The 54,263-nt window shown below is 40.6% G+C and carries 51 protein-coding genes and 2 pseudogenes (1 of these 53 only partly in view); 13 read left to right on the top strand and 40 right to left on the bottom strand.

Going from position 1 to position 54,263, the window contains the following annotated elements:
* The first annotated feature begins 531 nt into the window (after positions 1 to 531).
* A complete protein-coding gene (gene asnB, locus QZ488_RS01085) occupies positions 532 to 2,448 on the top strand; it encodes an asparagine synthase (glutamine-hydrolyzing) (RefSeq protein WP_293745779.1) in 1,917 nt (638 codons plus the stop codon).
* Positions 2,449 to 2,465: 17 nt separating this feature from the next.
* Here the strand turns inward: asnB and QZ488_RS01080 are convergent, their stop codons facing one another.
* From QZ488_RS01080 to QZ488_RS01070, 3 genes are all read right to left on the bottom strand, one after another.
* Positions 2,466 to 3,293, bottom strand: a complete 828-nt coding sequence (locus QZ488_RS01080) for a cache domain-containing protein (RefSeq protein WP_293745778.1) — start codon at positions 3,291 to 3,293, stop codon at positions 2,466 to 2,468.
* A 100-nt stretch (positions 3,294 to 3,393) separates the two neighbouring features.
* Complete coding sequence (locus QZ488_RS01075) at positions 3,394 to 4,071, bottom strand: hypothetical protein (protein WP_293745777.1); 678 nt, start codon at positions 4,069 to 4,071, stop codon at positions 3,394 to 3,396.
* A gap of 365 nt (positions 4,072 to 4,436) precedes the next feature.
* The gene (locus QZ488_RS01070; protein ID WP_293745776.1) at positions 4,437 to 4,868 is read right to left on the bottom strand and encodes a thioesterase family protein; all 432 of its coding nucleotides are present in this window, start codon (positions 4,866 to 4,868) and stop codon (positions 4,437 to 4,439) included.
* 216 nt (positions 4,869 to 5,084) lie between these two features.
* On the opposite strand from QZ488_RS01070, the gene QZ488_RS01065 reads away from it, so the two are divergent.
* Complete coding sequence (locus tag QZ488_RS01065) at positions 5,085 to 5,684, top strand: Yip1 family protein (RefSeq protein WP_293745775.1); 600 nt, start codon at positions 5,085 to 5,087, stop codon at positions 5,682 to 5,684.
* Between the two features lie 90 nt (positions 5,685 to 5,774).
* Here QZ488_RS01065 and purF read toward each other — a convergent pair whose 3' ends face one another.
* From purF to QZ488_RS00975, 18 genes are all read right to left on the bottom strand, one after another.
* Positions 5,775 to 7,292, bottom strand: coding sequence for an amidophosphoribosyltransferase (purF, locus tag QZ488_RS01060; RefSeq protein WP_293745774.1), 1,518 nt, complete (start codon positions 7,290 to 7,292; stop codon positions 5,775 to 5,777).
* 13 nt (positions 7,293 to 7,305) lie between these two features.
* Positions 7,306 to 7,794: a CvpA family protein gene (locus tag QZ488_RS01055; protein ID WP_293745773.1), complete on the bottom strand. Its 489-nt coding sequence runs from the start codon at positions 7,792 to 7,794 to the stop codon at positions 7,306 to 7,308.
* 149 nt (positions 7,795 to 7,943) lie between these two features.
* Complete coding sequence (locus tag QZ488_RS01050; protein WP_293745772.1) at positions 7,944 to 8,609, bottom strand: SPOR domain-containing protein; 666 nt, start codon at positions 8,607 to 8,609, stop codon at positions 7,944 to 7,946.
* A gap of 4 nt (positions 8,610 to 8,613) precedes the next feature.
* Positions 8,614 to 9,903, bottom strand: coding sequence for a bifunctional tetrahydrofolate synthase/dihydrofolate synthase (gene folC / locus QZ488_RS01045; protein ID WP_293745771.1), 1,290 nt, complete (start codon positions 9,901 to 9,903; stop codon positions 8,614 to 8,616).
* Positions 9,904 to 9,906: 3 nt separating this feature from the next.
* Complete coding sequence (gene accD / locus QZ488_RS01040) at positions 9,907 to 10,755, bottom strand: acetyl-CoA carboxylase, carboxyltransferase subunit beta (RefSeq protein ID WP_293745770.1); 849 nt, start codon at positions 10,753 to 10,755, stop codon at positions 9,907 to 9,909.
* A gap of 150 nt (positions 10,756 to 10,905) precedes the next feature.
* Positions 10,906 to 11,694, bottom strand: coding sequence for a tRNA pseudouridine(38-40) synthase TruA (gene truA / locus QZ488_RS01035; protein ID WP_293745769.1), 789 nt, complete (start codon positions 11,692 to 11,694; stop codon positions 10,906 to 10,908).
* Between the two features lie 115 nt (positions 11,695 to 11,809).
* Positions 11,810 to 13,156, bottom strand: coding sequence for a sigma 54-interacting transcriptional regulator (locus QZ488_RS01030; protein WP_293745768.1), 1,347 nt, complete (start codon positions 13,154 to 13,156; stop codon positions 11,810 to 11,812).
* On the bottom strand, positions 13,153 to 13,722 hold the full coding sequence (locus tag QZ488_RS01025) for a hypothetical protein (RefSeq protein WP_293745767.1): 570 nt from the start codon (positions 13,720 to 13,722) through the stop codon (positions 13,153 to 13,155). Before QZ488_RS01025 ends, QZ488_RS01030 begins: the two co-directional genes overlap by 4 nt.
* Positions 13,719 to 15,125 (bottom strand): HAMP domain-containing sensor histidine kinase, encoded by a 1,407-nt coding sequence (locus tag QZ488_RS01020; protein ID WP_293745766.1) that lies wholly within the window; start codon positions 15,123 to 15,125, stop codon positions 13,719 to 13,721. Before QZ488_RS01020 ends, QZ488_RS01025 begins: the two co-directional genes overlap by 4 nt.
* A gap of 114 nt (positions 15,126 to 15,239) precedes the next feature.
* Positions 15,240 to 15,515 carry a hypothetical protein gene (locus QZ488_RS01015; protein ID WP_293745765.1) on the bottom strand — a complete coding sequence of 92 codons (276 nt, stop codon included), beginning with the start codon at positions 15,513 to 15,515 and terminating at the stop codon, positions 15,240 to 15,242.
* A gap of 470 nt (positions 15,516 to 15,985) precedes the next feature.
* Positions 15,986 to 16,429 (bottom strand): TerB family tellurite resistance protein, encoded by a 444-nt coding sequence (locus QZ488_RS01010; RefSeq protein WP_293745764.1) that lies wholly within the window; start codon positions 16,427 to 16,429, stop codon positions 15,986 to 15,988.
* 6 nt (positions 16,430 to 16,435) lie between these two features.
* Positions 16,436 to 17,461 carry an NAD(P)-binding protein gene (locus QZ488_RS01005; RefSeq protein ID WP_293745763.1) on the bottom strand — a complete coding sequence of 342 codons (1,026 nt, stop codon included), beginning with the start codon at positions 17,459 to 17,461 and terminating at the stop codon, positions 16,436 to 16,438.
* Positions 17,461 to 18,513, bottom strand: a complete 1,053-nt coding sequence (locus QZ488_RS01000; RefSeq protein WP_293745762.1) for an ABC transporter ATP-binding protein — start codon at positions 18,511 to 18,513, stop codon at positions 17,461 to 17,463. Before QZ488_RS01000 ends, QZ488_RS01005 begins: the two co-directional genes overlap by 1 nt.
* 7 nt (positions 18,514 to 18,520) lie before the next feature.
* Entirely contained in the window at positions 18,521 to 20,185 is a 1,665-nt protein-coding gene (locus QZ488_RS00995) for an iron ABC transporter permease (protein ID WP_293745761.1), read from the bottom strand.
* 43 nt (positions 20,186 to 20,228) lie between these two features.
* Positions 20,229 to 21,242 (bottom strand): extracellular solute-binding protein, encoded by a 1,014-nt coding sequence (locus tag QZ488_RS00990; RefSeq protein ID WP_293745760.1) that lies wholly within the window; start codon positions 21,240 to 21,242, stop codon positions 20,229 to 20,231.
* A 75-nt stretch (positions 21,243 to 21,317) separates the two neighbouring features.
* The gene (locus QZ488_RS00985; protein WP_293745759.1) at positions 21,318 to 21,767 is read right to left on the bottom strand and encodes a GNAT family N-acetyltransferase; all 450 of its coding nucleotides are present in this window, start codon (positions 21,765 to 21,767) and stop codon (positions 21,318 to 21,320) included.
* Positions 21,768 to 21,783: 16 nt separating this feature from the next.
* Entirely contained in the window at positions 21,784 to 23,430 is a 1,647-nt protein-coding gene (locus tag QZ488_RS00980) for a fused response regulator/phosphatase (RefSeq protein WP_293745758.1), read from the bottom strand.
* Positions 23,431 to 23,448: 18 nt separating this feature from the next.
* On the bottom strand, positions 23,449 to 23,754 hold the full coding sequence (locus QZ488_RS00975) for an STAS domain-containing protein (RefSeq protein WP_293745757.1): 306 nt from the start codon (positions 23,752 to 23,754) through the stop codon (positions 23,449 to 23,451).
* Positions 23,755 to 23,899: 145 nt separating this feature from the next.
* Here QZ488_RS00975 and yciH point away from each other — a divergent pair, with 145 nt between their 5' ends.
* From yciH to pheA, 3 genes are all read left to right on the top strand, one after another.
* Positions 23,900 to 24,220, top strand: a complete 321-nt coding sequence (yciH, locus tag QZ488_RS00970; RefSeq protein WP_293745756.1) for a stress response translation initiation inhibitor YciH — start codon at positions 23,900 to 23,902, stop codon at positions 24,218 to 24,220.
* Positions 24,221 to 24,251: 31 nt separating this feature from the next.
* Positions 24,252 to 25,052 carry a response regulator gene (locus QZ488_RS00965; RefSeq protein ID WP_293745755.1) on the top strand — a complete coding sequence of 267 codons (801 nt, stop codon included), beginning with the start codon at positions 24,252 to 24,254 and terminating at the stop codon, positions 25,050 to 25,052.
* A 196-nt stretch (positions 25,053 to 25,248) separates the two neighbouring features.
* Positions 25,249 to 26,430: a prephenate dehydratase gene (gene pheA, locus QZ488_RS00960; protein WP_293745782.1), complete on the top strand. Its 1,182-nt coding sequence runs from the start codon at positions 25,249 to 25,251 to the stop codon at positions 26,428 to 26,430.
* A 70-nt stretch (positions 26,431 to 26,500) separates the two neighbouring features.
* On the opposite strand, the gene QZ488_RS00955 is transcribed toward pheA, so the two are convergent.
* The 3 genes from QZ488_RS00955 to QZ488_RS00945 all read right to left on the bottom strand — a co-directional run bounded on the left by QZ488_RS00955 (position 26,501) and on the right by QZ488_RS00945 (position 31,162).
* A complete protein-coding gene (locus QZ488_RS00955) occupies positions 26,501 to 28,822 on the bottom strand; it encodes a methyl-accepting chemotaxis protein (protein ID WP_293745754.1) in 2,322 nt (773 codons plus the stop codon).
* 95 nt (positions 28,823 to 28,917) lie between these two features.
* Positions 28,918 to 30,060 (bottom strand): bifunctional chorismate mutase/prephenate dehydrogenase, encoded by a 1,143-nt coding sequence (gene tyrA, locus QZ488_RS00950; RefSeq protein ID WP_293745753.1) that lies wholly within the window; start codon positions 30,058 to 30,060, stop codon positions 28,918 to 28,920.
* 7 nt (positions 30,061 to 30,067) lie between these two features.
* Complete coding sequence (locus QZ488_RS00945) at positions 30,068 to 31,162, bottom strand: 3-deoxy-7-phosphoheptulonate synthase (protein ID WP_293745752.1); 1,095 nt, start codon at positions 31,160 to 31,162, stop codon at positions 30,068 to 30,070.
* Between the two features lie 377 nt (positions 31,163 to 31,539).
* On the opposite strand from QZ488_RS00945, the gene QZ488_RS00940 reads away from it, so the two are divergent.
* Positions 31,540 to 32,418: a CPBP family intramembrane glutamic endopeptidase gene (locus QZ488_RS00940; RefSeq protein WP_293745751.1), complete on the top strand. Its 879-nt coding sequence runs from the start codon at positions 31,540 to 31,542 to the stop codon at positions 32,416 to 32,418.
* Here the strand turns inward: QZ488_RS00940 and QZ488_RS00935 are convergent.
* From QZ488_RS00935 to QZ488_RS00925, 3 genes are read right to left on the bottom strand one after another with little or no spacing between them, the layout of a single operon-like run.
* The gene (locus tag QZ488_RS00935; RefSeq protein ID WP_293745750.1) at positions 32,415 to 32,978 is read right to left on the bottom strand and encodes a sugar O-acetyltransferase; all 564 of its coding nucleotides are present in this window, start codon (positions 32,976 to 32,978) and stop codon (positions 32,415 to 32,417) included. The genes QZ488_RS00940 and QZ488_RS00935 overlap by 4 nt on opposite strands.
* Positions 32,979 to 33,007: 29 nt before the next feature.
* Positions 33,008 to 33,919: a 23S rRNA (adenine(1618)-N(6))-methyltransferase RlmF gene (gene rlmF, locus QZ488_RS00930; RefSeq protein WP_293745749.1), complete on the bottom strand. Its 912-nt coding sequence runs from the start codon at positions 33,917 to 33,919 to the stop codon at positions 33,008 to 33,010.
* Between the two features lie 9 nt (positions 33,920 to 33,928).
* Positions 33,929 to 35,545: an NAD(P)/FAD-dependent oxidoreductase gene (locus QZ488_RS00925; protein WP_293745748.1), complete on the bottom strand. Its 1,617-nt coding sequence runs from the start codon at positions 35,543 to 35,545 to the stop codon at positions 33,929 to 33,931.
* Between the two features lie 213 nt (positions 35,546 to 35,758).
* On the opposite strand from QZ488_RS00925, the gene fdxA reads away from it, so the two are divergent.
* Together fdxA and QZ488_RS00915 are read left to right on the top strand one after the other, a co-directional pair.
* A complete protein-coding gene (fdxA, locus tag QZ488_RS00920) occupies positions 35,759 to 36,082 on the top strand; it encodes a ferredoxin FdxA (protein WP_293745747.1) in 324 nt (107 codons plus the stop codon).
* Positions 36,083 to 36,248: 166 nt separating this feature from the next.
* On the top strand, positions 36,249 to 36,626 hold the full coding sequence (locus tag QZ488_RS00915) for a VOC family protein (protein ID WP_293745746.1): 378 nt from the start codon (positions 36,249 to 36,251) through the stop codon (positions 36,624 to 36,626).
* Between the two features lie 92 nt (positions 36,627 to 36,718).
* On the opposite strand, the gene apbC is transcribed toward QZ488_RS00915, so the two are convergent.
* The 7 genes from apbC to QZ488_RS00880 all read right to left on the bottom strand — a co-directional run bounded on the left by apbC (position 36,719) and on the right by QZ488_RS00880 (position 45,940).
* The gene (gene apbC, locus QZ488_RS00910) at positions 36,719 to 37,774 is read right to left on the bottom strand and encodes an iron-sulfur cluster carrier protein ApbC (protein WP_293745745.1); all 1,056 of its coding nucleotides are present in this window, start codon (positions 37,772 to 37,774) and stop codon (positions 36,719 to 36,721) included.
* A gap of 61 nt (positions 37,775 to 37,835) precedes the next feature.
* On the bottom strand, positions 37,836 to 39,329 hold the full coding sequence (locus QZ488_RS00905) for an NCS1 family nucleobase:cation symporter-1 (protein WP_293745744.1): 1,494 nt from the start codon (positions 39,327 to 39,329) through the stop codon (positions 37,836 to 37,838).
* Between the two features lie 153 nt (positions 39,330 to 39,482).
* Positions 39,483 to 40,349 carry a nitrilase-related carbon-nitrogen hydrolase gene (locus QZ488_RS00900; protein ID WP_293745743.1) on the bottom strand — a complete coding sequence of 289 codons (867 nt, stop codon included), beginning with the start codon at positions 40,347 to 40,349 and terminating at the stop codon, positions 39,483 to 39,485.
* Positions 40,350 to 40,387: 38 nt separating this feature from the next.
* Positions 40,388 to 41,659 (bottom strand): NAD-dependent dihydropyrimidine dehydrogenase subunit PreA, encoded by a 1,272-nt coding sequence (gene preA, locus QZ488_RS00895; RefSeq protein ID WP_293745742.1) that lies wholly within the window; start codon positions 41,657 to 41,659, stop codon positions 40,388 to 40,390.
* The gene (locus tag QZ488_RS00890) at positions 41,659 to 43,011 is read right to left on the bottom strand and encodes an NAD(P)-dependent oxidoreductase (RefSeq protein WP_293745741.1); all 1,353 of its coding nucleotides are present in this window, start codon (positions 43,009 to 43,011) and stop codon (positions 41,659 to 41,661) included. Before QZ488_RS00890 ends, preA begins: the two co-directional genes overlap by 1 nt.
* Positions 43,012 to 43,080: 69 nt before the next feature.
* The gene (locus QZ488_RS00885; RefSeq protein WP_293745740.1) at positions 43,081 to 44,571 is read right to left on the bottom strand and encodes a CoA-acylating methylmalonate-semialdehyde dehydrogenase; all 1,491 of its coding nucleotides are present in this window, start codon (positions 44,569 to 44,571) and stop codon (positions 43,081 to 43,083) included.
* Positions 44,572 to 44,596: 25 nt separating this feature from the next.
* Positions 44,597 to 45,940, bottom strand: coding sequence for an aspartate aminotransferase family protein (locus tag QZ488_RS00880; RefSeq protein ID WP_293745739.1), 1,344 nt, complete (start codon positions 45,938 to 45,940; stop codon positions 44,597 to 44,599).
* 116 nt (positions 45,941 to 46,056) lie between these two features.
* Here QZ488_RS00880 and QZ488_RS00875 point away from each other — a divergent pair, with 116 nt between their 5' ends.
* Positions 46,057 to 47,016, top strand: a complete 960-nt coding sequence (locus tag QZ488_RS00875; RefSeq protein ID WP_293745738.1) for a LysR family transcriptional regulator — start codon at positions 46,057 to 46,059, stop codon at positions 47,014 to 47,016.
* Positions 47,017 to 47,143: 127 nt separating this feature from the next.
* The gene (gene hydA / locus QZ488_RS00870; RefSeq protein WP_293745737.1) at positions 47,144 to 48,589 is read left to right on the top strand and encodes a dihydropyrimidinase; all 1,446 of its coding nucleotides are present in this window, start codon (positions 47,144 to 47,146) and stop codon (positions 48,587 to 48,589) included.
* A gap of 87 nt (positions 48,590 to 48,676) precedes the next feature.
* Here the strand turns inward: hydA and rplS are convergent, their stop codons facing one another.
* The 6 genes and pseudogenes from rplS to QZ488_RS00840 all read right to left on the bottom strand — a co-directional run.
* A complete protein-coding gene (gene rplS, locus QZ488_RS00865) occupies positions 48,677 to 49,036 on the bottom strand; it encodes a 50S ribosomal protein L19 (protein ID WP_007621759.1) in 360 nt (119 codons plus the stop codon).
* Between the two features lie 19 nt (positions 49,037 to 49,055).
* Positions 49,056 to 49,835, bottom strand: a complete 780-nt coding sequence (trmD, locus tag QZ488_RS00860) for a tRNA (guanosine(37)-N1)-methyltransferase TrmD (protein ID WP_293745736.1) — start codon at positions 49,833 to 49,835, stop codon at positions 49,056 to 49,058.
* Positions 49,835 to 50,365, bottom strand: coding sequence for a ribosome maturation factor RimM (rimM, locus tag QZ488_RS00855; protein ID WP_293745735.1), 531 nt, complete (start codon positions 50,363 to 50,365; stop codon positions 49,835 to 49,837). Before rimM ends, trmD begins: the two co-directional genes overlap by 1 nt.
* Positions 50,366 to 50,392: 27 nt before the next feature.
* Positions 50,393 to 50,644: a 30S ribosomal protein S16 gene (gene rpsP / locus QZ488_RS00850; protein ID WP_293745734.1), complete on the bottom strand. Its 252-nt coding sequence runs from the start codon at positions 50,642 to 50,644 to the stop codon at positions 50,393 to 50,395.
* 259 nt (positions 50,645 to 50,903) lie between these two features.
* Positions 50,904 to 51,266, bottom strand: coding sequence for a hypothetical protein (locus tag QZ488_RS00845; RefSeq protein WP_293745733.1), 363 nt, complete (start codon positions 51,264 to 51,266; stop codon positions 50,904 to 50,906).
* 183 nt (positions 51,267 to 51,449) lie between these two features.
* A pseudogene (locus QZ488_RS00840) lies at positions 51,450 to 51,710 on the bottom strand (transposase); the annotation flags it as partial.
* A gap of 389 nt (positions 51,711 to 52,099) precedes the next feature.
* Between QZ488_RS00840 and QZ488_RS00835 the strand changes: the two are divergent.
* From QZ488_RS00835 to QZ488_RS00825, 3 genes and pseudogenes are all read left to right on the top strand, one after another.
* Positions 52,100 to 52,897 carry an SDR family oxidoreductase gene (locus tag QZ488_RS00835; protein ID WP_293745732.1) on the top strand — a complete coding sequence of 266 codons (798 nt, stop codon included), beginning with the start codon at positions 52,100 to 52,102 and terminating at the stop codon, positions 52,895 to 52,897.
* A 1-nt stretch (position 52,898) separates the two neighbouring features.
* Positions 52,899 to 53,077: pseudogene (locus QZ488_RS00830) on the top strand (transposase); the annotation flags it as partial.
* A 267-nt stretch (positions 53,078 to 53,344) separates the two neighbouring features.
* Positions 53,345 to 54,263, top strand: the 5' portion of a protein-coding gene (locus QZ488_RS00825) for a ligand-binding sensor domain-containing diguanylate cyclase (protein ID WP_293745731.1). It continues 1,361 nt past the right edge of the window; 919 of the gene's 2,280 nt are visible here — the first part of the coding sequence; its start codon is at positions 53,345 to 53,347; the stop codon falls past the right edge of the window.

Genomic DNA, 54,263 nt, shown 5'->3' with positions numbered 1-54,263 from the left:
ATAAACCGACTCGATCTGCTCCAGGCAAAACTTCAGAGGTGACATCACAGATCATTTTTAACTTTTTATCTACGGCCAATGTGGGATTAGTTAAAACAGATGTTAGTCTAATAAATGCTTCCATAAATCTCTTTAAGTTTTCTTCTAGAGTTAATAAAGATAAAAAATAAACGCTGTCATTTTTCTGTTCGATTGCCTGCCAATATTAAAAATGAAGTTACCTCTCGTATTCTGGCACAAATTTTCAGTTGTTAATAATAAACTAGCTCTATTTGGTAAATAATCAAAAAATAATTGTCAATTTCAAAGAGTTATTACATTCAAAAATTCCAAGTGGATCTATAATTTTTATAATTTCCATCCAAAAATGACTCCTCCTTGAGCGCTAATTCATTCACTAAAATAAACCAAGTTTATCGACTACTAGTAGGCGGGGCTATTGGTAAAAATATACCAATAGCCCTAGTGTTAACGCTGCTTGTTAATTGAACCAATCAATTCGTTTCAGGAAGAATAATAAGGAAGCATCACATGTGTGGAATATTTGCAGCAATGACGACAAATGGGCTCGCACCAGAGCGTTGCGCAGCGGCTCTTAAGGCGTTATACCATCGCGGACCAGATGGCTCGAATTGCTGGACATCTAACAATGGACGTTGGGTTCTGGGACACACTAGGTTATCAATCATTGGCTTAAATAATGGTGTTCAACCCATGACTAGCCCTGATGGCGCGATTCATTCAGTTGTTAATGGCGAGTTTTACGGTTACAAAGCAATACGTGAACAACTACAAAAAAATGGTTATCAATTTAACACCGATAGCGACAGTGAAATTGCCTTACATCTTTATCATCAGCGCGGTACTCAGGTCGCTACTGAATTGCGCGGTGAGTTTGCGGTAATCATTGCCGATGAACGAGAACAAATAATGATAGCCATCCGCGACCGTTTTGGCGTCAAACCTCTTTACTACGCGACGATAAACGGCAACGTGTATTTCGCCTCAGAAATCAAAGCTTTATTAGCCCTAGGCGTACCTGCAAGATGGGATCTCGAAGGAGCAACTGCAGGGCCCAGCAGATCCCATGAAATAACCGAGTTCGCTGGCATCTATTCAGTGCCACAAGGTAGTTATGCCATCGCTAAAGATGGCAATGTGCGCATCTATACCTATTGGGATTGGGAATTCCCCACCGCAGCAGAAATGAAAATGGATCAACGCAGCGAAGCAGAAGTAATTGAAGAGTTTCGCGAAGCGCTACAGGACTCTGTTAAACAAAGATTGGTTGCCGATGTCGAAGTGGCTTCCTACTTAAGTGGAGGGATTGATTCTTGTGCCGTGCTGGGGCTGGCTCAACAATGTATGGACAGGCCAATTCGCGCGTTTACCTTGACCTTTGACAATCCGTTATACGATGAAGCCGCTATTGCTGAGGCAACTGCCAAACATGTAGGTGCGTCTTATCACCCTATTCCTATTACCGGGCGAGACATTGCCGACTCATACTCAGATGCAATTTGGCACAGTGAAACACAGATGTTTAACGGCCATGGCGTGGCTAAATATATGCTAAGTCGCGAAGTGCAAAAAGCCGGGATAAAGGTTGTATTTACCGGTGAAGGTGCCGACGAGATGCTCGGAGGTTATCCCTTTTTTAGAATTGACGCACTGAATCACAACCCCACTTTAAGTCGTGACGAAAAAGTGGCATTTATGCAAGAAATGTTCGGCAGTAATCAAGCTACAAGCGCACTAACGATGCCAGAACAAATAACCGATGAAGAAATGCAGGCCATTCACCGCCGGCTCGGCTGGGCGCCCGCTAGTCTGAATGTAAGCATGGCAATGAAAAACGGAATTGCGCCATTTTGGTCTGACGAATTAACAGCGCAGTTACAACAACGTAATCCAATTGCGGCAGGTCTAGATCGTTTACCTCTCACTCAGCGTGTTGCAGGGCGCGATCATCTCAATCAGGCTTTGTACATTCATGCAAAAACCATGTTGCCTAATTTCATTCTAAATTATCTGGGTGACCGCATGGAAATGGCGCATTCTATCGAAGGGCGAGTCCCCTTTTTAGATCATCATGTTGCTGAAGTAGCTGCTAGAGTGCCAGTCAATATGAAAGTAAAAGGCATACGAGAAAAACACGTATTACGTGAAGCCGCTAAAGACGTGTTGTTACCCGAGGTTTACAACCGGCAAAAACACCCTTTCACCACCCCGCCTGCGCGTAACAAAAAGGACCCCATGTTAGGGTTTTATCACGATACATTCGCCTCACAAGCAGCAAAAGACCAACCCATCTACAACATGCAAAAAGCCCACGCAGCGCTGGATAATTTATTTGAATGTTCTGATGAACAACGTATGGCGACTGAAGCATCGCTGCAACGTATTGCTAGTGCAATCATCATGCAGGTTAAATTTGGTATGAGTTAATGACTAAGGCTTTGTACTTATTGGTCAGCTTTCGTTACATATGCCACAACATACCAGTTCATGCTTGGAATATAGCTCGCACCTAACAATTGACTCCCTTTTGCATTGACCTCAATAAACTGAGTTGAATGGGGCTGAAGTATGTTATTCACAATGTCTTTAGAAAACATGTCCTTCAGGTTTTTCGTACTCATTATTTCGGCATCTGCGTGTACTTGAATTTTGCCTAAACTGTCCACTAAATAAATCTCGCCATGTTCGGCAAATATTGATTCATTTAGCCTATCCAACACACCGTCAAACGATGTAGCGATCCCCGACAAACCATTACCATCAGGCTGTTGGTAGTTCACATAAACATCCACACGGTGTTTGTTTTTGTCATGGTAAACACTGACCAAATTTGAATCTCCACTTGCTAGGTAGGCAAAATACCAAGTATCAGTTTCAGGTTGTAATACCCTTAGAAAGCCTTCGTGGTTCCAATATTTATGAGTGTTTTTGTCGGCGAACGACGCACTGGTAAGTCCATATTCACTGACTAAAAATCCCAGTTTATCGACCAATATCGACTCTTGGTTATCTGCAAACCCAGACATTACCGAATTTTGGATATGAGTATCATTAGCGACTGTTTTAGCAATCAATTTCATACTGGCAATGCGGGCATCTATGTTTTGACCGAGATTAATAAGTGAAAGAGTAAACCGCTGTTCAAGCAACCTTTCATCAGCGGTTTTTGCCTGTGACCAAACATAACTAACTAATATCAACAGACAAACAATAACCAGTAAACCCGACAGCATAAGTTTGTTTGAATGTTTCGCTAAAAACGCTGTAGACATGAATAACCTATTCTCTAATTTAAGTTTCAGAATGTTCGAGAAATTGTTAAGAACATTCTCGTTAAAGGGATCAATAATCTTTAATTCGACGTAAGCCTAATTAAGCTTTACGTCCCAGAAAAATAGTATGCCGACTGCCCTTTCCAGGACGCGCGCGCACAACCCGATCTTCGGCTTTGAAACCCGCCTTTTTTAAGCGCAGAGTAAACTGCTGATCAGGGCCTGCTGACCATATGGCCACCATGCCTTTGGGCCTCAGTGTTTTATATATATCTTCCAACCCCTGAGGTGAATAAATACTGCTGTTGTCTTTTTGAGTCAAGCCCTCTGGGCCGTTGTCTACATCCAATAAGATGGCATCAAAGGTGGGTTTTCTAATCGTTAATAGTTGTCTTACATCACCAATATGTACTTTAGTACGAGGGTCTTGCAGCGGGTTTTTAGCGCAATTACCTAACGGCCCTTTGTTCCACTCTACTACTTCAGGAATAAGTTCTGCCACTGTGATTTGAGAGTTTTCATTCACCGCTTTGAGCGCCGCTGCCAGCGTATAACCCATCCCCAAACCACCCACTAAAACCTGTGCATTGTTGGTAGATGTAAGATGCGCACAGCCTAGTTCTGCCAGCACTTTTTCTGAGTTATACAAACGGCTATTCATTAATTCACCGCGTATACCCGACAAACGAATAGAAAATTCATCGCCGCGCTGAGAAAACTTTAACTCGCCACCATTGTTGGGAATTTGTGCGCTGCCAAGTTGGGTCCATGGGATCATAATACGGCCTAATTACTCAATGAATTGTCAGAAATTGCTGTTAGGCGCGCAGATTAGCATAATTGCAGGGTTAACATTGCACAGCTATTTTTCACCAGTGGGCATCAGTAACTGAAGGCAGAAGAAATTCGTGGGATCCACATCATAAAAATAGCAGCCAAGACGCCCATTAATGTAATCAAGGTGCCGAAATTGATGGTTGGACGAGAAAGCGATTTTGCATCGGTAAGGCCCTTTACCCGTGCGTTTAAATCGAGTTGTGACATGACGCCCAACCAATACAGGCAGATTCATCAACAACTTCTAAACAATTGCTCACTGCAGCGAAAAAGGACTAGTTCGAATTAAAAAAAAAACAAGAGGTATTATGTGGATACAACGGCCGAAAGCATGGCCTCACGCAGATTACCTTTTATAGCTGTGGGTTTATGCGAATCTCGATCGACAAAAACATGGGTTAAACATCCCACTGCCGACGCAACTTCCTCGTTTTCTTTAAAAATCCCCACTGCATAATCCACAGAACTATTGCCAATCCTATCAACACGAAATGCCCCAACCAACTTTTGGGGGTAAGACACAGAGCTAATATAATTGCAGCTAGACTTTACAATAAAGCCAATTTGTTTACTTTTTTGTGGTACAAAACCAGCTTGCTCAATTAAGAACTGATTAATGATAGTGTCGAAATATGAATAATAATTAACGTTATTCACATGACCAAACATGTCGTTATCCATCCACCTTGTGGTTATGGGAAAATAAAAAACAAAATCACTCTTTGATTGCCCTTCCATCACTCATCACGCCTAATTTTTAACAACTTCATCGATAAATAATATTTAACCATATATTCAGTATGAGAGGTTAACCTTTGATGAAGATCAATTAGCTTTGTTAGTCACTAATAAAAAGGTTGACGCTTGAGGCCTACTCACAGACAATAATTGTTAACGGCATGTTTATTTTTAATTAACAAAACGTATTTTTAACCGAAAAAGAGACCTAATTGTATGATTTTAAATCACCTATGGGGTTTATATACACACCCAAAAGAAGAATGGCATTCAATTGATGAACGTCATGAGAGTTATGTTTATAGCTTGAGTCATATCGCTATCATTTCCTTAATACCTGTATTGATGAGTTATTATTCGGCTGCTCATCTTGGTTGGAGTATAGGTGTTGGTGACATTATTAAGTTAACGCCTAATAGCGCCATGTTAATGAGTATTGGTATGTATTTTGGTTTAATGACAGGTGTAATTGCCTTAGCCATATTAATTCATGAGTTAGCCAAAGCATTCGATTCAACACCTACTTACACTCAATCACTCGAACTTGCAGCTTATACCGCTACACCTTTGTTTATGGTTGGCTTTGCCGCTTTTTATCCAGTACTTTGGTTTGTGATGCTAATTGGTTTAGTTGGCTTAACCTATTCAGTTTATTTGCTCTACGCTGGCACACCAATTTTAATGCATATTCCGGAAGGAAAAGGTTTTATCTATGCAAGTTCAGTTGTTACTTGTGGACTGGTATTACTCGCTATATTGATGGCTGCGTCCGTAATGTTGTGGAGTATGGGCATGGGTCCAGTTTACGTCGGTTAACACTATTGCAGGATATACAAAAAAGCCACGTGTTGAATAAACCGTGGCTTTTTTATTGCGTACATAATTACTTATACTGAAGATTATGACCTAATCTTGACTCATATTATGCATTTCTAAATTGCTTAATTCAGCCTGTATACCTTCGTTTTTTGATTCTTCATTACGCATATTGTCGATGCGCTGCAAATACGCATTGTCGATATCACCAGTAATGTAATTACCGTCAAACACTGAGGTTTCAAAACGTTTAATCTCAGGATTCAGCTCACGTACTGCATCAACTAAATCACTGATATCTTGGAAAATCAAACCATCTGCACGAATTAAATCACTGATTTGTTCAATCTCTCGACCGTATGCAATGAGCTCATTGGCCGATGGCATATCGATGCCATATACATTAGGAAAACGAATTTCAGGGGCAGCAGAGGCAAAATAAACCTTCTTCGCACCAGACTCCCGCGCCATCTCAATAATTTGTTCTGAGGTTGTACCTCTGACAATTGAGTCATCGACTAAAAGCACACTTTTATCTTTAAATTCTGAAGGAATAGCATTCAGTTTACGACGTACTGATTTACGACGCATGGTTTGCCCAGGCATAATAAACGTACGGCCAATATAACGGTTTTTAACAAACCCTTGGCGATAAGGTTTATCTAATTCAATGGCAATCTGTAAAGCAACATCAGTAGAGGTTTCTGGAATTGGAATAACCACATCAATATCTAGGTCAGCCCATTCCTTCGCAATTTTTTGACCGAGTTTACGACCCATATTGACCCTAGAGGCATAAACAGAAATACCATCGATAAATGAATCTGGGCGAGCAAAATAAACGAATTCAAAAATACACGGCGCATTGACCGGATTTTTTGCACATTGCTGGGTATGTAACTCACCTTCTTCGGTGACATAAATAGCTTCGCCAGGCGCAACATCACGAATAAAAGTAAAACCAACGGCATCTAGTGCCACACTTTCAGAGGCCACCATATACTCATTACCAAACTCAGTTTTGCGTTTACCTAAGGCTAACGGGCGAATGCCAAATGGGTCTCTAAATGCCAACATTCCGTTGCCAATTATGGCAGCGACAACTGCGTACGCACCTCTGATTTTTGAATGTACAGTGGCAACCGCTTTAAACACCTCATCAGGTGTTAAATGTAAACCTTCACAACTTTGTAGTTCATGGGCGATGATATTTAACAACAATTCAGAATCTGAAGAGGTGTTGATGTGTCTTCTGGCAATCTTCGACACTTCATCTTTTAGCTCGTGCGCATTGGTTAGGTTACCGTTGTGAGCAAAAGCAATACCATAAGGAGAGTTGACATAAAAAGGTTGAGCTTCTGCCGAGCTTGAACTTCCAGCTGTGGGGTAGCGAGCATGACCAATACCAAACTGTCCGGTCAGTCTTTTCATATGACGTGTATGAAATACGTCTCTCACCAAACCATTGTCTTTCCTGAGGTGAAATACTCCCTCATCAACTGTGACTATTCCAGCAGCATCTTGCCCTCTATGCTGTAGCACGGTTAAGGCATCATACAAAGCTTGATTGACTGGGCTTTTACCCACGATTCCGACAATACCACACATGCGATTTACCTTTTTAAGCTGGCTTTATAAAACTTGAGTTGTTTTGTAAATATTCAAAAAACCACTCAATGATTAAACTGAATTCTGGAATAAGTAATGAGGTTTGCCACCAATCTGAAGAAGACATTGGGGTAAAAGTATCTAAGAAGAATAACAACGCACTGACAATTAATAGGCCACGTAAAGCCCCAAAAACCAGACCCAGTGCGCGATCGGTACCTGTTAGACCAGTAAACTGGACTAGCTGAGAAATCAAATAATTAATTAACCCACCAATTATTAGGGTAGACACAAATAAAATTGCAATAGCGACGCCATTACGGATCATTAAATCGTCGAGTTTAGTTAAGTAAACGGCAAGGTCGGCATAAAATTGGCTAGCAATAAAAAACGCACTAAACCAAATTGCCAAGGAGATAGCTTCTTTTACAAAGCCTCTAATTAAGCTGATAACGGCGGAAAATAAAATCACAGCCAATATGGCGTAGTCAATCCAATTCATAAGATTCGTTTTAAGCGCCCAAGTGACATGATGTTAAGCTAACTTTGCCTTTGCCAACATCACTGAATTAAAATCGCGCGCATTCTACCAAAAGCGCTAGCGAAAATCCTGATAATTTTCAAACAAACCAGAACCTTTAAAACTATAAATTATTGAACAGTGAAAGGCGTCACCCTGCCCTGTAACTTTGTTAATTCTTTAAGATGAGAAAGTGCGTTTTCCAAATTAGCTTTTTGTAAATCAGGGCCAACAAACACTTTGGTTAAGTTACCCGAGTTGGTTTTTACTGGGCGGCTAAAAGCACGGTAACCAGCTTTTTCTAATTGATTTAACAGCTCTTGAACATTTTTCTGATGGCGAAAACTACCTAATTGCACTACCCAACCTGCGCTTGCTAATAACCGGTCGACATCTTGCTCGACCACAGTTTGTCGCTCTAAACTGCTAACCTGTGGCTTTTCTGCTTCTGAACTTTGTGCCACTGCAACAGATTGGTCCTCTTGATACTCATCAGGTACTTGCACATCTTCAGTTCGACTTTCAGCTTTTGTTTCTACAGGTAATTTGGCAGCAACATTGTCATCTACTGCCTGTTCAGAAATTATTTCGACTTTACGTGTCGCTGCTTCTTTTACTTTACCCGTGTCAAATGCAGTGGGTGATTTAACAACTTTCATAGAAGGCTTTTGTGGCAATTCAACAAACAAATTTCGCTTTGCTTCTTGTTTTCCATCTAATAAATCAGGTAAAAAAATCACAACTATAGCAACAACTATGGCGGTGCCTACCAAGCGGTTTTGTAATGCAGATGACACTCTTCTATACCTTTTCGTGAGGGGTTAACGGCCCCATTTCTAAAATCTTTGTGACAGTAAAAAAAGAACCAAAAACGATGACTAAATCATCTTCTTCAGCTTTTTCTAATGCACTTTTATAGGCGACTTCAACTGAATCATAGTCTAACACTTTTTGCCCAAAGCTTAATACAGCAGAAACCAAGGTACTTGACGGCGCACCTCTAGGGACGTCTAAACTCCCGCAAAACCAATGTGATACAACACTCGACATTGGGGCAAGTGTTGCTTCTATGTCTTTGTCTGCCAACATTGCCACAACCGCTATAACATTTTTATATTGGGTATTATTCAGATCAAAGGCCAACAGCTTTGTGGCATGTGGGTTATGTGCGACATCCAACATAACAGTAGGTTTAGTTTGAATAACTTGACGTCTTCCGGGCAAACTTGTTTGGCTAAATACCTGGGTCATTTGTTGATGGTCTAACTGCAACCCTAACATTTCGATGACTTGCAATGCAGTTGAGGCGTTTTGAGCTGGAATACTGGGAACAGGTAAATTGTCATAACGTCCAACAACGCCTTTCCAATGAAAGCCTTTTTCATCTATTTGAAATTCAAAGTCACTACCTTGCCATACAGGTTTAACTTTATAATCCAAAGCCGCTGTCACTAGTGTGCTTGGTGGATTTGGCTCACCAATGACCGCTGGAATATTAGCTCTAAAAATTCCAGCCTTTTCAACCGCAATAAGTTCTTTGGTATCACCAAGCCAATCTTGATGGTCTAAATCAATACTGGTAATCACGGCTATATTGGGATCAACAATATTGACCGAATCCAAACGCCCACCTAAACCCACTTCTAACAACAAGTATTTTGCATCTGAATCTGCCATAAGCTGCAATGCCGCTAAGGTACCAAATTCAAAGTAGGTTAATAACGTATCACCTCGTGCCTGATCCACTTTTAAAAAAGCAAGACAGTGAGCTTTTTCAGACAACATATCACCCGCTACTCTAACTCGCTCGCGATAATCTAAAAGGTGTGGCGAGCTAAATACTGCTACAGAATGTTTTGCAATCAATAGAGCTTGTTCGATTAAGGCGCAAGTGGTGCCTTTACCATTAGTTCCGGCAACTGTGATGACAGTTCGTTGACTTAAATCAAGTTGCATACGAAGAAAAACCTCAGCAATACGCTGCAATCCAAGTTCAATATTACTTGGGTGGATCTGCTCGAGATAAATTAACCATTGGTCAAGTGACCAAGCCTCTTTGTCAGAGGCTTGGTGTGAAGATAGGTAAGACATTAATTAGTGATGTTGATGGTGCAGTTTTGACAATAGACTATACAATTTGTCGCGCATTTCACGGCGATCAACAATAATATCGATGGCGCCTTTTTCAAGTAAAAATTCGCTGCGTTGAAATCCTTCAGGTAAGGTTTCACGTACAGTTTGTTCAATAACTCGAGGGCCTGCAAAACCAATCAATGCTTTAGGCTCAGCGACATTTACATCACCTAACATAGCTAAACTTGCAGATACTCCACCCATAGTAGGGTCAGTCAAAACAGAAATGTAAGGCAAACCTTTTTCGCTCAATTTTGCTAACGCAGCACTGGTTTTAGCCATCTGCATAAGTGACAAAAGCGCCTCTTGCATACGCGCCCCACCACTAGTGGAAAAACAGATAAGTGGCATGTTGTGTTCTAAACAAGCTTCAACCGCTTTAACAAACCTAGCGCCCACAACCGACGCCATTGACCCACCCATAAAGGCAAATTCAAAGGCAGCGACAACAACAGGCATGCCGTTTAGTTTGCCTTGCATAACCACTAACGCATCTTTTTCGTTGGTGGCTTTTTGTGCGCTAATCAATCTATCTTTATATTTTTTAGAATCTTTAAACTTGAGTAAATCTTGAGGCTCTAAATCAGCGCCCAACTCGACTCTGTCGCCTTGGTCCAAAAAGTGATTAACCCGCGCACGCGCGGTAATGCGCATGTGATGATCACATTTAGGGCAAACCCCCAGCTGCTTTTCTAATTCTGTTTTATATAGTACTGCCGCACAGTCTCCGCATTTGGTCCAAATTCCTTCTGGCACATTACCTTTTGTAGATGACTTAGTGCGCGGTAGTATTTTTTCTATCCAACTCATATCAAATCCTGTTCTGCAAATTGTTAAACTTAACAAATTGACAATATTCAACGGCTTAAATTAATGCCCGTTTTGGCCTTGTAGGCCGAAAGAAAGACTATTAAATCACATCAAGCATACATCACGAAAAGAAAACTGGTCTTAGAAGTATCAATCAGGTAAAAATAATGGCCCTAATGGTGTAGTAGGTAAATTAAAACGCTCGGGGTACGTTACATGTACCAAGTATAACCCATTGGGCTTAGCAGTTGCAGCGGCTTTAGTGCGGTCTTTATCTTGGAGTAGAGTCTTCATCCAAGATGGAGGCTTTTCCTTACTACCCACCTTCACTAAAGACCCTGTTATATTGCGCACCATATGATGTAGAAATGCATTCGCCTTTACATCAATCATAATGTAGTCACCAAATCGACTCACATTAATACGACTCAAATTCCGTATCGGCGTGTTAGCCTGACAATTCACTGCTCTAAACGCACTAAAGTCATGTCGTCCAACTATATATTGAGCAGCTTGATGCATTAACTCATGATCCAAATCACCACTGTGAATATGGGTGACACCTTTGGGTAAAATACTGTTACGTAAGCGGTGATTGTAAATAATATATCGATACCGTCTTGCAGTGGCAGAGAAACGAGCATGAAACTCGTCATCCATATGTTTTACCCATTTAATTGCAACCGAATCAGGTAAGAATCGATTCAAACCAATAGTCCATGCACGATCGGGGCGCTGGCTATTGGTATCAAAATGTACCACTTGGCAAGTAGCATGCACCCCAGCGTCGGTACGTCCAGCACAGGTCACTTTGATAGGTTCATTAGCGATCTTAGCTAATGCCTCTTCAACATGCTGTTGCACGCTAGCTACTGTTTGTTGACGCTGCCAACCATGGTAGAGCGCACCGTTATATTCAATGCCTAGAGCTAATCGCATTCGTCTACTTTTGCCATTCAAAAAATTCGCGGTATTGTAAGGAACTTAGATGTAAATAACAGTGGTTTTTAGTTAAACCTTGTTAATGTTTCAATTTGAGTTTGTCGCAAATCACTTAGTTTGGCTTAAAGTCTACCGAATGCAGGTCGTGTTTCTTCATAAGTTTGTGCATATCAGTACGATTTCTGCCCGCTAATTCGGCCGCCCTTGTCACGTTGCCGTCTGTCATTTTAAGCAACTTCAGTAAATACTTTTGCTCGAAGGCATCTCTTGCCTCAGTTAAGGTTGGCCATTTTTGTTCAGAAGCAGAAAGCGCTTGTTCAACTAAATGAGAGGCGATAACAGGTGTTTGTGTTAAAGCAACACATTGCTCAACTACATTAACAAGTTGTCTGACGTTACCGGGCCACAAACACGTAGTTAATAATTGCATTGCATCATCTGAAAATCGACTGACCTTAACCTGATGACGCGCGGCGCTATTTTTTAACAAATGCCGAGCTAGCAAGGGGATATCTTCTGAACGCTCTCGTAATGAGGGTAACGTAATATTCACCACATTTAATCGATAGTATAAATCTTCTCTGAAGTTGCCTACTTCCATTTCCTTACTGAGGTTTTTATGAGTCGCAGAAATAATCCTCACATCGATAGGGATCTGTTTACTACTGCCCACAGGACGGATTACTTGCTCTTGAAGTGCCCTGAGTAACTTGACCTGCAGTGATAGTGGCATATCGCCAATCTCATCCAAAAACAAAGTGCCCCCATCAGCTTCTCTAAACAAGCCCTGATGTTCGTTGACTGCTCCAGTAAAAGACCCTTTAGCATGACCAAAAAGTTCTGACTCGAGCAAGTTTTCGGGCAACGCTCCACAATTAATTGCGACAAATGCCTTATCTGCTCTTTTACTGACTTTATGAATGGCACTGGCTAAAAGTTCTTTACCGGTGCCACTGGCACCACTTATTAATACACTGACATCGCGTTTCGCGACCCGATACGCTTGATCAAGTAGTTGTTCCATTTGCATCGAACGAGTAATGATTTTTTCGCACCATTGTCCCTTTTGTGCACCTTGACTTTGACTCACCGCTTTTTTCATTAAACTGCGCAATTCGTCATGATCTATAGGTTTAGTCAAAAATCCAAAGACCCCTCTTTGCGTCGCTTCTACAGCATCTTGAATAGTTCCATGGGCGGTCATCAAAATAACAGGTACATCTTTTCTAAGCCCCATGATCTCTTCAAAAAGACTTAAACCGTCTAATCCAGGCATACGTAAATCGCTTAATACCACATCGAAATTTTGCGAATTGATCAGCTTTAACGCCTCTCTACCGCCACCTGCACTTTGCACATTGTATCCTTCTCCCTTTAACCTAATGGCCATTAGGCGCAATAAGCTTTCGTCATCATCCACCAACAACACATTGGGATCTGATATATTCAACTGACTCATTCTTTATCCTCTTCGATACTTTCCATGATAGATGCTTCAATATTAAGCAACTGGTCAATTTGATTTTGTTGTTTGTTTAACAATAGTTGTTGTTCTTCAATTTTGAATGATTGATGAGTATTAATTTTGCTTAAGGTGACTAGTGCAGACTCCATCTCCAACAAATCTTGGCTAGTATTATAGATTGCTACCAACATAAAACTACGCATTCGTAGGCTAAACTTCGGTAATAGTGACTGCACCCAGCTTTGTGCTCGCAAACGTGCTTGATATGGCGTACTTTTGCCTTGGCTTAGAAATACTTTTTTTAATACATCTGCATCTTTTTCAGATAAAACATCTATTTGTTTTTTGCGTTCTGGCCATGACATATCTTCAATTTCAGCCCAATACTGCAACCAATATTCAATTTTACAATTATTCTCTTTTGATGACTTTACCCATATACATATTGGTTGATTATTTAGCTCTTCTACAGGTATTTTCGATGAATTTATCGACGGCAACAGTTCACAACTAGTAAAGAAAAATATGACGCAACTGACGACTAATAATTTAAAGTTCATATACTCGCTTCTTTATTTGGGATACAGACACGAACACACACGTCTGCATAATCCACTTCAACAAATTCTGCTTTACCAAACATCATTCTGGCGCAATCGGCCACTATGGATAAACCCAGCCCTGAGCCTGTTACTCTATCATTTCGCACTCCTTCACCACGACTAAAAGGTTGAAACAGGATATTGCGTTGCTCCACAGCTATTTTTTGACCACGATTGGCGAAATCTAACACTTGCATATCACCTTGTTGATAGAGACTAATATTGATGGGCCTACCTTTGCTGCCATGAGCGATTGCATTTGATACCAAATTATCCAAGATTCTTCTAAACAACTTTTGGTCAGCGAAAATAGTGGCTAAGTCTATTTTCATTTCTATTTGGTTATCATGTTGTTTAATCGCCAAACTATTTTCGGTAATAAACGTTTCAAAGAAACTATCAGTGTTTATCTTCGAAAATACAGGTTTAGCTTGCTGCAGCAATAAATTGTAATCAAGTAACTGTTCGATCAGTAAATTTAGCCTGTCTGTACTGCTATTTAATAGTGACAGCACCTCTTCTTGATCTACATTCAAGGGTCCTACAACTTGCTCAGTTAATAATGAGCATCCTTCCTTAATACTTGCCAAAGGGGTTTTTAGCTCATGAGATGCATGACGCAATAAAGCATGGCGCAAATTTTCTAGTTGAATTAGTCGGCCCGCTAATCGATGTAATTTCTGCTCTAATACGATTAGCTCCTTTGGGCCAGAAGTGGAAATAACTGGTAGTGTATCTTCCTGCCTAGAAATAGCGGTAATGACCCGTTCAAGTCTGGAGACTGGCTTTAAAATGGCCTTCGAACCAAGAACAATTAATAAAAAGGAAACACCTAACAAACAGGCGGTTAGCCAAAATTGCGTTTGCTGTACTGAGCTCACATAAACTTGTTGGTCTTGGATCCGCTGGTCAAGACTGCTGTCAACTTGTGCGGCTAAGTCATTTAGGTTTTGCTTAAACTCTGCTAGTTGCGCGTCCAACAATAATGGGTCATCAGTGCCTGAGTATTGATTGATCCAATCAATACGCCCGCTTAATCGAATGCAGTTGTCTTTTTCCAACAACTGTTCACAAATAAGAAATTGGAATTCGGTAAATCGTTGGGTTGATCTTCCAATCAAAGATTTCAGTGCATCCTTTTTTACAATATTATATTGTCGAACTAGTCGCTCTATATCAATCGACAAACCTTCCATTTTGCTCACTTGCCTAACGGTATTAACTGAGTATTCAGCTTCGTTAGAGGCAATTTGAGCAATTTCGCTTAATTTTATTTGGCTGTAGCCGACCAGCAAAGCTAAGGGCACAAGAACAACGACAAAACTAACCAGTGTTAATTGCCGTAATGAGCCTAGTTGCATAGCTGCTCCCATTAGTGTTTTCAATTTATCTTGGCGCCAGCATAACAACTAACCTGAATTCAGGTTAAATAAAGATCGAACAAGTCGATCTTTATTTATTATATTTTCAAACTCTTATCTGGGCTTACTACTATCTTTATCTTTTTTCGGTAGCACTTTTGTTTCTTTCAGTTCAATTGAGCTGATCTTTCCGTTGCCATCAGTATCGATTTTACCAAATGCCGCCAAAATAGCAGGGTTTGAAACAGCTTCCTTAATGGTGATTTGTCCGTCTTTATCCAAATCTAACTGCTCAATTAATTCAACTTCTGCTCTAACAGAAATTGACATAAAGAATTGAACTGATGCCACAACAAACACAAACGGAGTAATATAATTAACCTTTTTCATATCATTATCATCCTTAGCTTAATAAGCTGAACTCGGGTTATGTAAGATCTGAAATCAAGATTAAGGATCATCAAATCTCATTAGAAGAAGGCATCCATGCCATCAGTGACGCAAATTTATATTTGCATCAAGGATACAAGTACTATTAGTTGCAAACGCCATCGCAGCCAATAACAAACCTAGCAATGCACAAACATCCTTCACCACACCCACTGTCCATGCGTAATACCTGAGGAACCAGTCAGGTTGAGTGTGATTACTGATAGGACAATTACATTGTTCGTGCCAAGAATATATTTAACCTATATTTCAATAAGTTAGAAAATAGGAGAAGGGGTAGAAAAGAAATCCACAAGAATAATGTCGCAAATATAAGACACTCATTCAATGGAGTTAAACTAAGTATTTAAAATCATATACTTAGCATGTCTTTTATTAGCAACGCCTCTATGTATTTTTATTCGAATTGATTAATCCGGCTTGATTGAAAGCTTACTTTGAATAAATTGACTATGAGGTATATAAAGTAAATCGGCAATTTTTCGGATGGTATGATCTTCGTGTGGACTTAGTTCATGGTCAGCGTAGGCAACTGACCACAAGGAATCAAGTACCGCTCTTTTCTGCTGGGCACCGTAAGTATCATTGATCACTCTGGTAAATTGTTGATAATCCGCAGCGTCATTCGCTTGTGATTGACTTAACTGGCAAAGACTATCAATTTCAGCTTCACTTAAAGAAAAATGCTCATTAAGTTGCTGGCGATAACTATCTTGCTCTAATTTTTCAAACTTATTGTCAGCTCGCATGACTTCATAAAACAAAACGGCTGTCGCTAATTCAATTGTATGTTGGGAATCATTGTTATCGATAGCTAAATGCTGTTTAAACCACTCTTGAATATTGCTAATCATTGTACTTTACTCACCCGTTGTAATTGCCTGACTTAGCGCTAGAGCCGCTTCATATGCAGATTCAATAGAAGGCCCAAAACTCCAATCACCTCCGACATAAATTCCCTCGGCAGGCAGACTCAATATACCCAATGGTTTTTGCCCCGGACTGGGCCTAGCATATCTCCAATAATGAGCATAATGATTCGATATTGATTCATAAGGTAAATCGAACAATTCACAAAGCCCTTTAATTGCAATAGATATTGCCTTTTCTTTGCCTAGTTTACCTAAATCATCCGAGCACTTATTAGCCAGCTGCACCACCCAAATTTCGCTTTTACTCGCTTCTTCTAATCTGATAACTTGAGGTCGAAGTGGTTTGTTAGAATCTCGCACTAGAGTCTGTATAGACTGATCCTTTAGATAAACTAAATCAACGTCATTCGCGACCAATTGCTCCAATTTTAAGGCGATCGACCAACAACTTGTCCAAGACTGAGAAAAGTCGGACTGTTTTAACGGCAACTCGGACTTCTCAATTAATACCTGACTTTGGGGCCAAGGAGTTGTCAAAACTACTTTATCAAACCACTCTGGCTGCCATATATCGTTTGATTTTAATTGCCAGCCCTTACCAACAAGATAACGAACTTGGCTAATTAAGCTGCTGGTGTTTAAGTTGGCGTTTTGTATCCAATGGCGACACGCAGCATTCATTTTGTGATTAAAAACGTAATACTGCCTATCACCCACATACTTTTCTAATGCTTGGGTAACGCCTGGATTTTGCTTCGACAGAAATACATTTTCAGGCCATTTACTCGCAATATTTTTATCACACAAACTTTGCATAAACTTGATAAAGTCGGCTTTTTGGGCCGGCACAATAGTTGCGCCTAAATCACACTGCCCCCACGAGGTCTGTTTGGTACTGGCGCGTCCACCACAGCCGCGAGATTTTTCAAAAATACTGACATCCATTCCTGTTGAGCTCAGAGAGTTTGCCAACAAACAACCAGTAACGCCTGCACCAATGACCGCTATTTTCATTAATCACTTCCGTTATCTGCAAACACAATCAGATGTTCTAAATCTAAACGAATACCAATTAGTTCACCCAATTGGTGATCATGATGACTAAGAGCCAAACACAATACTCGAGCATGACCAACATGTTGCAATTCTAGTTGGTACAAAATGTGTGATCCTTGAAACGATCTATCTACAATTTTTGCTAGGGTTTCACTTTCATCATCATGAATAATGTCATCTGGACGAACCAAAAATACAACCTTGTCACCTTGCTTAAATCCACTCTCAGGGTTAATCGGAAAAACGCCTAATGCACAATTCATCTTATTATTGTTATCTATCGTTGCAGACAAAAATACGCCATCACCAACAAAGGCTGCAACAAAGCGGCTTGCTGGACGATGATAAAGTGTATAAGCGTCTGTCCATTGCATTAACCGCCCTTTGTTCATGACACCAATCACATCAGCCATAGCAAATGCCTCATGTTGATCATGAGTCACCATAAGAGCAGTGGTATTTTCGTGTTTCAAAATTGCCCGCAAATCTTTAGCAAGCTCATACCTTAACTCTGCATCCAAACTGGAAAAAGGCTCATCTAGCAACAGTAAGTCAGGTTTAGCAGCCATAGCTCTAGCTAGTGCTACCCGTTGTTGTTGACCACCTGAAAGTTCATGGGGATATCTGTTGCCATACCCTGGCAACCCCACTAAGTTCAGTAGCTCCATTACGCGCTGGTGTTTTTGTGTACTGTTTTGCCCATGTAATCCAAAAGCAATATTTTGTGCAACCGTTAAATGGGGAAACAAAGCGTAGTCTTGAAACACCACCGCTACGTGGCGTTTTTCGGGTTCTAGGTGATTATTTTTAGCGCCAACCAACTTATCACGTAAACTAATTTGTCCTTCTGTTAACTTTTCAAAACCTGCAATAGCCCGTAATACTGAGGTTTTACCGCATCCAGATGGGCCCAATAAACAACCTATCTGTCCAACAGATAATTCAAAAGAAACGTCATCTACGGCTTTTACGTTTTGGTAACCAACAGATACTTTATTCAGACTTAACATAAGCGCCTTATTTGACTTGTGTACTATGTTGGCTGGGCTTATCCATCAGCATAGTCAACAAAATAACAGGTAATATACCCACACTGACAATCGCTAAAGCGGGTAACGCAGCGTCCATTAAACGTTCGTCTGAAGCAAGTTCAAATGCTCTAACTGCCAAGGTATTAAAATTAAACGGCCTTAAAATCAAAGTAGCGGGGAGCTCTTTCAAAACATCTACAAACACCAACAATAAGGCACTCAACACGCTGGTTTTCATCAGTGGCACATGAATAGTTCTGAGAATTTGCAAAGGTTTATAACCTAAAGAACGTGCAGCATCGTCCATACTAGGTTTGACTCTTGCCAAACCTGTATCAATGTTATGCATAGCTACGGCTAAAAAACGACTACTGTATACTAAAATAAGCGCAAATAATGAGCCTGAAAAGACTAAACCAACACTTACGTCAAACCAATTTTCAGTTAACACATTGAGCTTTATATCGAACCAACTCAACGAAATCATTGCACCTATAGCGATTACTGTGCCGGGTACTGCATATCCTAGGTTAACAATACCAACTAAAAGTTTAATCGGTTTAATCGGATTTAGGCGTTTTCCGTATGCAAAAAGAAGCGCCAAAATTACCGCAGTAATCGCAGCGATGGCGGCCAAATAAAAACTATTCCACAACAATAACCAAAACTCACTGGTAAGCTTTTTAGAGTAGGTTTTTAACGCCCAGGTAAACAATTGAAGAACGGGCAAAATGAAACCAAAAAAGACAGGTATCACACAAATAAAGGGCACCCAAAATGCTTTTCTACCGACTAGCTTTTGTCTGCTGACTTGTTGTGCTCTTTGTCCTTGAAAATAGTAGCGGATTTTACGCCTCGATAGATATTCAAGGATCAATAACAACACCACAAAACTGGTTAACATTGCCGCCAATTGCGCAGCAGCAAGACCATTACCTAAACCAAACCACGTTCTAAAAATACCCGTAGTAAAAGTACTCAATCCAAAATATTGTACCGTGCCATAATCCGCAAACGCTTCCATCATTGCTAACGCTGCCCCCATTAGAATGGCGGGACGAGCTAAGGGTAATACAACTTTAAATAAGTGTTTACTGGGAGACACACCTAAACTTCGTGATACTTCTTCAAGACTTGCTGGCTGCTCACTAAAAGCAGTTCTGGCTAACATATAAACGTAGGGGTAAAGCACCAAGGACAACATAACAATAGCGCCAGGCAACGAGCGAATTTCAGGAAAATAATAATCCCCATATTGCCAGTTAAATGTCTCCCGTAACAAGGATTGTAATGGACCTGAAAAGTCCAACAAACCAGTATAGGTATAGGCAATTATATAGGCCGGCATCGCCATGGGTAAAAGTATCAACCATTGCAACTGTTTACGTCCGGCAAACTCGTACCTAGCAATACACCAGGCTAAAACAGTACCTATCACTATGACTATAGCGCCGACACCAAAAGCTAGGATTAGGGAATTAACAATATAATCAGATAAAACAGTTGAATATAAATGTTGCCATATTTCAGTTTGCGGAAAAAAAACGCTAACAAAAACTAAGCCTATTGGCGCAGCAAGAATAAAACAGCCAAATGCGATACCTACAAACCAAACATTGAACCAGTTCTTTAACCAGTTGATTTGCTTCATAAAAAAACTTACTTAATTTCAATCAGAGAATATTTTTGTTCAATTACTTCCATCCTGCACGATCCATCAGTTGAACTGCAGCAGCATTCAACTCACCGAGTTTTCCGAGTTGAACTTGTTCCGTTTTGAAGGTACCAAATGACTGTAGTAATTCACTCCATGGAATGCCGGCTAAAACAGGATACTCATGGTTGGTTTTGGCATACCACAATTGAGACTCTTCACTGAGTAAGAAATCGATTAACTTAACTGCCGCTGCTTTGTTAGGCGCATTTTTCGCTAACGCCACGCCAGATATATTGATGTGTGCACCTCGGTCGGCTTGATTTGGCCAAATAACCCTTACTTTTTTAGCTTGTTGTTGGGTTGTTTCATCGTCAGAACTCAACATGCCGGCAAGATAATAAGTATTAGCGATAGCCACATCACATAAACCAGCCGCAACGGCTTTAATTTGGTCTCGGTCCCCACCTTGTGGGGGGCGAGCAAAGTTCTTAACCAACCCCGTGATCCACTGCTCTGTAGCAGATTCACCCTGCTGAGCAATTAAGGAAGCAACCATAGATTGATTATAAATGTTACTCGAACTACGAATACACACTTTACCTTTCCACTGTGGATTAACTAAATCTTCTAAGTTGGCAACATCTTGTACATTGACTCTATCAACTGCCACCATCAAAGGGCGAGCGCGCAATGACAGTCCCAACCAATGGCCTTGCTCATCACGAAAATTCATCGGCAATTTTGTAATAGCTTCAGAAACTGAAATTTCCTGGGTCAAACCTTGCTGCTTGGCTCTGTATAATCGTCCAACATCTGTTGTTAATAACAAATCCGCGGGGCTATATTTACCTTCACTTTTTAACCGGGTAATTAGGTTATCCGCCTTGCCTGTCACCAAATTGACTGAGATACCCGTTTGCTGAGTAAATTTATCCAGTAAAGGTTTAATAAGTGCTTCTTTGCGCGCCGAATACAAATTAACCTGCTCAGCAGCAACGTAAGGAGACAACATAATCGTGATAACAAACAGACAGGAGATGATGTTTTTCAAGGGGTATTCCTAATTTCTAAAGGCAAGACTAGAATTTGGATGTTAATCTAATTGAGAACTATTCTCAATATCAATTTATTCTTCGTACATTAAATAATGACTTTGTTGCATACCTAATGATTCATAGGTTTTTTGCGCGATAATGTTTTCTGTCTCTACGTATAACCTAAAACCACACACATTCGGTTGCTGATCTGCTAACGTTTTGACTTGGGCATATAGCTGAGCATAAATCCCTTGGCGTCGAAAATCTGGAGAAATATAAACGCTCTGCACCCACCAAAAAACACCATTGCGCCAATCGCTCCATTCGGTGGTGACCATTAAACTACCTAGCACTTGGCTATTTTTCTCAGCAACCAAATAGAAACCTTTGTTTTCATCGTTAATTAATGCCAACACTCCCTTAGACAAGATGTCTTCATCTAATTTTTTTTGTTCAGTTTCCCACGCCATGAGTTGATTAAACTTAACCAATGCTGATACATCAGCTTGCTTTGCTACTCGAATAATGATTTCCGACAACGCTCTTTTCCTCTAGTTAAATTTTAAACACAACATCGACAGTATTACCTTTATTCGTATACTCAACCGATTCACAAAGCTCTTTCACTAAGGAAATTCCCCGGCCATAACTTTTTTCAACATTTTCAAGTTTTGACATATAGTCTTGTTTAAATCCTGTACCCGAGTCTTTGATTCTAATTGATAAAGCATTTTCGTCAGGACGGTACTCAGCAGAAATAACAATGCTGGCACTCTCTAAGGCTGAAAGTTTTTCTTCACGCAATGTAAAGTACGCAAAAAAACCATCATCAGATTGCTTTAACGTTGAATCAAGCTCTAACACACCATGCTCTAGTGCATTATTATATAACTCACTTAATACCGTAAAGAGTTCAGAGTGAATGCCATATAGGCCTAATTGGTTAGTCACGACACTGACCAAATCAACAATAGGATCCGCAGATTTAATATGCTTTGCATCTAACTCAACCACAATTTTAAGAGGCACCTTAGAAGCAATGCCTTTATTTACAACTGGTTCCAAGGGCTGACTGGTAAAAATAACAACAGTGATATCATCATTGCGTTGCTTAGATCCGAGATATTTTGTGGCATTACTGAGAAATCCTTCAACATTGATGTCCGGCTGATCGTTTAGCCACTTTTCGATGCCCTCATCACCCAGCATTTCATTTTGTTCATTTTCTAGTTCGACCACACCATCACTAAACGCCACCAACCTGTTACCAAACTGCATTTCATAACGTTCAACTTCAGAAGCAAATTCGTGGTTTTCTAGTATTCCTAGAGACATATGTCTTGATGCAAATCGTTTGACTATTTTCCCACTGGGATCTTGTAATAACAGGCTAGGCATTCCGCCATTCCATACATCTATTTGTTTACCCGTATTGTTGATTTCTACAATGGCTGCAGCAAAAAACATATCATCTGGAAGTAACATCAGCAGAGTTTGGTTAATGGTTTCAGCCATTTCCATTAATGAAAGCCCTTTTTTCGACATCGCTTGAAAAGCTTGAGAAACAGGCAGAGCGCCGATTGCCGATGCTAATCCATGGCCAGTAAAATCACCAATTAAAAAATACATACCACCTGTAGGGCTAGCACTTGCTAAAAACAAGTCACCATTAAAATCACTAGCGGGATTTAGGCAATAGTCGAGGTATCGAGTAAAGGATTTATCAACAGACAAGGCATTAGTAAATATATGTTCAACAATTTTATGCTCACGCTCTACAGCGTTACGATAAAAAGAAAGTTGTTTATTCTGCTCGTAAGCTTTTTTACTCAATAATCTTGTGCGAGCATGGGCACGAATTTTTGCGGCTAAAATCACTTTATCAAAAGGTTTACTAACAAAGTCATCACCGCCTACTTCTAAACATCTAGCGAGTGATTTTTCATCTTCAAGGGCAGTAATAAAAATAACGGGCAAATAGATGTCCCCAGCCATTTTTTTTAGCATTGTTGCTACTTCGTAACCATCCATCTCTGGCATAATTACGTCGAGCAACACAAGATCTGGTTCAATACGTTTGGCCAATTCAATAGCAACAACACCATCCTCGGCTTCAAAAGTATCCGTATACCCTTGTTGTTCAAGCATATGTACTAGCAAAAAGCGATTAAGCGTGTCGTCATCTACAACTAAAATACGCATGATCAATTACACAACAGGCTATGCAATGTCGAATTTTTTGCCGAAGTGGGCAATCTGCAAAATTTTCAAAACTTGCGGACGACAATGAGTAATTTTGAATGATTGAACTGAGTCACGTAAACTTTTCTGCATATTAAGCAACATACCTAAAGCAGAGCTATCCATGTATTCAGTTTTTTGTAAATTGATAACGATACTACTTACCCCATCGTTACCTTCCGTATAAGCTAGGCGAAAATCTTGAACTTTACCAAAATCGAATTTTTCTTCTAAAAAGATAGTTAACTCTTTACCATCTTCTGAAAACTCTCTATCTAAACTCATGTATCTCCCCTATTAGACAAAAAATAGTATTAAAGTGATCCAATGCTATTAAATAATAGTTTTACAGTATTGCCTACAAAGAATCTCATTTTTTTATTAGAATGTTAATCCACGTCCGCACAGCATTAATATGGTTCACAATAAAATGAGTGAAAATAGACTCGTATACAGTACACAAACTGGCCACATTCAGAACAAAGAACAATCTAAATTACCAGCAAAGACCGATGGTGTCGTAAGGATCCGCCGAGAAACCAAAGGACGCAAAGGAAAAGGAATGACAACGGTAACAGGGGTGGATTTACCTGAAAAAGAACTAAAGGACTTATGTAGTCAATTGAAGAAGATGTGTGGCACTGGCGGCGCATTAAAAAATGGGGTAATTGAAATTCAAGGTGACAACCGCGATAAAATAAAAGCAACACTCGAACAACTAGGCCATAATGTGAAACTAGCAGGTGGTTAATAATCAGTAGAAACACAAATTAGGAATAACAATGCAGCATCTCTCTTTGTCAGAAGTTAGTATCATCTTAGTTGAACCCTCTGATACTCAACGAAAAATTATAATTAAACAGTTAGCTGCTGCTGATATTAATCACGTCGAGGCTGTTGGTAGCGTCAAACAAGCCATTGATACTATAAACAAACATGGCGCTGATTTGATTGTTAGTGCAATGTACTTCGAAGACGGCACCGGCTTAGACATTATTAAACAGATAAAAAATAACGAAACCCTTGCCTCGACTCCTTTTATGCTGATATCTAGCGAAAACCGAGTCGAAAAACTTGAAGAATTTAAACAATCAGGTGTAGCCGCTATTTTACCTAAACCTTTTACTCCTGAAAACTTATCAAAAGCACTAAAGGCGTCACTCGACTTAATCAACTCTGATGAATTAGACCTAGAACTATTTGATGTGCATGACGTTAGAGTGTTGTTAGTCGATGATAGTAAACTAGCCCGGAATCACATTCGTAGAGTGTTAAGTGGTTTAGGGTTACAAAAAATTCTTGAAGCCGAAAATGGCGCTCAAGCATTAACCATATTAAAAGATAATACCTTTGATTTAGTGGTAACCGATTATAATATGCCGGAAATGGATGGCAGAGAACTCTCTGAATTCATCCGCTTTAATCCCGAAACCGCGCATATACCGATTATTATGGTCACCAGTGAATCGACCTCAAGTTTACATATGGCCAACATTCACCAAACAGGTGTTAACGCTTTGTGTGACAAGCCATTTGAAGTGAATGAAGTGCGCAAAATGCTGGCATCTTTACTCGGACAATGAACGCCAAAACATGACGTTATTCATTATTCGTGAGAATCAAAAAAATTGTGCTTAAGCAAATCATTGACATATAAGTAGTGGCTTTATAAATTCTTACATATCGATCCTTATAGGTAGCATTTTAATATACAACTTATAGGCATTACCGATATCAAAACCTCCCTTTTGGGGAGTTTTTTTGAAATAACAAGTGGATATCATGTCATCAGAACTAGAAGAACTTAGAGTCAAAATCACTGAACTTGACACTCAACTACTGACTTTTTTAGCCAAAAGACAGCAATATACGAATCAAGTCGCTGAAACAAAAATCAAACATCAAATTTCTGTTCGCGATCAAAAACGCGAAGAACAATTATTGGTTAGGTTGATAAAAGAAGGTATAAAACAGGGGTTAGATGCTCACTATGTCACGCAGTTATTTCATGTCATTATTGAAGATTCTGTATTAAACCAACAAGCATTGTTAGCTGCACGAGCCAATCCAGGCAGTAGCTTGCCATTAAATCGTGTGGCTTTTTTGGGTGACAAAGGTTCTTACAGTTATTTAGCCACAAAAAAGTATTTTTCTAGGCGTCCCGGTGAACTACTCGAATTAGGTTGCCAAAGCTTTTTAGAAATCATCCAAAAAGTAGAAACCAACCAAGCTGACTATGCAGTTTTACCTATCGAAAATACGTCTTCAGGTAGTATCAATGAAGTATACGATGAACTACAACATACTAAGCTCTCTATCGTTGGTGAACTCACCTATCCAATCAAACATGCCTTATTAGTTAGTCAAGAAACCGATGTCAGCAAAATTAAAACCTTATACGCCCACCCCCAGGTTTTTGCTCAGTGTAGTCACTTCCTTGCGGAACTAGGTAATGTTGAAGTTAAGCCCTGTGATAGCACCTCTGCGGCTATGTTAAAAGTGGCCGAACTCAATACAGATAATATTGCTGCAATGGGTAGTGAAACGGGTGGGAGTTTATATGGTTTACATGCAATTAAGTCAAACTTAGCCAACCAAAAAGAAAATCATAGTCGTTTCTTTGTAGTGGCTCGTAAGCCTGTCAACGTGCCATTGCAAGTGCCCGCAAAAACAACATTGGTAATGTCTACTATACAAAAATCTGGAGCCTTAGTAGAAGCGCTCATGGTGTTACGTGACAACAAAATCAATATGACAAAACTCGAGTCTAGACCTATTACTGGTAACCCTTGGGAAGAAATGTTTTATCTTGATGTAGAGGGAAATGTACAAGATGGACCTATGCAGCAAACACTAGAAGAATTGCGGGCCATGACGCGCTACTTTAAAGTTTTAGGCTGTTATCCAAGTGAAGAGATAAACCCTACAAAAGTAGCTGCGGTGAGTGCTTTAGCGGAATAAAAACCGGTGAGGTATGTAAATAGCAAAAATGGGCCAGTGAAAACTAGCCCATTTTTAATGTCAATTCAGGCTACACCTTAAAACGTTCTACTAACCCATTGGTTCGCGCAGATATTTCTGCAAGGTTTTCTGCAGAAGCGCTGGTTTGTTTAGACCCTTGTTCAACATTACCGGCTAACTTACTTATACTTTTAACACTAATGGCGACTGAATTAGTAGCTTGATTTTGTTCTTCTGTTGCAGCAGCTATTGTCTCAGTTAACTGCAATACTTGTTTAAAACTCTCGGATAACTCATCCATTGCAAGTGTAACTAAATCCACCAAGCTTTTTCCTTCATCAGCTGTAGAGCTAGCATGTTCCATAGAGTTAACTGATTTAATTGCAGATTGGTTCATAACATCAATTAACTTAGATATTTCAACAGTGCTTTGTTGAGATCGAGTAGCAAGTGCTCTAACCTCGTCAGCTACCACAGAGAAACCTCTACCAGCCTCTCCTGCCCTAGCGGCTTCAATTGCAGCATTTAGTGCCAATAAATTAGTCTGATCGGCAATACTAGTAATGACATTCAATACCGTAGTTATTTGATTAACTTCATCTTTCAAACTTAGGATTAGTTGGCCCGAATCATCAATTAAATTAACCAACTGTGTAATGTTGTTTTCTACTAACCTAGTCCTTTCAATATTTTCGTTTAACCTAGTCTGGGCTTGGATACTTTGAATACTAGTTTTTTGGGTTGATTTACTGACATCTGCAACAGCAGAAGACAATTGTTCCATGGCAGTAGATACCATATGAGTTTGGTCACGTTGCTCTGAAGTTTTTTGGGCACTATCTAAAGTAATAATACTCAGCTTTTGAGACGCGGATGATAAACTATCAGCATCAATTTTAACCTGCGCAATAATGTCCCGAATTTGACTAATAAAAACATTAAAACCTATAGTTATCCTATCTATTTCAGGTATACCATGTGGTTTAATTTGAATTGTTAAATCACCTTCACCTTCTGATAACTCTTCACATATCCTACCTAACCGATTAAGTGGACGCACGAGCCATGAAGCAAAAATCAATACCAATACAAAAGACACACCAATGATTATAAACGCCTCAATCAAGGTTGATGTGATTAAATTACTTCTTATCTTATCTGCCGGCCTTAAGGCCTCTTCTACATCAATTTCAGCCATCAACGCATAATTGAATGCTCCAATTTTTAACGGCGAATATGCAGAGAACACTTCTACATCTCTGTAATCAAAAATTCTTTCGAATCCAGACTCTCCTCGAAATGCTCTATTAGCGGCATCGGACTCTACAGGTTGAATACCGACCGAGGTATTTTTCAAACCTATTTCTTTAGCTTGACTAGGATATTTGCTCTTTATTGCGTTCAAATAATTAGGCTTATCTTCCACAAAAAAACGACTTTCGTTTAATAATACATTGTTATTGTTGACTAAATACGTCTCGCCAGAGTCGCCGAATCCCTTTGAAGACCATTTTTCACCATGGGTCAGAATGCTATTTATTCGGTCCATTGGCATTTGAAAAATGAGTACCGCAATGGGTTGTCCATTTGAATAAATAGGCGAGGAAGCGAAACCAGCAAGTGCATCATAAGAAGGGCGATACTTTTCGAACTGACTAAAAAAGACTTGATCTTGATCTGTAGCATTACTAGCAGCTGTAAACACTTCACCAATGCCTGATTTTGCATAAGGGCCAGTTGAGATACTGGTAGCAAAATCTAATTCTTTAAACACACTATAGATAATATTACCGTTGTTAATATCGACTATAAAAATATCGTAAAAACCAAACTCCTGCAAAAAATGGCGCAAACTAGGATGATACCGCTTGTGTAACGCCGCGTAAGTCGAACTATTACTGAGATTTGTCAGCCCATCCTTTTGACCTAAAGGTTGAGATGAACCTGCTATGAAATCGTATTGCAAGGCGAGTGCGGTATCAGTTAATCCATTTAACGCATTAGCTGCGTTTGATATCGATACTGAATTAATACTATTATATTGTTGGGAAAAATCTGAGGAATAATAAGAGTCTAATTGATTCTGCTGCGCTGCATTATTTTTGCCGCGCTGGCTAACATATTGATTAAAAGCGGGGATAAGTTGCTGAGAGGCTTCAACTACAGACAAATCAACCGATTTTGTTAGAATTTGTGAGGTAATGAAATCAAAATATTCTTCGAGGGCCTCTCCAGTTTGTACATTCTGAGAAATCAGTCTTTTTTCAACAGATTCAGTAAGAGCCTTATTGGATTCGCTTACTGCAACCCGCACCGCCACTACTCCCATAATTACAATTGCAAATGATAATATAGTTAAAACAGTTATGAGTAGGCGTGCTTTTAATGTCATTAATGATCCTTAAATTGTTTGGCCACATGTCTCTTTACAAAAGCCTGATATACGCTAACAATAATCAAATAGTTCAAAAATCTTTATTCAATAAATCAACAATCCCCACTTAAAGAGCGATCATCATTCGCTTTAAGTAAAAGCTTTTTGCTATCGACTAAGCATTGTTTAGAATAATCACCAAACCAAGAGCCAATTTTAAAAAACTGCTTTATAAACTCGTCTTTGTTGTTGCTTTCTACTAAGGCGAGTGCTTGATTAAATTTTACACTAAACTCAGATAATAAGGCAACACTATCTTTATTATCAAAAATGATATCAGCGTACAACGCTGGGTCTTGAGCAAATAATCGACCAACCATTGCCAGCTCTAAACGGTAAATAGGTGAACTAAGTGAAATTAATTGTTTTAGATTAGGATTTTCGCTGGCTAAATGTGAACCAAATACAAAACTACAAAAATGCCGCATTACCTGAATAAATACCATGGCATCATCATGCTCTTTCGCCGTGGTCTGCTGTAAAATAGCCCCCCAGATACGAATTTGCTGTAATAACCATTCATATTGCTGAGCATGACGCCCATGACATACCACTACTACCTGTTTAACCATACTAGACACATCAGGACCAAACATAGGATGAAGACCCAATACTGGCCCTTTATGTGCAGCCATCATGGCAGCCAATGGTTTTTGTTTTGTGCTGGTTATATCGACTAAAACACAGTCTACAGGTAAGTTTTTCAGTCTAGAGATAATACTTTCGGTTAACTTAATAGGAACGGCGACTAACACTAAGCCGGCATCATTCAGAATACCATCTGCATTAGGCCAATCGTTTTGTTCAAGCAATTCGACTGAATAACCGCTGCGCTTAAACATATCAACAAAAATACTTCCTAATGCACCCGCCCCGCCTATCACTACGATTTTTTTAATCTGTGGATTAGTACATAAATAATCTACATTCTGCGTGTGATAAGACTCTCGCATGATCCTACGCAACAAATCTTCAACTAATACCGGAGATACATTTTGTTGTTCTGCCTCTGCTCGCCTTTTAGCAATCAGTTCAGTTTCTCGCTCAGGGACGTAAATTGGTAGACCGACTTGGCTCTTATATTGTCCGACTTTAGCGGTTATTTCGGCCCGCCTCGCCAATAACTCAACTAACTGGCTATCAATTCCATCGATTTGTTGCCTGAGTTGATTAAGTTCATCGGGTGATACGGGCATAATTTTCCTAGTCTTCTGCGTCATTACGCTTATTTAACCGCATAGGTAACACAGTTATCAACTTATCTCGCATATGATTAATCAAATCTTCTGTGGATTGCCAATTAATGCAGCCATCAGTAATCGATACGCCGTATTCTAAATCTGCAGGCGTTTTCCCCGAACTACTTTGATTACCATGATTCAAATGACTTTCCAACATGATACCAATAACGGATTGATTACCTTCAAGGATTTGATTGACCACATTCTTCGCCACCAAAGGCTGTCTGCGAAAGTCTTTGCTTGAGTTTGCATGACTGCAATCAATTACTAAACCTGCGCTCAAATTGGCTTTGTCCAATTCGGCTTCACAGTCGGCGACGCATACAGAGTCATAGTTTGGCTGTTTACCACCACGTAAAATGATATGCCCATCTGGGTTACCTTGGGTAGAAATGACGCTTACTTGCCCATTGCCATTAATCCCCATAAAACTATGACCCGACGCGGCAGATTGCAGCGCATTGATAGCGATACCCAAACTCCCATCAGTACCGTTTTTGAAACCTACAGGCATAGACAAGCCACTGGCCATTTCTCTGTGGGTTTGAGATTCAGAAGTACGAGCACCTATCGCAGACCAACTAAATAACTCAGCTAAATATTGTGGACTAATTGGATCAAGAGCTTCAGTAGCCACGGGTAACTCTAACTCTGCTAACCAAATCAGTAACTCTCTGGCTTTACGTAACCCTGTTTCAATATCAAAGGTATCGTTAATGTGTGGATCGTTGATCAACCCTTTCCAACCTACAGTAGTACGAGGTTTTTCAAAGTACACACGCATCACAATGTACAAAGTATCCTTGCAGCTTTCATGCAACTCTTTGAGCTTAATTGCATATTCTTTTGCCGCTTCAATATCATGTATTGAGCAAGGACCACATATCAATAAAAACCGATGATCTTTGCGATGTAAAATATCGCTAATGACTTGTCTTGATGATTGAATGATTTTTAAAGAAGCATCACTAACTGGTAATTCAGATTTTAATGCTTGAGGTGTTACTAATACTTTCTCTGAAGAAATATTAATGTTGTTGATGCTGTCACGTAACATGATTTGACTCTTTTAAATAAACGTAAATTTGGCATTCGATTACACTCTATTGTAACCCAATGCTCATGATATCTCTCTACTCACAATAAAGTGTAACGTTTTCAATACAGCTTAAACTTTATTATTTTTACAAACAAGATTGACTTTTTAACAGTAATTAATTTCAACGACAAGTTTTAATTGGTGTTAGCGCACTGAGTGTTCATTTTTCAGTCTAAACACCTCTATTTTAAGGTATTATTACAACGGATATACATCGCTCGACATGCAACAATTTGGTTGCTCATTATTGAAATTCAATTAAAGATGGGCATTTAATGGATTAAGTCATGCTTTAGCAAAAGCATAGGTCTAGCCAAAAGGTAATTTAAATCCTTATGCAACAAACTTTTGAATTGTTTAGCATGACCTTCAATCTTGGAACAGGCGCTATTTTTTTGCTTGTTTTATTAGCACTCATTGCTGGACGATATGCTTCAAATAGAATCATACTTAGCTTAATAACACTGACAGTGTTGGTAGGGCTAAGTATAGATTTACTCAATCTAAGTGCCGTGCCTTGTGTTTTGATCTTGTGTTTAAGTGCTTATTATTTCAAATATAACCAAGACAAAAAACTAACGTTCTTTAACGGATGCGTTATTTTCATCAGTTCTGTGTTGATACTTTTACATCTTGTACCTGGCTTTAATAATCCTATTTTAATCGATAACTTCCCTGTCAGCGAAAATGCTCCTCAATACACAAAATACCTAAATATAGATAAAGCGCTCCTTGGCGTTTTATTGTTGGCTTTTGTCGTGCCTCAGGCAAAATCATTTAGCCTAAAAAAGGGGCTAGTCGTATTGGGGGTAGTATCAGTTTGTTTGGTTTTGAGTTTTGGTTTGGGCTTATATTCTGGGTTAATCAGCTACGATCCTAAAATTTCTAGCATTTTGCTAGGCTGGATGATTACCAATTTATTCTTTACCTGTTTTGTAGAAGAAGCTTTTTTTCGCGGTTTTGTGCAGCAGAGAATTCAGCAGCTCAGTGCCAAAACATATTGGCAATATGTCAGTATTCTACTGTCCGGCGTTTTGTTTGGTCTGGCTCATTTTCCTGGAGGTCAAACCTACACTATTATTGCCTCAATAATGGGCGTTGCTTATGCTTTTAGTTATTACAAAACAAAAAATATATATGTTTCAATATCCGTTCATTTTATTTTCAATTTGCTGCACTTCAGTTTATTTACTTATCCCTTTAACCTTACTTAATTCAAGATGGTTTTTATTACTTTGGCTGGTACACCTGCCACTACCGTATTAGTTGGAACATCTTTATTCACCACCGAACCTGCAGCAATCACTGCATTGTCACCAATATTCACACTTTCTAATATTTTAGCGCCCATGCCAATCCAAACACTATTTCCTATATTGATTGGTTTAGCAGTTTCAATACCTTTGTTACGTTTGACCGCATTCAATGGGTGAGTGGATGTTGAAATCATCACACCGGGCGCGAGCATGACATCATCACCAAAAGTGACAGGTGCAGCATCTAATATGACTAAACCATGATTGGCATAAAAATTCTTACCAGCAGAAATATTGTAACCATAATCACAATAAAAATTGGGCTCTATCCAAGCGCCAGCGCAGTGGCCGAATAATGCTTTAATGATTTTTCGACTGCCCTTTCTATTATCAATATCAAATTGGTTAAACTGCTGACAAAGCCTTTTAGCATTAGCTCTGTCTTTCTGTAATGTCTTATCACTAGGGAAATACTCAAGACCTTGTAGCATTTTTTGTTTTTCAGTTAAATCACTCATTTTTAGCCCTGTCTCCTGCTAAATTTTGTTTAAAAACGCCACGCCACAAAACGGCTGACTTTTTGCCCTTGTGCCATCTCGACAGTTTTGACATCAGTCACACCTTGTTTACGCAAACTTTTATAAATTTGCGTTAGATTGTCTTTTTTAGAAATCAAGCTGCTAAACCATGTGATTTGATGGGCATATTCTTTGCTTTCAAGGATCATTAGCTGAATAAATTTCAACTCGCCACCTTCACACCACAGTTCATTCGACTGCCCTGCAAAATTGAGAGTTGTATTTGGCGAAGGTGGCGATTGCTGTGAACCTCGTTTTGACTTGTTCTTGGCAAGGTTCTTAACTTTACGTTGTGAACCAGCTTTAGCCTGCTCAGCTGATTGATGAAAAGGCGGATTACACATACAAAATGCAAACTGCTCATCGGCCTTTACTACACCAGTGAAAATATGCTGCTGGTTTTGTTGCAGCCTAATATCAATGTTACCGGTTAAAACTGGGTTTAGGTCAATGATAGTACTGGCCGATTTAGTCGAAATAGGATCAATATCCGTACCCACCATTTTCCAACCATAGGAGCGATTGGCAATAATTGGATAAATAACATTGGCCCCAGTACCAATATCTAAGCCTCTTATTGACTTTCCAATAGGTACCACTGCGCTATTATCTTCTGCTAGTAGGTCAGCCAAATAATGTACGTAATCGGCTCTACCTGGCACGGGTGGGCATAAATAGCCCTTTGGAATATCCCAATTCTGTATTTTATAGTAGTCCGCCAATAATGCCGCGTTAAGCGCCTTTACAGCATTTGGATTAGCAAAATCTATGCTTTGCCCACCATCCGGCTTAGTTAAGATGAATATCTGCAATGCAGGATAACTTTGCACCAACTGCGCTAGCGGATAACTGTCTTTATGTAAATTTCTGGAATGTTTCAATGTCTGTCATTAGTCTATTGGTTGTCGGGCTAACATATCTAACGCTAGCGCCTCAGCAACTTTTATTCCATCAATACCAGCAGACCAAATTCCACCGGCATAACCCGCTCCTTCACCTGCGGGATATAAACCATGAGTATTGATACTGTTGAAGTCTTTACCACGCTTAATACAAATAGGTGATGAAGTACGTGTTTCCACTCCAGTCAACAATCCATCTGCTTTAGCAAAGCCTTTTATTTTTTTGTCAAAGGCAGGGATTGCCTCCTGAATAGCTTCAATTACAAAGTTTGGCACTACTTTGGATAAGTCGGTCAAAGTGATGCCTGGTGTATAAGACGCACTCACATCACCTAATTTCTCACTGGATTTACCTTGTAAAAAATCGCCAATCAGCTGAGCAGGTGCATGGTAGTTTTCACCGCCAACTTTATAAGCCAATTCCTCTAAATTACGTTGCAATGCAATCCCGGCTAATGGATGGTCTGGGTAATCTTTCTCTGGGGTTATTCCTACTACTATCGCGCTATTCGCATTGCGTTCATGACGGGAATATTGGCTCATGCCATTGGTCACTACTCTGCCCGCTTCAGACGCAGCAGCCACTACTGTGCCTCCGGGGCACATACAAAAACTGTAGACCGAACGTCCATTTTTACAGTGATGCACTAACTTATAATCCGCAGCGCCTAAAATGGGGTTACCAGCATTATCGCCAAAGCGACATTCATCAATCATTGATTGTTCGTGCTCTATTCTAAAGCCCACTGAAAATGGTTTAGCTTCAACGTATACACCTTGTTCATATAACATTTCAAAGGTATCCCGAGCGCTATGCCCGACAGCCAAAATGGCGTATTCACAAGGTAAATATTCATCACTAGATAAATGTAAGCCTTTAAGTTGTCCGTCTTGAATGTCGACTTTATCAACCCTAGTACTAAATCGAATTTCACCGCCTAACTCGGTAATTTGCGCGCGCATTTTCTCTACCATATTGACCAATTTAAAAGTGCCAATATGCGGCTTGCTCACATATAAAATTTCATCTGGTGCACCGGCCGCTACAAATTCATTTAAAACCTTACGCCCATAATGTTTGCGATCTTTGATTTGACTATATAATTTTCCATCAGAAAAGGTCCCAGCCCCACCTTCGCCAAATTGCACGTTTGATTCAGTATCAAGGGGTTTCTTTCGCCAGAAACCAAACACATCTTTGGTCCGTTCACGTACTGCTTTACCCCGCTCTAACACTATTGGCTTAAAACCCATTTGCGCTAGTATTAAGGCAGAAAATAATCCACATGGCCCCAATCCAATGACCACGGGGCGGGTGCTAAGATTTTGCGGCGCCTTAGCCACAAATTGATAAGTCATGTCTGGTGTTTCGCGAACATGAGGGTCATTGGCAAACTGAGCTAGCAGCTCATCTTGGTTAAGCACTTCAATATCCAGCGTATAAATCAGTAAAATATCTGTTTTGTTACGGGCGTCATAAGCACGTTTAAACACTTCGAAAGACAACATATCTTCTGAGGCAATACCCAGTTTCTGCAAAATAGCGGCGGGTAAAGCGTCTTCATCATGATTTAAGGGTAATTTTACTTCGTTTAAACGCAACATAGGGTTTCCAATGATCAAACATCAACATCTCACCGGTATTCGGCGAAGCCCTGCAATTCGAGAGCTGGGGTATTTTATGTCAGATAGAATACAGAACATAGGTAAATTCCACATTGAATGAAACACCAATTGGTATAACACTGTTCTTGTTTTTTTCTTGAGCTACTTTATGATCCCCGTAATGCCAAAGATAAAACATAGATACCCACAACCATGACCTTTGTCGTCACTGACAGCTGCATCAAATGTAAATTTACCGACTGTGTACCCGTTTGCCCAGTCGATGCCTTTTATGAAGGTGAGAACTTTTTAGTCATTCATCCAGATATTTGCATTGACTGCGGACTTTGTGTGCCTGAATGCCCTGTAGAAGCCATATATCAAGATACTGACTTACCCGATGAGCAAAAACACTATCTTAAATTAAACGCCGATTTAGCAGAAATATGGCCTAATATTACAGAACTAAAAACCGCACCAGACGATGCCGAAAAATGGATTGATGTTGAAAACAAGCTACCCTTGCTTGTGGAATAAGGTTTTATACCAACCAACCTAAAGAATTGTCCATTAAAGTACCAACAATTACTCTCATTACAAATTTATGTAAAAATTCTAAATAAACACTTTACCTCAAGCTAACTTGAGGTATTAAAGTGCTGTTCAAGTTAACTATTCTTACAACCTTCTTAAGGAAAATCCTATGCAAAGTAAACTTGAACATATCAACCTTACGGTCCGCGACACAGATGCGACTGCCAGCATATTGAGTCATCTATTTGATTGGAAAATCCGTTGGGCCGGTGCTGCAAAAGATAATGGTCGTACTATTCATCTAGGTGGCGAAGACACCTATCTTGCGCTGTATAGCCATCAAGAAAAACATCTGGCAGATACCTCAAATAAAACCATCAGCCACCTCAATCACATAGGTATTCTTGTGGATGATTTAGATGAGGCGGAAAGAAAGGTCAAGGCCAGTGGTTTTGTGGCATACAATCATGGCGATTATGAACCAGGCAAACGTTTTTATTTTGACCTTGAAGAGGGTATTGAAATTGAAGTGGTCTCTTACCAATAGAAGTAACGTCTTACCAATAAATTTTAACCTACACGTTAGACATACCAAGCCGTTAAATGGCTTGGTGTCTATCAGGCATCATTAGGCTTCACTCAGTTTACGCTCGACACCATAATTTGCTGATCTTGCATCTCTTGTTGTGAAAGCTTGTAAGATAATTTGCGCGCCAAAGTACGGTAGATTTGCTGAATGTCGGGATTAGCTTGTTCGCTAAACATAAATTGACTACCGCTGTCTGCCAACTCCCTAATCTGTATGTTTAACGGCAATTGGGCTAATAATTCAGTTTGATATTTTTGCGCAATACGTTGCCCACCATCAGCACCAAAAATATGCTCTTTATGACCACATTCAGAACAAATGTGATAACTCATGTTTTCGACTATGCCCAACACATTAATATTCACCTTGTTAAACATAGCAATGCCCTTTATGGCATCTGCTAAAGCTAAATCCTGAGGTGTGGTGACAATAACAGCCGCCGATACAGGCATATTTTGCGCTAAGGTTAACTGGATGTCTCCGGTACCTGGTGGCATATCGACAATCAGATAATCTAACTCATCCCACAAAGTTTCGTTATACAGTTGTTGAAACGCCCTACTTGCCATTGGCCCACGCCAAATGGTTGCTGAATCTTCATCGACTAAATACCCAATCGACATAGTCTGTATACCATTACTCATCACTGGATAGATATTTTTATTATCTGGAGATCCGGGCTGCACATCTTTAGTGCCAAGCAAAGTCGGTACAGAAGGGCCGTATACGTCCGCGTCCAAAATCCCCACCCTAGCGCCTTCTTGCCTCAAAGCCGCAGCTAGATTAATTGAAGTAGTCGACTTACCCACTCCACCTTTTCCTGATGCTACCGCAATCACATTTTTCACTACTTTAGGGTTTTGCCCTTTGATAGATGGGACCTGATAACTCAGCTTTATCGTGACTTTATGTGTACTGGCAAAACTTTCTAGATGATGACTAAACTTTCCTTTTGCCCCCAATAAACTGTTGCACACAAAAGGTAAACTCAGATTAACTGTTTTACCTTCGGTCACAATGTATCTTGCAGTACGCTGGGTATCTGGGAAAAAATCGGGAAGAATGTTTTGCAAAAGAGTCGCAAGACTAGATTGAATATCTGACATAGTGATCCGTACTTCTATGATTGGAAATGGGTTAATAACAAGCGATGTTAACTTAGCTATCTTACCCTAAATTGGTATTTCGTTTTACTTTTAGCAAGTAATAAATGGCTGCCCCAGTAATAGAACCGGTAAACCAACCATAATTGTAAAACCAACTCATAGACCCGGTCATCAAAGTCATTAGTGTTATAGCAACAGGTACAAAAAAGGCGATCATACCTTGCATATTTACATCGGCATATTTACCACCACGCAAATATAACGAGACCAAATCGAGTTGTTGTTTATTGATCACAAAATAATCCACAATCATGATCCCAGCTATTGGGCCAAGTAAACTCGAATAGCCTAATAACCAATTAGAATACAAAGATTCAACACTGACATCTGATTCTACCCAGTGCATTTTTTTCAGTAACTCCCAGCTCATCATCAATAGTCCGATTAAGCCGGTTAACAGTACACCACGTTTTTCACTAATTAATTTAGGCGCCACGTTTTGAAAGTCATTGGTAGGAGACACAATATTCGCCGCGCTATTGGTTGATAAGGTGGCAATAATGATCAACAACATAGCAATCCCCACTAACAATGGGCTGTCTATTTTACCTATCAGATTAATCGGGTCGGAAATAGTCTCGCCCACTAAAACAGTAGAAGCAGAAGTTAAAATCACACCTAACGAAGCAAAGAAAAACATCGTCAGAGGCAAACCAATCACCTGACCGACAATTTGATCTTTTTGAGATTTAACAAAACGGCTAAAATCAGGAATATTCAAACTCAACGTTGCCCAAAACCCTACCATAGCGGTTACCCCAGCCATTAAATAAGGCGCTGAAGAGTCTGCCTCTGGACGATTAGCTTTAGTGGCTAAGACTTCACCTAAGTCTATTTGCGGTAAAGCCCAAAACATCAAACCCGCCCCAACCAACAACAATAGTGGCGCAGACCAGTTTTCTAAATGTTTAATCGCATTGGCGCCTTTGATTACTACATACAAATTAAGCGCCCAAAACAGAAAGAAACCATACACTTCACCCGCACTACCTAGTGCCGCCCAGCTAGGCGAAAAAGCTGAAAATAATAAATGACAGGCAATACCACCAAATAAGGACTGAATACCAAACCAGCCACATGCCACAAAAGCCCTAATCAAACAGGGCACATTTGAGCCATATAGACCGAAGGATGAGCGCAACAATACCGGAAACGGTATGCCGTACTTAGTTCCAGAAAAAGCGTTCAATGTAAGGGGTATCAACACTATGATATTAGCAATCAAAATGGTGATTAAGGCTTCAAGCACAGACAAACCGAAGTAAGCGGTTAACACTCCACCTAGTGTATAAGTGGGCACACATATAGACATGCCCACCCACAATGCAGCTACGTTACCCTTGTGCCATGTTCGCTGAGCGATTTTTGTAGGCGCAATATCTTGATTATACAGAGGACTATTTTGCACATCCTCTGCGACATTGAGCTCAACAAACTCACCCACTTCATGGGTGGTGGATACTAAAAGAGATGTCTCATTTTGTTGCCCTTGCATAACAGTCATCCCCTTTAGTACCGATTAATTGAGTGTGATGGTTTAAGCAACTCATTTGCTCACCATTCTTATTTTTAAGCCAGAGGCTATTGACCTTTCATATGCCAACAACCCCTAATGTCTTCCCCGACCTAGCTTCTTGTACCCATACTATTAAATTTCAGTGAGTTTGCCATAGGTTTCTGGGCGGCGGTCGCGATAAAATTGCCACACTTTTCTCACTTCATCAATCATATCCAAATCAAGGGTAGAGATAAGTAATTCGTCGTTATCTTCTGACGCCTCATCAATGATTTCACCTCTTGGATTAACATGGTAACTGGTGCCATAAAACTTACCGATATTCCAAGGCGCTTCAGTGCCAACACGGTTGATACAGCCCATAAAATAGCCGTTAGCTACAGCGTGTGCGGGTTGTTCTAACTTCCACAAATACTGGGATAAACCAGCCACTGTGGCTGAGGGGTTATACACAATTTCAGCACCATTTAAGCCTAAAATACGTGCGCCTTCAGGGAAATGTCGATCGTAACAAATATACACCCCTATTTTGGCATAACGAGTATTGAACACTGGGTATTCTGCATCACCAGGTTTGAAGAAAAACTTCTCCCAAAAACCTGCGACTTGAGGGATATGAGTTTTACGATATTTGCCTAAATAGGTACCATCGGCATCAATTACCGCAGCAGTGTTGTAATACACACCCGGTTGCACATATTCGTATACAGGCACAATCATAACCATTTCATACTTTTTGGCATATTCAGACATCAAATCTGTCATCGGCCCCGGAACAGTTTCGGCCGCATCATACCAACGCACATCCTGAGACGGGCAAAAATATGGACCATTGAAGATTTCTTGCAAACAAAGGATCTGCACACCTTTTTTACCGGCTTCTTCGATAAAAGGAATATGATGATCAAGGGCGGCTTGCTGAATATCTTTGACCGGCACCGATTCATCATTTATCGGATTGTGACATTGGATCAATCCACTGATTACATTTCTAGGCATAAACTTTCTCCATAAATTATTATTCTTATTTTAATTAATTACTTAGCTTCTCTAAAAGGGTTCGCAGGGTGATGTAACCAACTCAAATGCTCCTGCCCTGTATCAATATCAACCATGGCTATGGCGTTAGGCTCTGGACAGGTAACCTGACACAAATTACACCCCACGCACTCTTTTTCAATCACTGTGTATTCATTGCCACCGTCTTTAGCGGTTTTCAAAATCGACTGGTGCGAGGTATCTTCACAAGCGGCAAAACAGCGACCACATTGAATACAATTGTCCTGGTCAATCACCGCCACCCGTTTATAGTTCATGTTCAGGTGTTTCCAATCGGTGGTATTAGGAATAGCCATGCGACAAAAATCGTCGATAGACTCATACCCTTTTTGATCCATCCAATCGCTTAGGCCATCACATAAGTCGTCGATGATTTTAAAGCCATATAACATCGCAGCGCTACACACTTGCACATTGCCGGCGCCTAACGCGATAAACTCCGCAGCATCGCGCCAATTAGATACGCCACCAATACCCGAAATCGGTAAGTTAGCGGTAACTGGACTACGTGCAATCTCTGACAACATACTAAGGGCAATAGGCTTAACAGCCGGGCCACAGTATCCGCCATGGGTTCCTTTGCCATCGACACTCGGCTCTGGCGACATAGTGTCTAAATTGACTGATGTAATTGAATTGATGGTATTAATTAAACTCACTGCATCCGCACCACCACGCAAAGCCGCTTCTGCTGGTAAACGTATGTCAGTAATATTTGGGGTGAGCTTAACGATAATCGGTAGTGAACAATACTGCTTACACCAGCGGGTGACCATTTCTATGTACTCTGGCACTTGCCCTACAGCCGCTCCCATACCACGTTCTGGCATACCATGAGGACAACCAAAATTAAGCTCAACGCCATCAGCTCCGGTTGCTTCTACTCTAGGTAAAATGGCTTTCCAAGATTCTTCTTCACAAGGCACCATAAGCGATACGATCATGGCTCTGTCTGGCCAGTCTTTCTTAACTTGGGTAATTTCATCAAGGTTAATTTGTAATGAACGATCGGTAATCAGTTCAATATTGTTAAAGCCAAGTACTTGGCGATTTTGACCGTAATGCACACCGTAACGTGATGACACATTAATCGGTGCAGGATCTTCACCTAGGGTTTTCCAAACCACTCCGCCCCACCCGGCCTCAAAGGCACGCACCACATTATACGCTTTGTCAGTAGGAGGCGCCGACGCTAACCAAAAAGGGTTGATACATTTAATACCTAAAAATTCGCTGGATAAATCTGCCATTAGTATTTTTCTTCCTGCTGCAAAACCTGATGGATAGTCAATGCTGCCTTGTTGCCATGATCAACAGCTTCAACAACTAAGTCTTTACCTTTAATACAATCGCCACCAGCGTATACCTTTGGAATAGAAGTTTGGAAAGTTGCGTCCACTGCAAAACGTCCACTTTTACATAACGCAGGACGTTCGCTGTCTTGCGCTAAAAAGTCTGGATGTAATTTTTGGCCTATAGCTTTGAACACTAAATCACAAGGCAACTGAATCACCTCGTCGGTTGCGACCAACTTGCCCTGTTCGTTAACAACAGTGCGATTAAATTGCATGGCGTTTACGCCATTTTCATCCCCTAAAATTTGTTTTGGCTGGGCATTAAATACAAAATGTACACCATGGGTTTGGGCTAATTCCTGTTCATGTACAGAGGCGCCCATTGCTCGCTGATCCCGGCGATACACCATAGTCACTTCACCAGCACCTAATTTTTTACTTTGCACCGCGATATCGATGGCCGTCATACCTGCGCCAATCACCACTATGTTCTGACCTACCGGTAATTCAGCCAATGAATCTATTTGACGTAAAACACTAATATAATCCACTGCATCTTCCACACCGGCTAAATCTTCACCAGGAATATTTAATCCGTTGCTATCACCCATTCCAATACCTAAAAATACTGCATCATGGGTATCTCTAAGTTGTTTCAAAGTAAAATCTCGCCCTAGGGCTTTTTCATACTGGATCTCGATACCGCCTATTTGTAACACGAACTCTACTTCCTGCTGGGCATAGTCATTAACCAACTTATATTCAGCGATGCCATATTCGTTCAATCCACCTGGCTTAGTTGCGGCCTCAAAAATAGTGACTTGATGACCCTCTCGAGCCAATCTGTGAGCACACGCTAAACCTGCTGGTCCTGCACCAACAACAGCAATTTTTTTGCCTGTCTCCTCGGCTCTAGTGAAAGGATAACCTCTGGCTGGATCAAGATGTTCCACGGCATAACGTTGTAATCGACCGATAGACACGGGGGCATCTTCATGGGTATTTCGAACACAGGCGTCTTCACATAAGGTTTCAGTAGGACAAACCCTAGCGCAGCTGCCACCCAAAATATTGGCCGACAATATTTCTTTAGCGGCGCCATGGGCATTACCGGTATTAATTTTTCGAATAAATAATGGAATATCAATAGCCGTTGGACAGGCATTAATACAAGGAGCGTCATAACAAAATAGACAACGTTCACTGGCAACCAACACCTGCTTTTCAGTGAGCAATGGCGCAATATCAGTAAAATTTTCAATTATTTCGATATCTGCTAATCGATTTGATTGGATAGTATGTTTCAAACTTATCACTTCCCCGCATGGCTATTTTTTAAACGAATCTAGTATCTTAATTATTTTTATTTTTTTTGACTAACTCGGAAAGGCAAATTGAGAGCCTTCTCTTACACCTGAAGATGGCCACCTCTGTGAGATGGTTTTGCGCCTAGTATAAAACCTTACCGCATCTGGTCCGTAGGCTGACAAATCACCAAACAACGAACGTTTCCAACCACCAAAACTATGGTAAGCCGACGGCACAGGTAACGGCACGTTAATGCCCACCATGCCCACTTGAATATGATCAGAGAAATAACGCGCGGCTTCACCATCTCGAGTAAAGATACATGTTCCGTTGCCATATTCATGGTTGTTAACCATATCTATGCCTTGCTGCACATTTTCCACTCGCACCACACAAAGCACGGGCCCAAAAATTTCAGTTTGGTAAATAGTCATATCGGCCTGAACATGATCAAACAAACATCCACCTAGAAAAAATCCTTGTTCATTACCTTCAACAGAAATGTCACGGCCATCGACTACTAAGCTGGCCCCTTCATTTACGCCTTGAGCCACCAAGCCAGAAATGCGCTCTAATTGCTGCTTAGTGATAACCGGCCCCATTTCTTGTCCTTTGACCATACCCGAACCAATTCGCAGGGTTTTCACCTTGGCAGAAAGTTTAGCTACCACTTCATCTGCCACCTTATCACCTACACACACCGCAACAGAAATGGCCATACAACGTTCGCCACAAGAACCATAAGCGGCTCCCATCAACGCATTAACCGCATTATCAATGTCGGCATCTGGCATCACTATGGCATGGTTTTTTGCTCCACCTAAGGCTTGCACTCGCTTGCCATTTGCCGCGCCGGTTTTATAAATATATTCGGCAATAGGTGTCGAACCAACAAAACTAATGGCTTCTATATCAGCAGAATGAAGTAACCCATCTACCGCTTCTTTATCGCCATTCACAATATTAAACACACCATCCGGTAATCCAGCTTCTTTAAGTAATTTCCCAATAAAAAGAGGCGCACTTGGATTTCTCTCAGAAGGTTTTAGGATAAAAGTATTACCACAAACGATTGCCATTGGATACATCCAAAGCGGCACCATAGCAGGGAAATTAAAGGGTGTAATGCCCGCTACCACGCCCAAAGGTTGGAACTCAGACCAACTGTCGATACCAGGGCCTACGTTGCGTGAATGTTCGCCTTTTAGTAATTCTGGTGCGCCACAGGCATATTCAACATTCTCGATACCACGGGTTAATTCTCCCATGGCATCATCTGTGACTTTGCCATGTTCGGTGGTCAATAATTGGCAGATTTCATCTTTGTGTAATTCGAGTAATTGTTTAAAGCGAAACATGACTTGCGCACGTTTTAATGCAGGTGTTGCTCGCCATTCTGGGAAGGCGGCTTTAGCACATGCCACTGCATGTTCAATTGTCTTAGCAGAGCTCAAGGTCACTTGTCCTACAACCTGCCCAGTCGCAGGATTAAATACATCCTGATAGCGACTTTGGTCATCAAATTCTTGACCATCAATAAAGTTTTTTATCAATAACATCTATTTTGTCTCGGTAATTAATTGACTAGTTCGTCGCCACAATGGAATCGCTCAACACATTGAACAATTCATCAATCTGCTCTTTAGTGCTAATAAATGGCGGAGCTAACTGAACGGTATTGCCACCACATCTTACAAACATACCAGCTTCCCAGCATCGACGAAAAATTTCAAAGGGTCGTTTAGTGGGTTCATTAGCAAAAGAGTCTATTTCAATCGCACCAGCCAAACCAAAATTACGAATATCAACCACATGTTTAAGCCCTTTAAGTTGATGTATTTGTTGTTCAAAGTAAGGGGATAGATCAGCGACTTTTTGCGCCATGTTTTGTTTTTCAAACACATCCATCGCCGCCAATGCTGCGGCACAAGCTACTGGGTGCGCTGAATAAGTATACCCATGTGGAAACTCGGTATTGAATTCTGAACCACCATTTTGCATAAAGGTTTGGTAAATCTCACTACTACTGACCACTGCGCCCATAGGGATACAACCATTAGTTAACCCTTTAGCTAAGGTCATAATATCCGGCGTTACCCCAAAAGCATCGGCACCAAATGCATGACCGGTTCGCCCAAACCCAGTAATCACTTCATCAAAAATCAGTAAAATATTATGTTTATCACATATTGCTCGGAGCTTATTCAGGTAACCCTTAGGTGGGATCACCACCCCTCCAGAGCCGGACATAGGTTCGACAATTACCGCGGCTATATTTGACGCATCATGTAAGGCGACCAAATCTTCTAAACTATCTGCTAGCTCAACCCCCTGCTCAGGCTGACCTTTAGAAAATCGATTTTCAGGCAAACAAGTATGAGGTAAATGATCGGCTTCAATTCCCTGTCCATATAATTTCCTATTGGCGCCAATCCCCCCTACGCTCATACCACCATAGTTAACTCCATGGTAACCACGTGCCCGACCAATAAAACGGGTTTTAGTACCCTGCCCTTTTTGCCGCCAATAGGCACGGGCCATTTTAAGTGCGGTATCCGCCGCGTCAGAGCCTGAATTAGTAAAGAACACATAATCCAGCCCTTCTGGGGTTAAATCCTTTACTTTGTTAGCCACTTTAAACGCAAGATCATTACCCACCTGAAATGACGGAGAAAAATCTAATGTTTGTATACCTTTGGACACCGCGTCGATAATTTCTGGTCTGCCATGACCCATGCCGCAGCACCACAAACCGGATAGGCCATCAAACACTGTATTACCTTCTTGAGTCGTTAAGTAACATCCTTGGGCACTCGTCACTATCAAAGGGTTGTCTTTAAAATAACGATTCCCTGTGTAGGGCATCCAAAACGCTTCGAGTGATTCTCGGTTAGGCATATCCTGTAAAGCTTCTGCATGTTCAGACATTAACGTTTCCCAGATATAAAAGAGTAAGGCATTACATAATTAAATCTTGCATCGTGTTAATAGTTTGTTAAATTTAATATAAGAAAAGTTTAGATTAGTATTTACTTAACAAACTAATGAAAAAAAATAATTTACATCCATCACATAAAAGAAAACTGGCTTCTCAGCTGAGTAATTTTGATATTCGTTTGTTAAGAATATTTAGAACTGTAGTCGAATGTGGTGGTTTTTCAGCCGCTGAAGTCGAATTAAATATTAGTCGTTCAGCCATTAGTATCAGTATGTCTGACCTTGAAGAAAGATTAGGCTTACGCCTCTGTCAACGTGGCAGAGCTGGATTTTCTCTTACCGAAGAGGGAAATCTGGTTTATCAAGCTAGCCAACAATTAGTCGCATCTCTAGAAAATTTTCGCACCCAAGTAAATGGCATACATGCGAAGCTGACGGGGGAATTGAATATAGGCATTACTGACAATTTAGTCACACTCGAACATATGCGGGTATCTAAAGCACTTAAAGCATTAAAAAGTGAAGGTTCAGAAGTAGAAATCAACATACGCATGATCCCGCCTAACGAAATCGAACGTTATGTATTAGATGGTGGCTTACACGTAGGAGTAGTACCAGATTTACGACCCTTACCTGGATTGGAGTATTCAAGGCTTTATACCGAAGAATCGTTACTCTACTGCAATTATCAACATCCCTTGTTTAACGCTAATGATGATGATTTAGAAACGGATAATATTAGTGAATTTGAAGCCGTTGCTCCAAGTTATGCGCAGACAGCACAAACACGAAGCCATTACCAAAATCTCAACACCACCGCCACAGCAACCGATCGGGAAGGCGTAGCATTCCTAATACTAACGGGGTGTTTTGTTGGTTATTTACCCACTCATTACGCCAAACGCTGGGTGTTATCCGGGCAAATGCGCGCGTTGTGCCCACAAAAATTTAATTTTACCACTGAATATCAAATTGTATTGCGCAAAGGAGCCAGACCTAACTTAGTGTTAGAAACTTTCTTGAAAGAAATTAATGTTCAAGACAATGATAAACATGAGCAAAGTTGAAAGTAAGACCCGTTTTCACCACACACTTTAGTTATTTATAAAAACATCAACTGGCAAAGTCACTTGAAATTAAGTGATTAATAATCAAACATGTCTAACAGAAAAAATAAAATTAAGGGCACAAAAGATGTCAATTCTTATCAAAGGTGGAACTATAGTCACTGCGGATCTCAGCTACAGATCCGATGTTTATTGCGCTGAAGGTAAAATTCAAGCGATAGGTGAAAACCTTGATGTACCAGCAGGATGTGAAGTAGTCGATGCCGGTGATTTGTTAGTTATGCCCGGCGGCATCGACCCCCATACTCATATGCAGTTACCTTTTATGGGCACAGTGGCCAGCGAAGACTTTTTTACCGGCACCAGTGCAGGTGCCGCTGGCGGTACCACCTCGATTATTGATTTTGTTATTCCTAGCCCCCAACAACCTATTATGGAAGCCTATCATCAATGGATGGAATGGGCTGAAAAGTCGGCTACTGACTACAGCTTTCATGTGGCTATTACTTGGTGGGATGAATCCGTTTACAAAGACATGGGCACTTTAGTGCATGAACATGGCATCAATAGTTTTAAACATTTTATGGCCTACAAAAATGCCATTATGTGTGAAGACGAAACCTTAGTGAACAGTTTCTCTCGTTGTCTAGAATTAGGTGCCATGCCGACTGTACATGCAGAAAATGGCGATTTAGTATTTCACTTACAGAAAAAAATCCTAGAAAGAGGCATCACTGGCCCAGAAGGCCACCCACTTTCTCGCCCACCAGAAGTGGAAGGCGAAGCCGCCAATCGGGCCATCAGAATTGCACAAGCGCTAAATGTGCCGCTGTATTGTGTACATGTGTCTTGCGAAGAATCTTTACAGGCTATTACCCGCGCCCGTAACGAAGGCCAAAGAGTATATGGTGAAGTACTGGCAGGGCATCTAGAAATTGATGAGTCGGTGTATCAACATGAAGACTGGGATTATGCGGCCGGCCATGTCATGAGCCCCCCCTTTCGTTCCAAGAAACACCAAGATGCGTTATGGAAAGGCTTACAATCAGGCAACTTACAAACCACAGCCACAGATCACTGCTGTTTTTGCGCCGATCAAAAAGCCATGGGTAAAGACAATTTTAGTATGATACCTAATGGTACAGCGGGAATCGAAGACAGAATGTCTGTGTTATGGGACTCTGGGGTGACCTCTGGCAAACTCACTCCAAACGAATTTGTCGGTGTTACCTCAACTAATGCAGCCAAAATATTTAATATCTATCCTCGTAAAGGATCAATCTCTGTAGGGGCTGATGCAGATATTGTGTTGTGGGATCCAAATGGTACTCGCACTATCTCAGCTAAAACCCATCATCAAAATATCGACTTTAATATTTTTGAAGGCCGCACTGTCAAGGGTATTGCGGTACACACTTTAAGCCAAGGTAAGTTGGTATGGACAAACGGAGAATTGAGAACAGTAAGAGGTGCTGGCAAAAATATTAAACGCCCTGCTTATGGCAGTACTTTTGACGCTATGCAAAAAAGCACCGTCCTTAACGAACCTCAAGCAGTGAATCGCACAAAATAAAATACAGCGATTTAAAAGTCCCAAATAGCAAAAACCCGCCAAAAGGCGGGTTTTCTTATTAAGTTTAACGATAACGCAGAAATTAAATTAACCTAGCTTTTCTTTGATACGTGCAGAACGACCAGAACGTTCTCGCAAGTAATAAAGTTTAGCGCGACGAACAGCACCACGACGTTTCACTTCAATAGAACTGATTGCCGGGCTGTGTGTTTGGAATATACGCTCAACACCTTCGCCGTTAGAAATCTTACGAACTGTAAAAGCAGAGTGTAGGCCACGGTTACGTTTAGCGATTACAACGCCTTCGTAAGCCTGAAGACGTTCTTTTTCGCCTTCCTTAACGCGTACTTGCACAACTACTGTGTCACCAGCACTGAATGCTGGAACGTCAGTTTTTAGCTGCGCTTCTTCAATTTTCTTGATGATGTCTTGATTTACTTTACTCATCATATCCTCTCATACTAGATTAACTGTCATCATGCTGCGGCAAACTCTGTAGATATAAATCTAACAACTTTTGCTGCTCCTCAGTCAGAGCTAGAGCGTTTAATAATTCAGGGCGTCGTTGCCAGGTTCTACCTAGCGACTGTTGTAAACGCCACTGCTTGATTTTTTCGTGATCACCACTTAACAACACCTTAGGAACAAGCTCACCGTCCAAGTTTTCTGGTCGGGTATAGTGCGGACAATCTAACAAGCCATGACTAAAAGAGTCTTGCTCGGCAGACTGCTTATGCCCTAATACACCGGGTACAAACCTTGAAACTGCATCCATTAAAACCATAGCAGGCAATTCGCCGCCACTTAACACGTAATCACCAATTGACCATTCCTCGTCAACCTGTGTTTGTATTACACGTTCATCGATACCTTCATACCGACCAGCTACTAGAATCAAACTTTCATTTTCAGAAAGCTGTTTCACTCCTGCTTGATCCAGCTTTTTCCCTTGGGGAGAAAGGTAAACCACTTTTGTTTTTCTTCCTGCAGCTGCTTTAGCTGCCAGAATAGCGTCTTTTAATGGCTGAACCATCATCAGCATGCCAGGTCCACCACCGTATGGTCGGTCGTCAACAGTACGATGTTTGTCGAAAGTAAAGTCTCTTGGATTAAAACACTCTACTTTTAACAAGCCGGTTTTCACCGCTCGCCCTATTACTCCCTGTTGGGTAAAAGTCTCAAACATTTCTGGAAAAAGACTAATAACTCCAAACCAACGACTCGGTTCCTGACTAGGCTCTTGCATTAAAATGCAGGATCCCAATCCACTGTGACCGTTTTCGCCTGCCGGTCCACTTGTTTAATCACTTGATCTAACAAATAAGGAACCATGCGTTCTTTCTGACCAAAAGCGTCATTCAAATTGGCTTTCACTAACAACACATCGTTAGCACCGGTTTCAAATAACTCTTTTATTACACCCAAGTTGTAACCTTTATCGGTAACAACCTGCATGCCGACTAATTCACGCCAATAAACATCGCTGTCATCTAGTTCAGGTAGCATTTCTGCTTTAATGGAAATCTCAAGATTTTTGATACTTTCAGCATCGTCTCGATTATCCACCCCAACCAGTTTGGCAACTAAACCTTTATTGTGGGTTCGCCATTGGTCTACGACGTACTCGTTGCCTTCTTGCACTTGACCCAAAAGCCAAGGAGTGTAAGCAAACACGCCGTCTAAATCGTGGGTATAAGAGGTGATTTTGACCCAACCTTTGACACCGTAAGGTGCTCCGATTATGCCAATCACTAATGTGTCAGACGCAAGACTCATTGCTTAAACCCTTTTTTGCAACTGCAATTAAGCAGCTACCTTTTGTGCATCTTTTACCAAGCGTGCAACACGGTCAGATAAGCTTGCGCCTACCCCAACCCAATGCTCAACACGACTCAAGTCCAAGCGTAAACGCTCTTCTTGACCCATTGCTGTTGGATTGAAAAAACCAATGTTTTCAATAAAACGACCATCGCGTGAACGACGACTGTCTGCAACAACTACTTGATAAAATGGACGCTTTTTCGCGCCACCACGCTGTAAACGAATAGTAACCATATATGCCTCAAACTCGTAGTAGCGTTAACGTTAACTTAATTTACCTTAAATTCTGACGATTATTAGCCAGATAAAAGGCCGCGGTATTTTACGGGTTTGGAGCAGTTATGCAAGTATAATTAGAATAACAATAAAGATTATTCAGTTTGAATTACAGATGGGCAGTTAGGACGTAATTTTGAAGGGGAAATTTTGCACTTTAACATCGATAAATTAAATGATTAATTAGAAAAAAGAAACCTTAGCGTAAGGCAATTACTCATATTTTAGTCAAAGCATCCGCATAGTTGTGCGCTATTAGTATTGTCCAATCAGGGGATTTAATGGCCTGACCTAAACCGACTATACGGGCGTAGCTTTCTGCGGTTCTTGGGATCATTACACCAATCGCTTTTTCAGTAAAGTTAGACTCCATATTAGACATCAATGCAATTTCTTGCATATCCTCAAAGCCTAACGAAACCTCATCACAAAAAGAAAAATCGTGGATAACTTTCTGCAAACGCCTCAAGTTATTAATAAAATAGTCATCCGCAGTAATTCGCACAATATCTAAACCATCCACCAAGCCAGAATACTTAACGTAAACATGATCTTCTTCAATAGCGACTAAATAACTCATTAAACTAACCTTTTATATTTCACCTAACAATTCTACAGATAAAATATATTTTTGGCTTGAGGAATATATAGAAAGATTAAGGGGCGCTAATAATAGTGGTGGAATAATTGAAACAATAAGGCCTTATCCGAAAGCAAACAATCAAATCTTAGTTAATGCATCGTGTGCGACGTTAGAACCACACTAGCCTAGTTTGACGTTCCAAGGCAATAGTTGTTCAGGCTCAGTACCACCTTGCATAATTTTTTCCATCACGTGAACTAAGTAATCATAGGGAACGAGGCCGTTAGCTTTCGCTGTTTCCACAATAGAATATAACGTGGCACTGGCGTTAGCACCGTTGGCAGTTTGACTAAATAACCATGCCTTCCTGCCCATCACGAAGGGTTTTATCGCTTGCTCTGAGCGGTTATTGTCGATGTCTAATCGACCATCATCGCAATACCATGGCTGTCTTGATAGTAACTTTCTACGAAATATATATTGTTCTTTGGTAAGTTTATCATTACGACACTTTATTGATAATTCTTAAAAAAGAGATGATGATAATTACTTAGTAGGCGGCATTAATATTTGTGGAATTGTATATCAGCAGCTACATTCTATTTTCGAATACGACATTACAATGGCAAAAGCCATTAAACAAATAGACATCTATTAATGATTTTAACCCATATAATAGGCGCAAACAGATGAATATCGCTGATTTATGCCTGTTTTATTAACAACAAGCGTCATTGTTAAAAATACCCATACACTTAAAATGTGGCTGCTAAAACCCATCAATAGATTTACCCAGTTAAAAACCTACCCAGACAACGGAGTAATCCAGTATGTACCAACAAAACACACTCGCAGGTAAAGTTGCCTTTATTGCTGGCGGCACTAGCGGCATTAACTTAGGTATCGCCAAAGGCTTGGTAGCGGTTGGCGCCAGCGTAGCGGTATTAGGCAGAAACCTTGAGAAAGCAAAGGCTGCGGCAGATGAGATCATGTCTGAGGTTGGTGGCAAGGCAATCGCCTTGTCCGCTGATGTGCGCGACCCAGAACAGGTTCTAGCGGCGCTGCAAGCGAGCGTGGACCAACTAGGCAAGATTGATATTTTAATCTCTGGCGCAGCTGGCAATTTTCCTGCACCCGCAGTCGCTATTAATCCAAAAGGTTTCAAGACAGTAATCGATATCGACCTAATCGGCACTTATAATGTATTTCATCTTGGCTTCAACTACGTTAATGAGGATGCATCATTAATCGCAATTACTGCACCGCAAGCAATCAACCCCATGCCGTTTCAAGCGCATGTGTGCGCGGCTAAAGCCGGTATCAACATGTTAGTCAAATGTTTGGCTTTGGAGTGGGGCCCTGCAGGTTTGCGCGTCAATGGTATTTCCCCGGGGGCAATTGACGGAACCGAAGGCGCAGATCGGTTAGCACCTAAAGGGCCAATTCGTGACGCCATGATTGGCAAAGTTCCATCCCGTCGGATCGGCGTTCTAAAAGATATCGCCGATGCAGCAATTTATCTTGGTTCCGATTTAGGTAAATATGTGAACGGGTCAATTTTGACCGTCGATGGAGGCACCGAGTTAGGTGATGCCAGTTTAGACTGCTTGACCATACCAAGGCGCTAAGCGAGCAAATAAAGCAGGTGTCATCAACTGAGCACAAAGCCCCATACTGAGTCGATTAGGCCTTTCTGAAGAGCAATGGGTAACTCTGACAACCGAATTCGAGCAACATTTTGTTATGCAGCGGGCGGAGAGCAGATGATGCAGAAATTCAAAATGCATACCCACAGAAAACGGAACTGAAGACATGTTATATAGGCTGAGCTCACTGAAAATATTGCCTGTCATCAAACTGACCTTAACAAAAACCAAGCGAAGTTCGCCATGTCCGAAGAAAATGATCTACCTGTTTCGAACATATCCCGTTCTTCCAGAGAGTGCGTGCCCCCTTCCTGCTGCTGTTTTTAGGTGTCGTGTTTCCGACTGTTTTTTACTGCACTAACTCTTTCTTTTAATGTTGAATTATATAAACTCATATATAACTCAATATCTATTTTAAGGGCCCTGTTTATGTCCAAAAATAATACCTTTTACCTTTTCAATCATTTCATATGCTTTTTATTTCTAGTCCCCTTATCTGGTTATGCCCAAAAAGAAACAAACAACTTAACTGAAACTATTGTTGAGCGCATTAAATTTGAATGGAATATGAATCCAACTAATTCAATGGTACAGGATAAAACGGGGTTTATTTGGATTGGTACTGGACATGGATTACTGCGCTTTGATGGAAAAAAATTCAAGCGCTATGTTAACCATCCTGAAAATTCCAATTCGCTTGTAGGTAATTATATACGTAGACTTTTTTTAGCCGAAAATGGACTCCTATTATTAGGTACAAGAAGAGGTTTATCTATATTTAATCCAGATACCAATCAATTTACTAACTTCAAACACGACATAAACGCCTCAAATTCAATTCCAGGGAATAGAGTTTTTGCTCTGGGCCAAAAAAGTAAAGACTCTTTTTGGCTTGGCACTAGTGGCGGATTGGCAGAAATTAACATTAAAACGCTTAAGGTAATCCAACATCCCATCACCAATGGAAGTGTAATGGTTGATATAAGATCTCTATTAGTCGATAAAGACAATGGTTTATGGCTAGGAACAACTGAGGGTTTATTGAGAAAGAAACACAATAGTGACCAGTTTGAACAAATCCATCAAGAGGACGACAAAAGTAGATACTTGGGCGGCAAGATGGTCCAAGGTTTGTTTCAATCTAACGATGGTAATGTGTGGGTAGCGACTCGAGATCAAGGTGCAGCGATTATCAACATAAAGTCCGGGGCGCTTTCGTTAGCATTTGATCATATTGATTCCCCTGCTCTAAAAAAACACGTTGATGTTGAGTTGATAAAACAAGTTAACAAGGATGAGATATGGATTGGAAATTATGGGGGCGGGATTACAATTCTAGATGCAGCTA

Origin of the sequence: uncultured Paraglaciecola sp. (genome assembly GCF_913020055.1) — a bacterium.
In the GTDB taxonomy this organism is placed as follows: domain Bacteria; phylum Pseudomonadota; class Gammaproteobacteria; order Enterobacterales; family Alteromonadaceae; genus Paraglaciecola.
The sequence above is the reverse complement of the archived record's forward strand: the minus strand, read 5'-3'. Positions and strand labels throughout refer to the sequence as shown.

What these genes read in the sequence shown, in the direction of transcription:
- asnB (WP_293745779.1), top strand. Translation starts at nt 532, where the DNA reads ATGTGTGGAATATTTGCAGCAATGACGACAAATGGGCTCGCACCAGAG.
- QZ488_RS01080 (WP_293745778.1), bottom strand. Translation starts at nt 3,293, where the DNA reads ATGTCTACAGCGTTTTTAGCGAAACATTCAAACAAACTTATGCTGTCG.
- QZ488_RS01075 (WP_293745777.1), bottom strand. Translation starts at nt 4,071, where the DNA reads ATGATCCCATGGACCCAACTTGGCAGCGCACAAATTCCCAACAATGGT.
- QZ488_RS01070 (WP_293745776.1), bottom strand. Translation starts at nt 4,868, where the DNA reads ATGGAAGGGCAATCAAAGAGTGATTTTGTTTTTTATTTTCCCATAACC.
- QZ488_RS01065 (WP_293745775.1), top strand. Translation starts at nt 5,085, where the DNA reads ATGATTTTAAATCACCTATGGGGTTTATATACACACCCAAAAGAAGAA.
- purF (WP_293745774.1), bottom strand. Translation starts at nt 7,292, where the DNA reads ATGTGTGGTATTGTCGGAATCGTGGGTAAAAGCCCAGTCAATCAAGCT.
- QZ488_RS01055 (WP_293745773.1), bottom strand. Translation starts at nt 7,794, where the DNA reads ATGAATTGGATTGACTACGCCATATTGGCTGTGATTTTATTTTCCGCC.
- folC (WP_293745771.1), bottom strand. Translation starts at nt 9,903, where the DNA reads ATGTCTTACCTATCTTCACACCAAGCCTCTGACAAAGAGGCTTGGTCA.
- accD (WP_293745770.1), bottom strand. Translation starts at nt 10,755, where the DNA reads ATGAGTTGGATAGAAAAAATACTACCGCGCACTAAGTCATCTACAAAA.
- truA (WP_293745769.1), bottom strand. Translation starts at nt 11,694, where the DNA reads ATGCGATTAGCTCTAGGCATTGAATATAACGGTGCGCTCTACCATGGT.
- QZ488_RS01030 (WP_293745768.1), bottom strand. Translation starts at nt 13,156, where the DNA reads ATGAGTCAGTTGAATATATCAGATCCCAATGTGTTGTTGGTGGATGAT.
- QZ488_RS01025 (WP_293745767.1), bottom strand. Translation starts at nt 13,722, where the DNA reads ATGAACTTTAAATTATTAGTCGTCAGTTGCGTCATATTTTTCTTTACT.
- QZ488_RS01020 (WP_293745766.1), bottom strand. Translation starts at nt 15,125, where the DNA reads ATGCAACTAGGCTCATTACGGCAATTAACACTGGTTAGTTTTGTCGTT.
- QZ488_RS01015 (WP_293745765.1), bottom strand. Translation starts at nt 15,515, where the DNA reads ATGAAAAAGGTTAATTATATTACTCCGTTTGTGTTTGTTGTGGCATCA.
- QZ488_RS01010 (WP_293745764.1), bottom strand. Translation starts at nt 16,429, where the DNA reads ATGATTAGCAATATTCAAGAGTGGTTTAAACAGCATTTAGCTATCGAT.
- QZ488_RS01005 (WP_293745763.1), bottom strand. Translation starts at nt 17,461, where the DNA reads ATGAAAATAGCGGTCATTGGTGCAGGCGTTACTGGTTGTTTGTTGGCA.
- QZ488_RS01000 (WP_293745762.1), bottom strand. Translation starts at nt 18,513, where the DNA reads ATGTTAAGTCTGAATAAAGTATCTGTTGGTTACCAAAACGTAAAAGCC.
- QZ488_RS00995 (WP_293745761.1), bottom strand. Translation starts at nt 20,185, where the DNA reads ATGAAGCAAATCAACTGGTTAAAGAACTGGTTCAATGTTTGGTTTGTA.
- QZ488_RS00980 (WP_293745758.1), bottom strand. Translation starts at nt 23,430, where the DNA reads ATGCGTATTTTAGTTGTAGATGACGACACGCTTAATCGCTTTTTGCTA.
- QZ488_RS00975 (WP_293745757.1), bottom strand. Translation starts at nt 23,754, where the DNA reads ATGAGTTTAGATAGAGAGTTTTCAGAAGATGGTAAAGAGTTAACTATC.
- yciH (WP_293745756.1), top strand. Translation starts at nt 23,900, where the DNA reads ATGAGTGAAAATAGACTCGTATACAGTACACAAACTGGCCACATTCAG.
- QZ488_RS00965 (WP_293745755.1), top strand. Translation starts at nt 24,252, where the DNA reads ATGCAGCATCTCTCTTTGTCAGAAGTTAGTATCATCTTAGTTGAACCC.
- QZ488_RS00955 (WP_293745754.1), bottom strand. Translation starts at nt 28,822, where the DNA reads ATGACATTAAAAGCACGCCTACTCATAACTGTTTTAACTATATTATCA.
- tyrA (WP_293745753.1), bottom strand. Translation starts at nt 30,060, where the DNA reads ATGCCCGTATCACCCGATGAACTTAATCAACTCAGGCAACAAATCGAT.
- QZ488_RS00945 (WP_293745752.1), bottom strand. Translation starts at nt 31,162, where the DNA reads ATGTTACGTGACAGCATCAACAACATTAATATTTCTTCAGAGAAAGTA.
- QZ488_RS00940 (WP_293745751.1), top strand. Translation starts at nt 31,540, where the DNA reads ATGCAACAAACTTTTGAATTGTTTAGCATGACCTTCAATCTTGGAACA.
- QZ488_RS00935 (WP_293745750.1), bottom strand. Translation starts at nt 32,978, where the DNA reads ATGAGTGATTTAACTGAAAAACAAAAAATGCTACAAGGTCTTGAGTAT.
- QZ488_RS00925 (WP_293745748.1), bottom strand. Translation starts at nt 35,545, where the DNA reads ATGTTGCGTTTAAACGAAGTAAAATTACCCTTAAATCATGATGAAGAC.
- fdxA (WP_293745747.1), top strand. Translation starts at nt 35,759, where the DNA reads ATGACCTTTGTCGTCACTGACAGCTGCATCAAATGTAAATTTACCGAC.
- QZ488_RS00915 (WP_293745746.1), top strand. Translation starts at nt 36,249, where the DNA reads ATGCAAAGTAAACTTGAACATATCAACCTTACGGTCCGCGACACAGAT.
- apbC (WP_293745745.1), bottom strand. Translation starts at nt 37,774, where the DNA reads ATGTCAGATATTCAATCTAGTCTTGCGACTCTTTTGCAAAACATTCTT.
- QZ488_RS00905 (WP_293745744.1), bottom strand. Translation starts at nt 39,329, where the DNA reads ATGCAAGGGCAACAAAATGAGACATCTCTTTTAGTATCCACCACCCAT.
- QZ488_RS00900 (WP_293745743.1), bottom strand. Translation starts at nt 40,349, where the DNA reads ATGCCTAGAAATGTAATCAGTGGATTGATCCAATGTCACAATCCGATA.
- preA (WP_293745742.1), bottom strand. Translation starts at nt 41,659, where the DNA reads ATGGCAGATTTATCCAGCGAATTTTTAGGTATTAAATGTATCAACCCT.
- QZ488_RS00885 (WP_293745740.1), bottom strand. Translation starts at nt 44,571, where the DNA reads ATGTTATTGATAAAAAACTTTATTGATGGTCAAGAATTTGATGACCAA.
- QZ488_RS00880 (WP_293745739.1), bottom strand. Translation starts at nt 45,940, where the DNA reads ATGTCTGAACATGCAGAAGCTTTACAGGATATGCCTAACCGAGAATCA.
- QZ488_RS00875 (WP_293745738.1), top strand. Translation starts at nt 46,057, where the DNA reads ATGAAAAAAAATAATTTACATCCATCACATAAAAGAAAACTGGCTTCT.
- hydA (WP_293745737.1), top strand. Translation starts at nt 47,144, where the DNA reads ATGTCAATTCTTATCAAAGGTGGAACTATAGTCACTGCGGATCTCAGC.
- rplS (WP_007621759.1), bottom strand. Translation starts at nt 49,036, where the DNA reads ATGAGTAAAGTAAATCAAGACATCATCAAGAAAATTGAAGAAGCGCAG.
- trmD (WP_293745736.1), bottom strand. Translation starts at nt 49,835, where the DNA reads ATGCAAGAGCCTAGTCAGGAACCGAGTCGTTGGTTTGGAGTTATTAGT.
- rimM (WP_293745735.1), bottom strand. Translation starts at nt 50,365, where the DNA reads ATGAGTCTTGCGTCTGACACATTAGTGATTGGCATAATCGGAGCACCT.
- rpsP (WP_293745734.1), bottom strand. Translation starts at nt 50,644, where the DNA reads ATGGTTACTATTCGTTTACAGCGTGGTGGCGCGAAAAAGCGTCCATTT.
- QZ488_RS00845 (WP_293745733.1), bottom strand. Translation starts at nt 51,266, where the DNA reads ATGAGTTATTTAGTCGCTATTGAAGAAGATCATGTTTACGTTAAGTAT.
- QZ488_RS00835 (WP_293745732.1), top strand. Translation starts at nt 52,100, where the DNA reads ATGTACCAACAAAACACACTCGCAGGTAAAGTTGCCTTTATTGCTGGC.